Source organism: Flavobacterium aquidurense (assembly GCF_031458035.1).
Classification (GTDB): domain Bacteria; phylum Bacteroidota; class Bacteroidia; order Flavobacteriales; family Flavobacteriaceae; genus Flavobacterium; species Flavobacterium aquidurense_C.
This window is the reverse complement of record NZ_JAVDXR010000015.1, coordinates 1-57671: the sequence shown is the minus strand read 5'-3', so window position 1 is coordinate 57671 and position 57671 is coordinate 1. Positions and strand designations below refer to the sequence as shown.

The window sequence follows — 57671 nt, the reverse complement described above, 5'->3', positions numbered from 1 at the left end:
AATTTTGGTTGGAAATGCGAATCCAAATTACACGCCTTTAGACCAAATTTCGCCTTATTTGAGAAAATGTGTATTGACGACTGAAGATCCGTCTTTCTTTTCGCATCGCGGTTTTATTAATGAGGCTTTCAAACAATCAATTCTTAAAAATATCAGAACCAAAAAATTCTCACGCGGTGCCAGTACCATCAGCATGCAGTTGATCAAAAACGTCTTTTTAACCCGGGAAAAAACACTTTCGCGAAAGCTGGAAGAAATTCTGTTGGTTTATATTTTAGAAAACAATAGAATTGCCAGTAAAGAAAGAATGCTCGAAGTATATTTCAACATCATCGAGTGGGGACCAAATGTGTACGGAATTGGAGAAGCAAGCCATTTCTATTTCCAAAAACCTCCATCAGCCTTAAATGTTGATGAGTGTTTGTATTTGGCTACTATTATTCCAAAGCCTCGAAAATTCATGTATCAATTTAATGAACAAGGAAATTTGAAAGATTACGCTGTAAAAAATCAGAAATTCTTAAAGAACTTGATGTTTAGAAGAGGACTTTTAATGCCGGAAGATACGATTGGCCAATTGCCGGTTTATATTTCTGGAAATGCTCGCTCTTTAATAAAAATTAAAGCTCCGGATTCGACTGCAGTTCCAATTGATTCATTAGCAACAGATGATGAATTTGAGTTGTAAAGATTTGCCACAAAGGCACTAAGACACAAAGATTTTATTCTCGTGTTTGTCATTTAAACATAGGGAAAATCCCTGCAAGTAATTCCGCAATTATACTCCAATCTTTGTCGAGCTTCTTGCGGGGATTTCTCCTTCGTCGAAATGACATACTGTGTCGTTAATCTCAATTTTTAAAACATAAAGAACAATCTAAAAAACGCGCAAAGTCGCAAAGTTTTTCATTTTTAAATAAAAAACTTTGCGACTTCGTGACTTTGTGGTAATAACCCCTTAAGGCGCCGGATCAGGAATAATAGCCTGAACTTTCTCGATCTCATTAAGGATTTCTTTTGAAAGAACGACATCAATTGTATCGATGTTTTCTTTTAATTGTTCCAAAGTGGTAGCGCCAATAATCGCGCTGGTTAGAAAAGGCTGCTGCAATACAAAAGCCATTGCCATTTGCGTTAATGTCAAGCCGTGTTTAAGAGCAATTTCGTGATATAATTTGGTCGCTTCTGTACATTGTGCACTATTGTAACGTGTGTATTGCGGAAAAAGATTGATTCTCGCATTCGGATGCGCTTCTCCAGTTAAAAATTTTCCTGTTAAGGTTCCGAAACCTAATGGAGAATACGCAAGTAACCCCACATTTTCATGTTTTGAAACTTCGGCTGAACCCACTTCAAAAAGGCGGTTCAATAAGTTATACGGATTTTGAATTGTTTTGATTCTTGGTAAATTTTGATATTTACTTTCTTCCAACAAACGCATCATTCCCCAGGCATTTTCATTTGAAACACCAATATGTTTTATTTTTCCTTCTTTGATTAAGCTGTCAAAAGTCTCCAAAACTTCTCTGAAATTATCTTCCCACGCATCCTCATGACCTTTGAAAGCTCTTTGCCCAAAAGTATTGGTTTTACGTTCCGGCCAATGCATTTGATACAAATCGATATAATCCGTTTGAAGGCGTTGTAAGCTATTATCCAACGCAAATTTGATACTTGCCGGTGAGAAATCAAGTTTTTCACGCATATAGCCAAAATTGGCATTTGGACCCGCAATTTTTGAAGCCAAAATTACTTTTTCGCGATTTCCTGATTTTTTAAACCAAGTTCCGATGATTTTCTCCGTGCTTCCGTACGTTGCTTCACTTGCCGGAACAGAATACATTTCGGCAGTATCGAAAAAATTAACGCCTCTTTCAAGCGCATAATCCATTTGGGCGTGTCCTTCTGCTTCACTATTTTGTTGCCCGAAAGTCATGGTTCCGAGACAGATTTTACTAACTTTTATATCGGTGTTGGGTAAAGTTGTGTAGATCATTTTTTTTAAAGGTTCAAAGTTGCAGAGGTTCAAAGGTACAAAGGTAATTTTCAAATGAAAATTTTACAGAAGTTAAAAAAAGAATAAGGTTTCAAACCTTGCAAAAAAAAGGCCCAAAGTTAAAAACTCTGAGCCTTTGCATCTTTGAACCTATGTACCTTAATTTATGCTATTAAGCATCTCAGCAATCTCATCTAATCTTGGAGTTAAGATGATTTCGATTCTTCTGTTTTTAGCTTTTCCTTCAGGCGTTGCGTTACTAGCCAACGGAGAGAATTCACTACGACCTGCAGCCGTTAAATTCTGTTTGTTGATTTTTTTATTTTCGCCTAAAATATTTACAATTGCAGTCGCTCTTTTAGTTGATAAGTCCCAGTTATCTGCGATTGGTCCTGAACCTGCATATGGATCGTCATCTGTATGTCCTTCAATTAACACTGAAAGATCAGGATTATCACCCAATACTTTTCCTAACTCCACAACTGCTTTTCTACCTTCAACACCAACAGCCCAGCTTCCTGAATTGAAAAGCAATTTGTTTTCCATAGAAACATACACTTTCCCGTTTTTTTGTTCTACTGTCAAACCTTTTCCTTCAAAACCGTTTAAAGCTTTAGATAAAGTTTCTTTCAATTTTTTCATTGCCGCTTCTTTCGCAGCGATCATGGCTTCAAGTTCGTTTAAGCGACTTGCGGTTTTGTCTAAACGCGCTTGTTCTTCGGCTAATTTTTTTGATTTTGCCTCTAATTGCGCTAACAATTCACGGTTTTTAGCCATATTGCTTTCTAACGCATCGTTGCTGTTTTTCTCTAATGCATTGTAAGAGTCCTGTAAAACTTTGAACTTTTTTTGTTCAGCAGCTAAATTGGATTTTTGTTTTGCAAGATCGTCTTTTGTATCAGCTAAATCTTTGGTTAATTTATCACGATCTAATTCTAATTGATTTTTTGCCTTTTGCAAATCGGCATTTTCATCAGAAATTGAGCGGTTTTCCTTTTTAAGATCTGAATATTTTGATTCAAGATCGTTGTAAATTTTCTTAGATACACATGAAGTCATAGACATTGCTACAACTAGTAATCCTACTGAGGCCTTTTTAATCATTTTTACTTTTTGGTTTTTGGAGGGTATTAATAATTCTCTTGTAAATTCCAAAATTTAAATTCCAAATTCCAACATGCTTCATTTGAATTAAATTTTAAATCATTCTTCCTTCAACAAGAACAATACCAGTTTTACTCAATTTCGACTAAAACCGGACAATGATCTGAGTGTATGGCATCCGGAAGAATCACGGCGCGTTTTAATCTGTGTTCCATAGAGTCGCTTACCAGATTATAATCGATACGCCAGCCTTTGTTATTTCCTCGGGCTCCGGCACGGTAGCTCCACCATGAATAATGATGCGGATCTTTGTTGAAATGACGGAAACTGTCGATAAACCCGGACTTCATAAAACCGTCAAGCCAGGCACGTTCCTGAGGTAAAAATCCAGAAACCGTTTTATTACGAACCGGATCATGAATATCAATAGCTTCGTGGCAAATGTTGTAATCGCCGCAAATAATCAGGTTTGGAATGGTTACTTTCAATTCGTTGATGTAGTTTTGAAAGTCATCCATAAACATAAATTTATGGTCTAATCTCTCAATATTTGTTCCTGACGGAAGGTATAAACTCATTACGGAACAATCGTCAAAATCGGCACGAAGATTACGACCTTCAAAATCCATGTGATGAATTCCGGTTCCGAAAACGACATTGTTTGGTTTTATTTTAGAAAGGATAGCAACACCGCTATACCCTTTTTTTGTTGCGGGATAATAATATTGATACGGATAACCTGCGGCCGTAATAACGTCGACCGGAATTTGTTCCTGAGTCGCTTTTATTTCCTGAAGGCAAATTACATCTGGATTTGCTTGTTGCAGCCATTCGATAAAACCTTTGGTTATTGCTGCACGAATTCCGTTAACATTATAAGAAATAATTTTCATCAGTGTATTTTTTTTAGGAATCCAAATGTAATAAAAAAGTGGAAAGTTTGCGTTTGAATCAACGAAAAGTAGAGTTTTTTGTTATCTTTGTTCGCTGCTCTAATAAATTAAAAATAGTACATGGGTTTAGTTACCGCGAAAGAAGTTGCAAAGGCAATAAATGTTGATAAGTACGGAGTTTTCGGTACTTTTTCAGGCTGGATTCTTATGAAGGTTCTTAAGATCTCTACCCTTAATAAAATTTACGATCATAATAAACATTTAGAGGATGTTGCGTTTTTAAACGGGATTTTGGATGAGATGGAAATCAAATTTGAAATTCCTGAAGAAGATTTAAAACGTTTACCTAAAGACGGCGCTTATATTACCATATCAAATCATCCGCTTGGAGGAATTGATGGTGTTTTGCTTTTGAAATTGATGTTGGAAAGAGAACCTAATTTCAAAATCATCGCCAACTTTTTATTACACCGAATTGTTCCGCTTAAAAAATACATCATGCCGGTTAATCCTTTTGAAAATCATAAGGATGCCAAATCGAGCGTGGTGGGAATCAAAGAAACTTTACGCCATTTAAGTGATGGAAAACCTTTGGGGATTTTCCCTGCCGGGGAAGTTTCGACATATAAAGATGGGAAATTAGTAGTTGATAAACCTTGGGAAGAAGGTGCTTTGAAGTTAATCCGAAAAGCAAAAGTTCCGGTTGTACCAATCTATTTTCACGCTAAAAACAGTAAATTATTTTATTGGCTTTCTAAAATCGATGATACTTTACGTACTGCAAAATTACCATCGGAGTTATTGACACAAAAAGACCGTGTTATTAAAGTTCGTATTGGTAAACCGATTTCTGTAAACGAGCAAAACGAACTCCAGTCTTTTGAAGAATATTCAGAATTCTTAAGAAAGAAAACGTATATGCTTGCAAATCCTTTTGAAAAGGACAGCAAACTAATTGATACAGCAAGTTTAAAAATACCAAAAGCACCAAAGAAAATTGTAACGCCGGCAAGCGAATCTAAAATGATTGCTGAAGTTGATGCTTTAAGAAACAGTGATTGCCGTTTGTTGCAAAGTAAAAACTACGAAGTATTTTTTGCTACAGCGAAATCCGTTCCGAATATTTTGCATGAAATTGGTCGTCTACGCGAAATTACTTTTCGCGAAGTTGGCGAAGGGACAAATGAATCTATCGACTTAGATAAATTTGACCAATATTATCACCATATGTTTTTGTGGGATGATGAAACCAAGAAAATTGCAGGTGCTTATCGTATGGGATTAGGTTCTGAAATTTATCCAAAATACGGAATTGAAGGCTTTTACCTGAATGATCTTTTTAGATTCGAGCCAGAATTACACGATATGATGCATAAATCGATTGAAATGGGTCGTGCCTTTATCGTAAAAGAGTATCAGCAAAAACCAATGCCTTTGTTCTTGTTATGGAAAGGAATTATTCATACAACATTGCGTTATCCTGAACATAAATATTTATTAGGCGGCGTAAGTATCAGCAATCAATTCTCTGATTTCTCTAAATCATTGATGATTGAGTTCATGAAATCAAATTATTACGATCCATATATTGCACAATATATTCACCCGAAAAAAGCTTATAAAGTAAAACTGAAAGATGCTGACAAGGATTTTATTTTTGATGAAGCTGAATCAGACTTAAATAAATTTGATAAAATCATTGACGAATTAGAACCAGGAAATCTACGTTTGCCTGTATTGATTAAGAAATACATCAAACAAAATGCTCGTGTTGTAGCTTTTAACGTTGATCCTTTGTTTAATAACGCGATTGATGGCTTAATGTACATTAGAATTGCAGATATTCCGGAAAGCACTATGAAACCCGTTATTGAAGAATTTCAAATAGAATTAGAACGCAAATTATCTGAGAAAGAAGATTAATTACGATTGAAATAAAAAACAAAATCCCATCCGCCGAAGCGAATGGGATTTTTTTATGTTTTAGAACCAGCCTTTTTTACCAACCTGATAAGTCTGATAAAATTCTTCGTCTGATTTTAGCAGGTATAGAATACCCTCAACAATACCTATTATAGCGCCTATTCCGCAGAAAAAAGTCAAGATAATTTGAATAACACCTTCTTTGGTATATCCTAAATAAAATTTATGAATTCCCAAGTAGCCTAATAAAATTGCAAAAATTCCGGCAACAATCTTTTTGTTTTCTATTTCAGATTGTGGAGGACGATTCCAATGTTCAGTTTTTGTATTCTCCATTTTTATTTACTTTTAAGTTAATAATAATATTGTACAAATGCAGCTGAAACCTACTCTTCAAAAAAGCCCACACAAGAAGAAAGCCTGAAAACTATTTATCTACAACCATTGTTCTTGCTGCTAAATCATGAAGCGTTCTTTTATCCTGATTCATTAATGAAGTCAAAAATATAAGTGGGAAAAAAGAGCAAATTCCTTTTATAAGATTTCTTAAAATTACATTGTAAGCCAAAATTGATGGTCCTTCTTCAAAGTCAACTGTTTTTATTGATAGTGCCATTTTCCCTATAGACGAACCCTTCAATAAAAAATCACAAGTCATAAAATATGCGAATCCAATTAGAATTAAAAACCCTGTTCCTCCAGGAACTGCATAAATCAACGATAATAATATTGCATAGATAATCGCAAAATCAATGGCATACGCGCCCATTCTTTTTCCGAAATCACAAGGTTCAAGACCTAATCTTGTATTTTCTTCGTGAGAAAGATTTCCTAGTTTATTTCTCGTATCGTATTCGTTTTGTGCCAAAACCGCTCCCGGCAAATAAGAGGTATTACAGAAAAAACAGCTTAATTCATCTCCTAAATCTCTCATTTTAAGCAACGGAATAAAGAATATATGAAAATATTGTTTGTAATTTTTTAGTTTGTAACTTTCCTGCCTTCTACAATTCGGGCAATCAAATTTTCCGGATTTTACTGTACTTCCAACTGTTTTACTTCCAAATATAATCATGCTATTCTTTAATTAATGGGTTAAGTTTTAATTGTTTTTGGGAAATTTTAGTGAAAACGTTTAATAATTTAACTAAAATCTGAAACAATATTATTAAAAATTAACTTTATAAACTAATTAAATTTTAATTGTAAAGAAAACCCTCGTTATAAAGTTCGCTATCTACCGTAAACCGCTTTAATTTTATCTACAATAACCTGAGCTAAACGTTCATGACTTTCAAAAGTCCATCCTGCGATGTGTGGCGTTAGCAGCACATTTTTTGCTTCAAGCAGATATTGAAAAGCCTCGGGCGTATTTTTATCCTGAAAAAGTGTTTCGAAAGATAATTTCTCATACTCTAAAACATCTAAACCAGCCCCTAAAACCTTTTTAGACTTCATTGCTTCAACCAAATCTGCGGTAACAATATTTTTTCCACGTGAAGTGTTTATTACCCAAAATGGCTTCGCAAATGCGTTTATAAAATCAGCATTTACCATTTTATCTGTTTCCGGTGTCCAAGGAAGATGTAAGCTCAGCACATCAGCTCTTTTTTGCAATTCGGCCAAAGAAACTTGTTTTGCATTTTCGTCACCTACATTATCCAGAATATCATAAAACAAAACTTCTACATCAAAACCGCGAAGTTTTTTTGCAAAAGCTTTTCCCATATTTCCATAACCGATAATCCCAACCGTTTTCCCATCGAGTTCGTGGCCGCGATTACTTTCCCTGTTCCATTGTCCTCCTTTTATTTCAGCATCCGACTGATTTAAATTGTTAAAAAGTGACAAAATCATACCCAGAGAGTGTTCTGCAACAGCGTTGCGATTACCTTCCGGAGCAGCAATTAAATGTATTCCTTTAGCCTCGGCATAGTCACAATCAATACTTTCTAAACCCGCGCCAACTCTGGCAATAAACTGTAAATTGGATGATTTATCCAAAAAGGTTTTATCGATTTTAAAACGGCTTCGAATTACGATTCCATTATAATCATGGATTTTAGCTTCTATTTCTTCTTTTGAAGATTTAAAATCGGCGTGATTTTCAAAACCGGCATCTTCTAATTGTTGCCATAAAATTGGATTATTGCTATCGATATGTAGAATTTTTACGCTCATTGTATTAAATTTATAAGACAAAAATACAGCTTATTTCTTTTTTAATCTCGCAAAGTCGCAGAGACGCAAAGAAAAATGACTTAAGAAAAACTTAACTTGGGCGACTTCGCGACTTTGCGAGATTAAAACCAAACGTACAAATCTTAACTTGGGTAGAATTTTTTATTGCCTATATTTTTTTTAACTTTGAAAACAACTCCGCTGAAAATTCTACTCGGTTCACCTTCAAATCAGCACAAATTCTCTCAAATGATCTTAACTAAAACTTTTAATGACTTTTTTGACAACGAAAAATCAGGAGGACTCTTATTACTTTTTGTTACGATTCTTTCTATTTTTCTGGCGAACTCTTCATTTCAGACAAATTATATTGCATTTTGGGAATCAGATTTAGGCGGACATTCGATTACACATTGGATCAATGATGGATTGATGACTATTTTCTTTCTATTAATTGGTTTAGAACTTGAACGCGAAATTTATCATGGAGAATTATCCAATATAAAAAATGCCTCGTTACCCATCTTGGCTGCTTTTGGCGGAATGCTGGTTCCTGCCGGAATATTTTTAGCCTTAAACTTTGGAACTGCCACTCAAAACGGAGCCGGAATACCGATGGCGACAGACATTGCATTTGCAATTGGAATTTTATCCCTTTTAGGAAACAAAGTCCCAACTTCATTAAAAATATTTCTGACTGCACTGGCCGTTATTGACGATTTAGGCGCCATCATAGTTATTGCCGTATTTTATACTGCCTCCATTTCATTTATAAACCTTGGTATCGCGTTAGGAATTTGGTTAATCCTTTTTATCTTGAACCGAATGAAAATCCAAAACCTGATTCCGTATTTAATTGGCGGTGTAATCATGTGGTATTTTATGCTGAATTCCGGTGTTCATGCAACTATTACAGGAGTAATTCTAGCTTTTGTAATTCCGTTTGGAGCTGGCGGAGAAGAATCAACTTCATACAAACTCCAACATTTATTACACAAACCAGTGGCATTCCTGATTTTGCCATTGTTTGCCATTGCAAATACCTGCATAGCCATAGGTTCTGATTGGCATGAAGGCTTGAATCACCCCAATACTTTCGGAATTATTTTGGGATTAGTGATCGGGAAACCTTTAGGAATTTTACTTTTCTCGTTTATTGGTGTAAGTGCAGGTCTTTGTTCTCTGCCAAAAAGTTTAAAATGGCCCCATGTGATGGGCGCCGGAATGTTAGGCGGAATTGGCTTTACAATGTCAATTTTCATTACCATTTTGGCTTTTAAAGATCCTGAAACGATTGTTTTTTCAAAGATTGCCATTTTGATTGCTTCAGTACTTTCCGGAATCTTTGGGTTTGTTTATTTGAAGTATATTTTAAAAAAAACCAAAAAATAATTTGCTTCGCCTGATCGCTAACGCTCGTTTCCAAATTCCATAACAACATCATAACTACCTTTAAAACTTACTTATTATGATTGCACGAATCTGGCACGGAAAAACAAAAATTGAAGATTATGAAACCTACACCGATTTCATTATAAAAACCGCCATTCCTGATTACTCAAAAACAACTGGTTTTATCAAATTATCTTTTTTAAGAAACATCAAAAACAACGAAGGGCATTTTACTCTTATAACTTATTGGGAGAATCTCGAAGTCATTAAAAATTTTGCCGGTGATGATTTTGAGAAAGCCAAATATTATCCTGAAGATGATGACTTCCTTTTAGAATTTGAAGAGAAAGTGGAGCATTTTGAAGTGTTTGCATAAAATAAAATTCCAATCCCAAAGCGTCGGGATAAATTCCAAATTCCAACTTTCTGCAATATTTTCATTACGGAATTTCTAGTGTGATTTCTCTCCCGAAGCCTCGGGATCGAAATGACAAAACCAGATTAAAAACAAAAATTCCAAACCCCAACAAAACTGGAATTTGGATTTTTTATATTACAATTTCTTTTAAAACCTAACCTTTAATCTGTTTCAAAGAAGTTTTTATTCCTTTAATCAAAGAAGAACTGAAGCCATTGTGTTCCATTTCGTTCAAACCAACGATTGTACAACCCTGAGGTGTCGTTACACGGTCGATTAATTGTTCCGGATGTACCTTCTCCTCTAATAACATTTTTGCAGCTCCTTTTACAGTTTGTGCTGCAATTGCTAAAGCTGTCTGTGAATCAAAACCAATTTCGATTCCGGCTTGCATTGAGGCACGTATATATCTTAAGGCATAAGCTGTTCCGCACGCTCCAAGAACTGTTGCTGCATCCATTAATTTTTCATCGATAATCGGAGCCGTTCCCAAATCTTGGAACAAATCTACAATTGGCATCGCTTCTTCACGATCTGTTTCAGGAAAAGAAATACAAGTTGCCGATTCTCCAAACTGCGCTGCAATATTCGGCATAATTCTAACTACCGGAAATTCGTTATATGTTTTTGACTGAAGCATGTCCAAAGACAAACCACTAACTGCCGAAGCTATAGTTTTCCCTTTTATTACCGGTAAGATTTCAGCAAAAACAGTATCTACCTGATATGGTTTTATGGTTAAAATCACCACATCAGCTTCCTGAATATTGTGTTTATTATCGTTAGAAACTGTTATTCCGTATTCAGCTAAATATTGAATACTCGCTGTGTTTCTTCTCGTTACTGTAACCGTATTATTTTTCGAGAACTTGGCAATTCCCAAGGCAATAGAAACCCCAAGATTCCCACCTCCAATTATATGTACTTTCATTGCTTATGTATTGTCTGGTTAATAGCATATTTTCAATCCGCAAATTACATAGATTTTGAGGATCTTAAATCACTGTAATCTATTAATTTGTGGCAAAAATTTAAAATCCTAAAATGATTCTTGCTACTCCAAAATAGAGCATGATTCCAAAAACGTCATTGGTTGTAGTGATAAACGGACCTGTTGCAATCGCGGGATCAATTTTATTTTTATGAAGAAATAGCGGTACTAAAGTTCCAAGAGTTGCAGCAAATAAAATCACTACAATCATAGAAATCGAAATGGCAATTCCCACCAAATATTGCTGATACATAATCGAGTGAAACCCTAACAAAAGCAACGATATAATACTTCCCGAAATCATGGAAACGGTAATTTCTTTTGTGAAATAACCACGACTAAACTCTTTTAAAGTACCGTTTGCCAAACCTTGCACTACAATTGCTGATGCCTGAACCCCAATATTTCCAGCAGTTGCTGATAATAAGGGCACGAAAATAAACAAAGTTGAATATTTTTGAAAAAGACCTTCATTTCCTTTCAAAACAAATGAAGCTACGATTTCAATTACCATCCCGATTAAAAGCCAAGGCAAACGCGCCTTAGTCAATTCGAGAACACTATCATTCGTTTCAACGTCCTGGGTAATACCCGCAGCCATTTGATAATCTTTATCAGCTTCGTCCTTGATTACGTCAACGATATCATCAATGGTAATTCTCCCCACCAGACGACCAAGTTCATCAACCACAGGAATTGCCTCTAAATCATACTTTTGCATGATACGCGCTACCTCAACATCTTCGGTATCGACGTTTACAAAATTTAATTTTCGGATATAAATATCACCTATCTGCGTTTTAGTTGAAGTCGTCAATAAATCTTTCAATGATAATCTTCCTTTCAGTCGGTTTTCATCATCAACTACATAAATTGAATGTACTCTGGACACGTTTTCGGCCTGAATACGCATTTCTTTCACACAAGTCAGTACATTCCAGTTTTCATTGACTTTTACCAACTCTTTTCCCATCAAACCACCGGCAGAGTTTTCATCGTAACGCAACAAATCGACAATGTCTTTGGCGTGTTCAACGTCAAGCATTTCAGAGATTACTTCGGCTTTTATTTCCTGCGAAAGTTCACCGATAATATCTGCCGCGTCATTGGTTTCAAGCTCATCAAGCTCTTCTGCAATTTCTTTAGGCGAAAGTCGGCTTAAGATGTTTTCACGCAAGTCATCTTCTAATTCCAGAAGAATCTCTGCTGTTTTATCACTATCTAAAACCCTGAAAATATAAGTTGCTTCGTCGAAATCCATTTCATCGAGGATTTCCGCAATATCGGCGTGGTGCAGATCGTTTAATAAAACTTCAAGTTCCTTGTCGTTTTTTTGAACAATATGCTCTTCTAATTGTAGTATTAATTCTTTGCTAACTTTGAACTCCATCGGCTTCTATTTTTTGAGTCAGTTCAATAAATTCTTCTACACTAAGTTGCTCAGGACGTTTATCAAAGATAGTGTCTAATCGCAATTCATCAGTTAAATTTAATGTTTTCAAACTGTTACGTAATGTTTTTCGTCTTTGCTGAAAAGCAGTTTTCACTACCGTAAAGAACAACTTTTCTCCGCATGGAAGACTGTAGTCTTCTTTTCGGGTCATTTTCATCACACCCGACTTGACCTTGGGCGGAGGAATAAAAACATTTTCGTCAACAGTAAACAAGTACTCAGTAATATAGAAAGCCTGGGCCAATACAGATAAGATTCCGTAAGCCTTTGAGCCTTTTTTCTCGCAAATACGTTCAGCAACTTCTTTTTGGAACATTCCGGAAAACTCAGGAATCTGGTCTCTGAACTCTAATGTTCTGAAAACGATCTGAGTCGAAATATTATAAGGAAAATTCCCGATTATAGCGAATTGTTTGTCTTTGTAAACCTCATTAATATTGTATTTCAGAAAATCCTGTGAGATAATCTGATCTTTTAATTTCGGATAATTTTCACCCAAATACGTCACAGATTCCGTATCAATCTCGATTACGTGCGTATTAATTGGTTTGTCAAGCAAATATTTAGTCAACACACCCATCCCTGGTCCTATTTCTAAAACCTCATCGTATCCTTTTAAGCTTAAAGTATCTGCAATTGCTTTGGCGATACTTTCGTCTTTTAAGAAGTGTTGTCCTAAATGTTTTTTAGCTTTTACTTTTTCCATTTTCTTTTTTAGATTCTTAGATTTTTAGACTTCTTAGATCGTTAGATTTTCCGAAATATCGAATAATCCAAAAATCGAATAATCAAGCAATCTATTTTTTATTTATTTCACGCAACTGCTGAATATCTAACAAATCTTTGGTTCTATTTGCCTTAATTTTACTTGTAATAAGATCTTCTAAAGACAGGACATTCCATTTTAAAAATGTTTTACCATTAACTGTTGTTTCTTCACTATCCTTATAAGCTTCTTCAAAAGTTTTATTCACAGAAAATTTAGTAATCAATTCCAAATCTAAATCAACCGGAGAAAACTTAATTGATATATTTTGTTTCTGTTGTTTTACATCTTCAGGAAAATCTTCAATTTCATATCCCATTTCGTTAAAAACAAACACTAATTTTTTAAAATTTTCATCTGTTGTTTCAATCCAAAAATCAACATCAGCAGAATGTCTTTGATATCCATGAAAATTAACGGCTCCACCGCCAACCATAAGCATTCTAACTTTATATTTATTTGCTAAAGCTATAAACTGATCAATATTCTGGTCCCACAATTTTGACATGTTATTGTGTTTTGATTACAATTATAAAATTGTCTTTATTTTTATCTACTTTATTCTTTACAGGAAATTTACTTATTCTCTCACTTAAACGCAGAAAACTATAGAACCTTTCAGTTTTAGACAACTTCAAAAAATCTTCTTGTTGTTGTTTATTACTTTCCTCTTTTGTTTGAAATCGAATTTCCATAATATTTTTTTTAGTTGAAACTGGTCCCGATAGCTATCGGGAGAGACTGAAAACTAATTTTTAATGTTCCGAAATAACCTCTAACTCGGTTCTGAAAGAAAGCATTTTGTCTGCGAACAATTCTAAAGCTTCTCTATGAAATTTTGGTTCATCTTCGATGTAATAACGCTCCAAAGTTTCTTTATTATCGGTAATATATTGAACAGAATACGTAATTCCGCCCATTTCTTCTTCAATTAAAACTTTTACAATTCTTGCCGAAGAAAACTTGTTCGTAGCCAAAATTTCCGGTATATGTTTTTCCTGCATCCACTTCAACCATTGGTCGTGAACGCTTTCGTGTATATTTGTGGTAACGTTGTAAATAATCATTTTTTCTTGTTTAATCGTTTATTCGGTTAAACGTTTAACCGATTAAACGGTTCAACCAAACTATAAATTCTTATCTCCTCTCAACTCGCGGTATTTTTTTCTCGCATCAACAAAGTAAATACTGTCCTGATGGTTAAAAATTACCTTCTCATACAAAGGTTTTGCTTTCTCTATATCTTTCAATTCGTCGTTGTAAATTTCCGCAGAAAAAAACAAAGCTTCATCAACATAAATTCCGTCGCTATGATGGTCAATGATCTGTTGATATTGGCTTAAAGCCGAATTGTAATCTTTTTGACTTTCGTAAATCTGACCTAAACGCAACATTGTTACAGCTTCTATTTCCTGTCCTTTAAAGGTTTTCAGTATGTTCTGAAACTGTGCAATCGCCTCTGGTTTTTTATTCTGATAAATTAGAAAATCACCTTTTGCGAATAGCTTTAATGCTGTTTGTGTCGAATCGGCTACGGTATTGTCATTTATCAGTAAAAAATATTCCAGTGCGTCATTGGCAATCAATTGCGTGTTTGCCGATTTCAATTCTTTGAATTGTTTTAAAGCCCATTCAAAATCGGTTTTAAAATAACTTGTTTTTGCCGCCTTCAAACTTGCTTCATGCGCTATGACATCATTCTTTAAATCCAATTGAATCTGTGAATAATAAATCAGCGCCTGATTGAACTTTTCCTGCAAAAGCAGAATATCCGCCAATTCCATTTTAGCATCCGCCTCCTGATAATCGTTCAAATTTAGCTCTAAAGCCTTTTTTACAATTACTATCGCTTCTTCGGGCTTTTTTAAATTAAAAGCCAGGAAATGCGCCTGAATTATTTGCAAAGATAAGGTAAAAGGAGTTATTTCATAGGTTGTAAGCAATTGTTGTAACTCAGTATTGATAATTGGATAATCTTTTTCCTGAGCTTTCGCAATTTTGATTTCCATTAAATTGGCATTTGTCTGCACCAATAAATCTAAATCTTTGGTATTTAGCAGAATAAAATTCAGGATTTCGGCAGCTGTTTCAGTGTCATCCTCATTCAACGCAAACTGACTTAAATTGACAATACTCATTAAAGACTCAGGTTCGCGTTTGTAAATCGCTTTTTCCTGAATAAAAGCCTTCCCGAATTCCTTTTGCTGTACATAAAACCAGCTCAAATAGTGATTCCAAAACACATCCTGATCTTTCTGCGTTTTCAGGATTAAAGCTTTGCGCATTGCATCTTTAAAAGCGGTATTATCCGTTTCGCCATTCATAAAACGGGACAATTGTGTCTGAATTAAATTGGCATTTTGTGGATTTTGATAAGATTCTGTCAATAAAAGATTAATCATTTGATCGGTCTTTCCTAACTGCCCGTACAACATTCCGATTTGGAAATTAAAATTGTAATTCGGCTGTACCTGCATTGCGGTTTGATACGCTTTTAAAGCATATTCCAGCAATACTTTTTTCTCAAATGAATTTCCGATTCCGTAAACATCATTCGGACTTGTTTTGATTTTTTCGATTGCCTGATCGTAATAATTTTTGGCTTTGACATCATTTTTCTGAAGCTGGAAATTATACCCCAATTCCACTAAAAAAACGCCTTGTTTGTATTTGCTGTAACGGTCCTGAATCATTTTTTCAGCCAAAGCATATTGCTGCAATTGCTGATAACAATCGACGGTTCGTAAAAAATATTGGGTATTGGATGGCGAACTGTTTAAAAGCTCTTCATAACTGATTTTCGCTTTCTCAAAATCGCCTTTGTCGTAGTAATATTGGGCAAGCTGCTCATTTTGAGAGAATATAAAAGAAGACCACAACAAAACGATATAGATAAAAAGGTTTTTCATATTCGGATTTTTTAAGTTGTGTTTAGTTTCTTTTAGAAACTGTCTTTATGCATTATCAAATTTTAACGTATTCTTTTTTGGCTTTAGATTTCCAGATTATTAAAGTTAAACCAATTAAAATAAAAGGAATACTTAAAATCTGTCCCATATTAATTGGCATGTTATTTTCGAAAGCTTCCTGATTTTCCTTAAAAAATTCGATTATAAATCGGGCGAGAAACAATAACGTCAGGAAACAGCCAAATATAAGTCCGTTAGTTTGCTTTATTTTTTCTGATTTAAACATGAAAAATAAAATTCCGAAAATCAACAAATAAGAAAATGCTTCGTACAATTGCGTTGGATGCCTCGGAATCAAATCGTCTCTTTGAAAAACAACTCCCCAATTTCCGTTTGTCGGTTTTCCGTAGATTTCAGAATTCATAAAATTCCCAAACCTTATAAAAGCTGCTGTAATCGGAACTCCGATCGCCATTCTGTCCAAAAGCCATAAAAAATTGACTTTGAATTTTTTACAATAGAGAATTATAGCAATTAAAACTCCGATTGTTCCTCCATGACTAGCTAAACCCTGAAAACCAACAAATTTATAAACGCCACCAATCTTCTGAATTGGTAAAAGTATTTCTATGGGATGTTTAAAAAAATAATCCGGTTCATAAAAAAGGCAATGACCTAATCGAGCTCCCAAAATTGTACCTACAATCACGTATACCAGTAAACTATCCAGATTATCTAAGGGCTGCTGCTCTTTTTTATAAATATTTCTGACAATGTAATATCCCAATAAGAGTCCGGAAGCGAAAAGCGCTCCGTAATATTTCAAAGGAAAACTATCTGTTATCATAACAATAACCGGATCCACATTCCAATTTAAAATTCCGTCCATCTCTTGGTTATTTTTTTATTAAAGTTCCGGGTTAAAATCGAGAAAACCTAACAGGTTTTTAAAACCTGTTAGGTTTAGTCTTAAGAACTATAAACTTAATTTATAATATCAAATCCGCAGTATGGGCGTAAAACTTCTGGAATTACGATTCCTTCCGGCGTTTGGTAATTTTCTAAAATTCCAGCCAAAACTCTTGGCAATGCCAATGAACTTCCGTTTAATGTATGTGCCAATTGGTTTTTTCCGTCTTTGTCTTTGAAACGTAATTTCAGACGATTTGCCTGGAAAGTCTCAAAGTTTGAAACTGAACTGATTTCTAACCAACGATCCTGCGCTGTAGAAAACACTTCAAAATCATACGTTAAAGCCGATGTGAAACCCATATCTCCTCCGCATAAGCGTAAAACACGGTAAGGCAATTTCAATTCTTTCAAAATATCTTTAACGTGCTCCACCATTCCGTCAAGCGCCTGATATGAATTATCCGGATGTTCGACACGTACTATCTCCACTTTATCAAATTGGTGCAGACGATTTAACCCACGAACGTGAGCTCCGTAAGAACCTGCTTCACGACGAAAACATGGCGTATATGCGGTATGTAAAACCGGCAATTCGCTTTCGTTTAAAATAACATCACGGAACAAATTCGTAACAGGAACCTCAGCAGTTGGAATCAAATATAAATCATCAATTGTTGAATGATACATTTGCCCTTCTTTGTCCGGCAATTGTCCTGTTCCGTAACCTGAAGCTTCGTTTACCAAATGCGGTACCTGAACTTCGTTGTATCCTGCAGCTGTATTTTTGTCTAAGAAATAATTGATTAAGGCACGTTGCAAACGGGCACCTTTTCCTTTGTAAACCGGAAAACCAGCACCTGTAATTTTAACACCCAATTCGAAATCAATGATGTCGTATTTTTTTACCAATTCCCAGTGAGGCTGTGCATCTGCGTGCAAAACCGGAATATCACCTTCCTGAAAAACATTCAAATTATCATCCGGAGTTTTTCCTTCAGGAACAATATCAGCCGGAAGATTTGGTAATGTATATAATTTATTGGTTAATTCGGCTGCCAAAGCTTCTGCTTTTTCACCTAATTCTTTACTTTTTTCTTTTAAGGAAACTGTTTTTTCTTTTAAGATTGCAGCTTTAGATTTCTCCCCTGCTTTCATCAATTCCCCGATATCTTTGGATAATTTATTAGATTCAGCTAAAGTATTGTCTAATTCTACTTGCGTTGCGCGACGGTTTTCGTCTAATTGCACCACTTCTTCCACAACGCTTTTAGCATCGATATTTCGTTTTGCTAAAGCCTTGATTACTTTCTCCTGATTCTCTCTAATAAATGCGATTTGTAACATAGCTTTGTGTTTATAACTAGTATTTTTATATAAAGGAAGCAAATTTAAGGAAATGTTTGCTAAGATTACGACAAAGTTTAAAAGGAAAAGTTATTTAATAGCTGTTTCACAAAGAATCGCGAAGCATACGCAGAGTTACACAAAGTTTTAAAAAAACCTTTGTGAATCTTTGTGCAGTTTCTTCGTGAATCTCTGTGGTATAAACAAAAAAACGGAAACAGCCCCCCAAAGCCGTTTCCGTTTATATTTTTTCGAAAGTTTAAAACTATCTCGTATACACCGTAATGACACCAGCGGCATCTTTCACTTTTAATTCGTGAAGTGTAAGATTCACAATGTCCTGAGTTTTACTCACACCATTTACAACTGTAGTGATGTTATTATGTGATCTGGAGTAAATTCCAGATTGAACTGTTAGCGCACAAGCACTTACAGCTGAACTATAATCTCCAACGTTTATAGTGTTATCTATTTTTAGTTCAATATAATCTTTGTTACATCCATTTGTATTTTCAACTGGATCGCTCAATTGTTCTGTTCCGTTAACAACAATTCCTGTTTTGCTAAGATCCCATTTTCCTTCCAATGGTATTAATGTTTCCCCTTCGTTATCATCATTGCTGCAAGATGTAGTAAATAAGCCAATGCTTAGGATTAAGGCGAGTAATAAGCTTCTAGTTTTCATAGTTGATTTCTTTAAAATTAATACTGCTAAATTAATTTCAAAGCATCTCCGATATGTTACATAAATTTCCCGATGATTTACATAATTTCTAGAAATAAGTAAGTAATTTCACAGAAATATGCCTATTTACGTTCCACAAGTAGTTCTTTGAGTTCGTTTGTTTTTATAAAAGATGATAAACGTCCGGACAACAATAACATATCTCTTTCTTGTGGAGTAATTTTTAGTTTCGTCTCCACGTGTGATGCAAATTCGTATAAAATCAAAATTTCGGCAGCATTTAAGTCCTTGAATTTATCTTTGGTTAAGGTCGCCAGAATTACTTTTCCATCACTATCTTTTTTAAAGCTATCTTCTCCAAATTTATCTGTTAGTTCTTTTTTAAAATTAGAATAAAAACCTAACCAGTTTGAAGATGTGTCATCTGAACTTTTCAATTCGCTTAATAATTTTTCATAAGCCTCATCTTTTTCCATTTTAAGCAAATAATCTCTTAAAGTTGTAAAACCAATTACCTGATAATTGGAAACTGGTATTTTGTATCGTTCAAGTAAATTTTCAACATCATGGTCAAAAGTTATATATCTGGTTTGAACTGTATATAGCGAAGCCGTTTCGAACAAGGAAATAAGCCGAATTTTTTCATCGCTTACAAAAGGTTCCTTTTTCCCGGGCCCTAAACAATCGATAAATAATGCTCTTTTATTTTTATTATCAACTCTCGAATCGCTATTCAGCAATTCAATTAAAGTTTTGTAACCCATATTATCAGATGCTCCGCCGTCGATAAGGCACAATATCTTGTCCTGATTTTTAATGCCGAATTTTACTTTTGGAAGTATTCCCGGAAAAGCAGAACTCGCCGTAATCGCGTACGTCACCGGAAAATCGAATCCGTCGTTTACCTCGTTTTTATCTAATGAAATGGAAGCTTTATTGGGTGCCAAAGACGAATTTAGATTCAGTCCTCTTATAATATGCGGCATAAACGGAAAACGTTCTCCATTGTTATAAGCTGTTCCATTGGCTACAAGCATTGGCAGGTACGGAGCTTTTTTACTTTCCTTCGGAACAAAAAAATCGGACATTAGCATTTGGGTTCCAAACTTATTGGGATTTTCAGGATTCGAACTGTCATATTGCAGAATCTCCGAATCTAATCGCTGCGTCATCGATATTTTATCGCCTTTTTCGTTTCGGCTGTTATTGAGAAGTGATAAAATACTCGCAGATTTGTCTACATAATCTTTGTAATTATCGGCTTTGGAGAAGTAAAACTCATTAAACGAACAATTATCATGAGTGAGTTTATTTTTCAGAATCGTCAAATAATACGCTGCCGAATAACAGCCTCCGGAAACGGTAGAAAAATAATCGACTTCATTGAGAAAATTATGGTGCGAATTGGCTTCTTCAATTTCCTCCAGACCTAAAAGCACACCCATACTAAAAAACTGCGCTCTTGAGCCTCCGCCCGAAATGGCAATTCCTAAAGCAATATTAGGATTCTGGATCTTCTTGTCGCGCTCCTGAACTGACTTATAATCGGTTAATGAAACCGCGGGAATCGAACTATAATTGATTTCTGAATAGAGACTGATCTTGTTTTGAGAAAATCCGGATTGAAAAAAAAGAAGCACTATTATTGGGCCGTAAACATATCTCATTTTAAATCAATTCAAACGAAGTTATTTCACAAAGTTACGCAAAGTTCACGAGAGTTTTCTACCACAGAGAAGCCAAAGGTTCACAGAGCTGCACAAAGAAAATTAAACTTTGCGACTTCGCGCCTTTGCGAGATTAAATAAAAACTTTGTGGATCTCTGTGCAAAACCTTTGTGCTTCTCTGTGGTAAAACTTTATAAAGTTAAAAAACTAAGCACGCTTAATCTCATGCCCCACATATTCCTCCAAAGTCGTAAACATATCATCTACAGAAAGCACTTCGAAATCAGGATGGCTTTTCAGGAAATTAGCATTCAGTGTAACTAAATTTTCTTCGAGTTCAAAGAAAGTATCATTATTTAGAGCATCGCGAATTGGGTTAACACCTTCAAATTTTCCGCTCACAAACTTATTCAGTTTAACACTACTCATCAATTTGACTTTTTTGCTTTGCTGCTGGAATAATTCCAAATGTTTTTCGGCACCAATCAAAGCCAGACCTTCTTCGATAAGTTCGTTCAGTTCTTTATTCCAGGCCGATTTATAAACAAACTGCGAAAAATTTCCTTCGACATATTGCGAGTAATAATAATCCAGATAGTAACTCATCAAAGCATCGGCATGAATAAATTCGTCATCGACCCCTTCCTCACGCATTAAATTGATTACCGAAATATTAGAATGAATCACATCATGAAGATTTTCACTATTCATTGCTGTTTCCGAAACTATTATTTTACCGAATTCCTCCATTTTGTTTGATTTAGGGATTGATTTGCAAATTTCAGCTAAATTAAGACAGAAAAAAAGTACAATCTGATTTATATATCATCAAATTTCGTCGCTATTCTTTTTTTCATTCATTTTCGCCACCAAAGCTTTCAAACGCAAGGCGCGTTCTTTTTTCTCTTCCTGAAGTTTAGCTTTCTTCCGGTTGAGCAATTTGGTATGCAAAGCCTTGTTTTTGGTATTTTTTTCGGGTCCTTTTGCCATGATTTCTACTCTTTAAGTGCGTTTACAAAATTCTTTAAAGATTGACCTTGCAAATTTCGGAGAAATAATGATACCAACGAGAATAATTTTTTGGGCGTTACCCTCCGGGTCGGGCTATTCGCTGCAAGTCCTCGCACTTCCTTCGTCAGGCTGTGGGCTTTCCGCTGCTATCCCTAACGCTCACGTATTCATAAGGAGATTTAGTTTTGTGAGATCCTTTTGAAAGAAAAAAGATTATCTTAGGCTTAAAAACTTAATGTAAATTAGTTAAGAAATAATGTGAAATAAATATCAAACTCTTTATGAACAAAATCCTTTCTTTCTCCCTTTTAGTTCTAATCAGTTTTTATTCCTATTCCCAGAAAAACAAAACGATTGAAAAAGTAGACATAGAACTTCAAAAATGTCTCGATGACACTCAAAATAACATGCTGAATTGTACACAAGTATATTACACTAAAATGGACGAACAGCTTAATGTCACTTACAAAAAAATAAAAAACAAACTAAGTAAACCCGAACAGGACAAATTAAAAAATCAGCAACTCGCTTGGCTTAAAAAAAGAGATCAATATTTTATAAAAGTCAAAACCGATACAGCAAAACAACTCGATGGAGAAAACTCATCACAAGATTACAAAATGATTTGTGCTCATGAAAATGCCTTATTTGTGAGAGATAGAATTATTGAATTGGAAAAAGTGTATTTAAAAAACTAGAAAACTTTATCAAAACAAAAACTTAATATTAGATCACGCAACCATTTAAAAAAACTACATCTGTTTAATAAATAGGATTTTACAAAAAAACCTAACTAAACTAAAACCTAAAAACATGAAACAGATTATTTTTATTTTCAGTATTTTATTTGCGTTTGCAAGCTGTGACAATGATGATTCGAATACAACAACTGTAGAGTCTTCCTTAATTATACAGGGAGATTTTTATAATTCAATGCATACCACTAAAAAAGAAAATCTAGTTATCAAAGATCAGAAAGCATGGAACGCTTTATTGGCCAGCATGAGACTTACCGCTTACACCAATTATTATTTTCCTGAAGAGATTATAGATTTTACAAAATATCAGGTAATTGCTGTTTTTGATGAAGTCCGAAATTATGGTGGTTATTCTATAGACATTACTAAAATCACACAAACCAAAGATCATATTGTCGTTAAGGTTGAACAATTAAAAACCGGAGGTTTAAATGCCGTAGTAACCCAGCCTTATCATATTGTTAAAATAGCAAAATCCGACAAAGAGGTTGTTTTTCAATAAAAATTAACGTTCAATTCTATTTTCAGGATTTATTATACTTTTATAGATTATAAGAGCGATTGCGGATTTGTAATCCCTCATATAATTAAAAACGAAAAGAATTTACAAACCACATGACTCCAGCCTTCTTCTCCACTCCCGAAAAATTCAGAGCATGGTTAGAAAAGCATCACCAAACTGAAACCGAATTATTAGTTGGTTTCTATAAAGTGAAGAGCAAAAAACCATCTATGTCGTGGTCAGAATCAGTAGATCAGGCGCTTTGTTTTGGCTGGATTGACGGCGTTCGGAAATCGATTGACGAAGAAAGTTATACCATTCGGTTTACACCACGAAAGAAAACCAGTATTTGGAGCGCCATCAACATCAAAAAAATCGAAGTACTCACCAAAGCCGGCCTTATGAAAGAAGCCGGACAAAAAGCCTTCGATTTAAGATCTGAAGACCGTTCCGGAATATATTCGCACGAAAAAGAACCTTCTTTTTTAAATCCTGAATTTGAGAAACAATTCAAAGCCAATAAAATCGCATGGGATTATTTTAATCAGCAGTCACCATCGTACAAAAAAGTCATGATTCATTGGATTATGACTGCCAAACAAGAAAAAACCCGAATTTCGAGATTGGAAAAAGCAATAAATGTCAGTGCTGAACAGAAACGAATGTTGTGAAAAAATAACAAATCTTTATCATTTTTTTTGAAAGGCAAGTACTAACTTTATCCCACTTATCTTAAACCTCATCAAAAAGATACCAATGGAGAACAGAACTACCTTACAATACTACGTTTTAGATGTATTCTCGAATAAAAGTTATAAAGGAAACCCATTGTCGGTTGTTTTTACAGATGGTGATTTAGCATTAGAAACCTATCAGAATATCTCGAAAGAATTTGGGTATTCTGAAACTTCATTTGTGTATTATTCCACAAAACTAAAAGCTCTGACTGTTCGCTCTTTTACTCCAACCGGAATCGAAATCGACGGCGCAGGACATAATTTATTGGGTGCAGTTTGTGGTGCTTTGCTAAAAAAAATGCCCATTTTTGAAGAGCAAAATGAAAGCGAACCTTTTGTAATCATGAAAAATTCGCCAATACCTTTGACAGTAAGTTTTGATCCCGTTACGCAATATCCGGTGGTGCAAATGCATCAAAAATCGGCGGTGATTAAGCAGGAAATTCCAACGTACAGAATTGCGGTAGCATTGGGTTTAAAAATTGAAGATTTAGATCTGAATGCTTTTGTTCCGACAATCGTTAAAACGGAGGTGGCACACACAATGGTTCCCATAAAAAACAGTCAGATACTCAATAATTGTATTCCTGATAATCAGCTTTTGATTGAAATTTCTAAAGAATATCAATTTGAGGGATTCTATTGTTTCGCGCTTTCTGATGAAAATCAGGAACATATTGTCGAAACGAGATTCTTTAATCCGATAATTGGTATTTATGAAGATCCTGCGACAGGAACGGCTGCGGGTCCTTTAATTGGTTTTTTAACGCAAAAGAAATTCACAAAATCAGATACCGAATATAAAATTCTGCAGGGTGTAAAATTAAATCAGCCTTCGGTAATTGAAGTGATGAATCGTGAAGAAGATATTTTGGTTGGCGGTTCTTCAATTATCACAATGAAAGGGGAACTTTATTTATAAAAAAATCCTTGTATAAAAATTAGCCACGAATTCAGAATGATTATTAAATGATTAAAATAATTCGTGAATTCGTGGCGAAAAGATTTTTATAAATAAACTAGAAAATAGAATTTCTTAATTTGTTTTCATTGGTGGCAAATCAAACGCAACTGAATCGTGTTCGAAGTTATTTCTATGTCCGCCATCGCAAAAAGGTTTGTTGTTTGATAATCCGCAACGGCAAAGTCCTAGTGCCGCTCTTCCTTGTAATCCGTAAAGTGCTCCTTCCGGATCCATGATTTCAAAATCACCTTCAATTTTAATTGATCCGTTTTTATTGATGATAAGTTTTGTCTTGCTCATAATAGTGTTTGTTTTTTTCAGGGCAAAGGTTGCAAAATATATTTCGAAGATTTTAATTGACGGGCTAGTTTAAATTGGTTCTATTTAGTTTTACCACAGAGATGCACAGAGGTTTTCGCAGAGATACGCTAAGTTTTTTAAAGCAAAGCGAATTAATCTCGCAAAGGCGCGAAGGCGCAAAGTTTTTAAATTAATGCCACAGATTAAAGGATTAAAGGGATTTTTCTAATTAAATCTGCTCAATCTGCGGAATCTCCGTGAAACAAAACTTTGCGCCTTCGCGCCTTTGCGAGATTCTTTTACGAGAAACAAATAAAAAAACTTAGCGAATCTCTGTGTTATTCTTCGTGCAACTCTGTGAAATTGCTTGCGAATCTCCGTGAAATAACAAATTCTCAATTCTATTGCTTATTTTTGCACTCAATAAAATTGAGTTATGATACAAAATCCAAAGAGATATACTATTACGGCAGCCCTACCTTACACCAACGGACCTATACATATTGGGCATTTGGCGGGGGTTTACGTGCCTGCAGATATTTATTCGAGATATTTACGTTTGCAAGGAAAAGACGTTGCGTTTATTTGCGGAAGCGATGAACATGGCGTTGCAATTTCGATGAAAGCCAAAAAAGAAGGAATTACACCACAAGAAGTTATTGATAAATATGACGGAATTATCAGAAAATCATTTGCTGATTTCGGAATTTCGTTTGATAATTATTCTCGTACTTCGGCTAAAATTCATCACGATACGGCACAGGAATTTTTCAGGACTTTGTATGACAACGGCGATTTTATTGAAGAAACAACAGAGCAATTGTACGATGCAAAAGCAGATCAGTTTCTAGCAGATCGTTTTGTGGTTGGAACATGCCCAAAATGTGGCAATGACGGAGCTTACGGAGATCAGTGCGAAAATTGCGGATCGACTTTGAACGCTACCGATTTGATTAATCCGAAATCGACGATTACGGGAGAAACTCCTATTTTAAAAGAAACAAAACACTGGTTTTTACCTTTGGACAGATATACTGATTTCCTAACAGAATGGATTTTGGTTGGACATAAAAGCGACTGGAAACCGAATGTTTACGGTCAGGTTAAATCGTGGGTTGACGGTGGATTAGAACCTCGCGCGGTAACACGTGACCTTGACTGGGGAATTGATGTGCCGGTAGAAGGTGCAGAAGGAAAAAAGTTATACGTTTGGTTTGATGCACCTATCGGATATATTTCGTCTACAAAAGAATGGGCTGCGCGCGAAGGAAAAGACTGGGAACCATATTGGAAAGATCAAGACACCAAACTGGTTCACTTTATTGGGAAAGACAATATTGTTTTTCACTGTATCATTTTCCCGGCAATGCTGAAAGCTGAAGGAAGCTATATTTTACCAGACAATGTTCCGGCAAATGAGTTTTTGAATTTGGAAGGAAACAAACTTTCGACTTCTAAAAACTGGGCGGTTTGGTTACATGAATATTTAGAAGAATTTCCGGAGAAACAAGATGTTTTGCGTTATGCATTGACTTCAAATGCTCCAGAAACTAAGGATAATGATTTTACATGGAAAGATTTCCAGGCGAGAAACAACAACGAATTGGTTGCGATTTTTGGAAATTTCATTAATCGTGTGGTGGTTTTAACCAACAAATATTACGAAGGAGTTATTCCGACACCAAACGAATTCTCAGAAGTTGATGAACAAACTTTAGCCGAATTAAAAGCATATCCAGCTGTGATTTCGAGTTCAGTGGAGCGTTACAGATTCCGTGAAGCTTTGGGTGAATTGATGAATGTGGCTCGTTTAGGAAATAAATATTTGGCCGATGAAGAGCCTTGGAAAGTGATGAAAGACAATCCCGAGCGTGTAAAAACGCAAATGTATGTAGCCTTGCAAATTGCTGCTGCATTAAGCGTTTTGGCTGAGCCTTTCTTGCCTTTTACATCTAAAAAACTTTCTAAAATCCTGAATTTAAGTGATCTTAAAGAACATTTTGAAGGATTTAGCAAGTTTCTTAAAGAGAAAAATCGTGATGCAAAAGACATCATTATTGATAAAACGCTGGATTGGAATGATATTGCTGAAAATTCAGATTTGATTCCGGCAGGACATAAAATTGGCGAAGCAGAATTGCTTTTCGCAAAAATTGAAGACGAAGAAATACAAAAACAAATAGATAAATTGGAAGCTACAAAAACAGCCAATCTTGCTGAAAGCAAACAACCGGAACCACAAAAAGATTTAATTCAGTTTGAGGATTTCGCTAAAATGGATATTCGCGTTGGAACTATCCTTGAAGCAGAAAAAATGCCAAAAGCGAATAAACTTTTAGTTCTTAAAGTGGATACCGGAATTGACGTTCGTACGATCGTTTCTGGAATTGCAGAAAGCTTTTCTCCGGAAGAAATTATCGGAAAACGCGTTTCTGTATTAGCAAACTTAGCTCCAAGAGCTTTGCGTGGCGTAGAAAGTCAGGGAATGATTTTGATGACTACAAATGCTGAAGGAAAATTGGTTTTTATCAATCCGGATGCTGACGCTCCTAATGGTGAAACGGTAAATTAATTTTTTTCTGTGAAAAGTTAGATATAAAAAGTTAGATGTTAAAACATGGGATTTTTCTCATGTTTTTTCTTTTTGCTTGAATTATAGTTGTAAGTTTGTTCTGCAAAAATACTTATAAGGAGCAATCCTGAAACTTATCGTTATAATTATAAAAAAGCGATTCCCTCGCCATGATGTTCCTGCGGAAACAACGGAAATTCTATCCTTTCGGGTATTTTTGCACATCTAAAGCGAGGGTTTCGTGCGTTTAATATTTTCGAATATGCAAAAAGAAAATGAAAAAACATCAGAAACTGATGTAATGCGAAGTATGGCAAAATTTCTTTCAGACCTTTGGTTTGAAGATTTTAGAGATCAACCGGAACATTTGTCCGAAATTTTTGAGACAATTCTGTTAACCGAAATGGGCGATTATCAAGATCTTCGGGTCAAAATGATAAGCTGTATCAGAACCAGTAAAATGCTGGCGGAAACAATCGGTTCTTTTTCTGATTTAGAAATTAGGAATGCCTGCACGAGAATTATGAATATTTAGTACTTAACTAACGAGAATCAGAAAATTTAATTGATTCTCGTTTGTTATTTAAAAAACTCTGGAACGAAAGTTAAATATTTCGAAAAAATCGTAACAAATAGAAATTTAAATAAAAATAATTTCGTTCATTTGATATAATATTCTAATTCTAACGAAAAAATCGTAAAATCATGTTGATCCGTTTTGTTGTCAGTAACTTTATGTCTTTTAAAGATGAGACAGAATTTAATATGCTTCCTGCAAAAGGAAATGGCTCACGCCAACTTACTAATCATATAAAAAAAACTAAATCAGGAGTTGAAGTACTAAAAACTGCGGCGATTTATGGTGCAAACGCAGCTGGAAAGAGTAACTTAGTAAGAGCAATTGCATTCTTAAAATCTATTATTATAAATGATGTTGAATTATTAGTGCCTCAAAGTAAAAGATTCAGGCTTGACGAAAACTATCTGGAAAAGCCTTCAACTTTTCGAATTGAATATGAGTACCAAGGAATTCATTTCGATTATGCTATTGAGATTTTCAAAGGAAAAATAAAAGAAGAATGGCTTTATCTGATAAATTCAGTTAAAAAAAACAATGAAGAACTTTTATTTAAAAGAACCAACAAAGATGTTGAATTCGGAGAATACTTTAAAGATAAAAATGATATCCAATTCGCAAAAAAATTTTTAAAAAAGGAACTAAAAGAAAATGAAACTGTTCTAAATAATTGTTATTTGCTATTTGAAAGTAACAATATTTTAGATAAAATCTGTGAAGCTTTTTCAAAACTTCATCTAGTTTTTCCAAACTCTATAAATATTGAATTTACGAAATCTGTTTTATTAGGGACTAAAAAATTAGATTTTGCAAGAAAGATTCTTTTAAATAGCAAAACAGGAATTGAAAAAATTGTCTTAAGAAAAATAGAATCTAATTTATTCTTTGGTTTAGACGATATAAATATTAAAAATAATCTTGTTGATCAACTAGAATCAAGCATTCAAAACAGTACAGATAGTACAAAGGAAAAAACAATTGTTTTTACCTATAGAAATAAGCATTATAGCTTTATCAAGGAGAATAACGAATATTTTGTTCTTGTACTATGTACGAAACATGAAAATTCAGATTTTTCATTTGATTTCAGTGAAGAATCAGATGGTACAAATCGTCTTTTTGATCTTTCACCAGCTTTCGAAGAATTATTATACGAAGATGATTTTGTATATATTATTGATGAATTAGAAAGAAGTATGCATCCTTTATTAGCGAAAGAACTCTTAAAAACATATTCATTAAATTCAAAAACTAATAGTCAATTAATTTTTACAACTCATGAAAGTCAATTACTAGATGATGAGTTACTAAGACGAGATGAAATATGGTTTACAGAAAAAAAATCTGATGGAAGTACTGAATTTTATCCGTTAAGTAATTTTAACCCGAGAGGTGATAAAGTATTAGAAAGAGGCTATTTAGAAGGAAGATATGGCGGAATTCCATTTTTGGGAGATTTTTCTAAATTAATTGTTGAAGAAAATCTATTATAAATGGATCGTAAGAGATATACATTGGATGATTACAACAAGAAAGAATCATTTAAGGATGCAACTAAATTCTTTATTGTTTATGAAGGAGAAGACAAGGAACCTAAATATTTTGGAACCTTTAATAATTTATTTTTCGAACCTAAAAAAGCAAGTATTTTACATGTTTTTGAAAAAGATACTAATGTCATAGGTTCTCAACCAAAAAAATTAATAGAGAGGGCAAAGTCTTTCATCGAAAATCCTCCTAAAGATTTACCTGTAACTCCATCGGCAGATGACAAGTTTAGATTTGTACTTGATGTAGACCAACACCCAAAAGAAGAATATCCTGAATTAAAAGAATATTGTAAAAGTTTAGTTGATGCAGAATTATTTATAAGCAATTATTGTTTCGAGGTGTGGCTATTATTTCATTTGGATGAACCAGAAAATATTTTATGTAAAACAAGTAAAGAGTCAAAAACAGAACTTGGAACAAAACATACCAATTCAAAAATTAAAAACTATCCTAAAGGATATTTAACTCCTGAATATATCTTAAAAGCTATCGAAAGAGCAGAAAAAGCAGATTTAAACAAAGATGATTATTTTCCTGAAGAAAGATCAACGAAAGTTTATTTATTAATGAAGGAGCTTCTTAAATACTCAACAATTAACATTGAAGTTATTGATCCTAAAATAATATAAAATCTTTAGCTCTTTTTATAGTAAACAATGAAACTCACCAAACCAAGATTAGCCTTAATCTGCGGGATACTTTGTATTTCGATTTTTCCAATATTGGTAAAACTTAAATTAGCTCCGGGGTTGATTTCGGCTTTTTACCGAATGTTTTTTGCTGTGCTTTTACTTTTGCCTTATGTACTTTTGACAAAAAATTTCAAACTTCCGAAACCAAAATTTATTGCTTTGGCAGCACTTTGCGGTATTTTATTTTCTTCGGATGTTGCGGTTTGGAATATTGCCATTCAGGATTCAAGTGCGACTCAGGCTTCATTGCTGACAAATTTATCGCCACTTTGGGTCGGGATTGGATCTTTTTTCTTTTTAAAAGTAAGACCTGCAACTAATTTCTGGATTGGAACTATCGTTTCTTTATTCGGAATGGTGACTTTAGTTGGCTTTGGCTTTTTTATGGAATTAAATTTTAATCAGGCTTTTTTGTTCGCCGTTTTATCCGGAATTCTATATTCGATTTATCTTTTAATCAGCAAAAATGTGCTTTCAGAAGTCGATGTCTTATCGTTTATGACAATCAGTTTATTTACTTCGAGCATTTATTTGGGAATATTATGCTATTCTTTAAATCAATCTTTTTCAGGATTCTCCAATACAGGCTGGTTTGTATTAATCCTTCAGGCCGTGATTTGTCAATTGTGTGCCTGGCTTTCTGTAAGTTATGCGACACAACACATGCGTGCGACAAGAGTTTCGCTAAGTTTACTGAGTCAAGCTGTAATAACTTCGATATTAGCTTGGCTGTTTTTAGAAGAACAAATAACTTTACAGATGATTTTCGGCGGCATCATTTTGCTTTTCGGAATTAGAATTACTTTTTACGACAAGACTATTTCGCTAAAAAGACTATTTTCTAAGAATTGAGAATGGCACGCAGATTGTACGGATTTACGCAGATTTACGCAGATTGATCTTTTATTAGCTTTGAAAATGTTTCTCGCAGATCAGGCAGATCAGGCAGATTTCATTAATAATTTATCGCGATAGCTATGAGGAGTAGTGGTAAAAAAATTAGCGGAAATTTGTGTAATTTGTGGTTAAAAAAACTTCAGTCACTGATGCGACCAGGAGTGGCAAAAAAATTAGCGAAAATTTGTGCAATTTGTGGCAAAAAAAAAATTTCACGCAGATTTTACAGATTTAAGCAGATCAGTGCAGATATTTTTTTAAATCTTTTTAATCTTTTAATCTGTGGCAAAAAAAATTAAAGAAAATTCGTGAATTCGTGGCGGAGAAACCTGAAACTTGAAACAAAAAAACTATGTTACATAAAAGCAAAATACCAAATTTAAAAGTAATCGCATTTGATGCCGATGATACTTTATTTGTAAACGAACCCTACTTTCAGGAAACCGAACATAAATTTTGTGCTTTGATGGAAGATTATCTTTCGCATCAGGGTATTTCGCAGGAATTATTCAAGATTGAAATTGCGAATTTGCCTTTGTACGGATACGGAATTAAAGGTTATATCCTGTCAATGATTGAAGCCGCGATGAACATTTCGAACAATACAATTCCGATGGAAGTTATTGAGAAAATCATTCAATACGGAAAAGAATTACTCCAAAAACCAATCGAACTTCTTGATGGAATCGAAGAAACTTTGCAGGCTTTACACGGAAAATACAAACTGGTTGTAGCCACAAAAGGCGACTTAAAAGATCAGCACAGCAAATTACACCGCTCGGGTTTAGGACATTATTTTCACCATATTGAAGTAATGTCAGACAAACAGGAAATCGATTATGAAAAATTATTGGGCCGTTTGGATATTCAGGCACACGAATTTCTGATGATCGGAAACTCTTTAAAATCAGATGTTTTACCAGTTTTAGGAATTGGAGGCTATGCTGTTCATATCCCGTTTCATACCACTTGGGAACACGAAAAAATCAATCATAAAGTAGAACATGAGCATTTTAGCTCCTTTGAAAAAATTACCGAAGTCGTTCACAACTTACTATAATGAAAACACTTTTAGATTTAGAAAACTGGAATAGAAAGGAGCATTTTGAGCATTTCAGCCGAATGGAGGAACCTTTCTTTGGTGCGACCGTTGAAATTGATTGTTCCATAGCCTATCAAACAGCAAAAAGTCTGAACAGTTCATTTTTCATTTATTATTTGCATAAAACTTTAGTTGCAGTCAACGCAATTGAGAATTTTAGATATCGAATTTCAGGAGGCAAAATCTACATAAACGATCGTATTGATGTTTCGGCAACAATTGGTCGTGAAGATGGTACGTTCGGATTCTCATTAATCGAGTATAACCCTGATTTTAGAATTTTCGAAAAAGACGCTTTAGCTGAAATTGAACGAATTCAGAATACAACCGGCCTTTTTACAAGATCTTTTGACGATGATAATGTGATTCACTTTTCGGCAATTCCGTGGTTAAATTTCACTTCGCTTTCTCACGCAAGAAGTTATACATTTCCAGACAGTTGTCCTAAAATTTCCTTTGGAAAAATGATGGTTTCCGAATCTGGAAAAAGAACAATTGCAATGTCTGTACACGTTCATCATGGCTTAATTGATGGTTGGCATGTTGGGCAATTTGTAGATTATTTTCAGGAAATACTCAATGTGTAATTGAGATTTATCTTACGCAGTAAATCTTATTCTGGCATTTTTTAGGCTTTTAATAGCTAATTTTCTTACGTTTATTTCGTTGGTTTGCAGAAAATTTAAAATCTCAAATAAAATGAAAAAAATCGTAATTACCCTGGCGTTAGCACTAGGTTTAATGAACGTAAATGCACAAACTAAAGCAGAAAATACTTCAAACAATTTTAATAAGTGGTCTATCGAATTATCAGGTGGAGTAACAAAACCTCAACGACCATTTTCTACAAGTTACATGACCAGTACACCAAGCCCTTGGGTTGGCGATTTAGGAGTACGTTATATGTTCAATAATAAGTTTGGATTAAAAGCTGATTTTGGATACAACAGTTTTACAGCAAAAAACAATTCTCTTGATTTTGATTCAAAGTATTACAGACTGGATTTACAAGCTGTTGCAAACATTGGACGTATCATGAATTTTGAAACCTGGACCAACACTATTGGACTATTAGGACATGCAGGTTTTGGGATTGCTCAATTAGAAAGTGATAATTTTTCGGGTAGAGACAGAGTAGGTAATTTTATTGCCGGAGTAACGGGACAAGTAAGATTATCAAACAGAATTGCTTTGACAGGAGATTTTTCTACAATTTTAAACGCTTCTCAAGATCACACTTTTGATGGTGTGTATGTTGCAGAGAACAGAGGTTTTTCAGGATTGATTTTTAACGGTACAATTGGATTGAATGTTTATTTAGGTAAAAACGAAAAACATGCGGACTGGACTGTAATTTCACAAAATGCGGATCTTTCAGCATTTGAAAACAAAATCGCAGATCTTGAAAATCAGATTAAAAACATGCCTCAAAAACAAGTTATTGTCGAAAAACCAGTAACCAATACAGTAGTAAATGATAAAGACGTCATCAAAGAGATGATCAACGATAAATACTACAGTGTTTATTTTGATTTCAATAAGTCGACTCCAATCGAAAATTCAACTGCTGCTATTGATGTTGTTTTAACTTATTTAAGAAAAAACCCTTCAGCATCTCTTGATATTTTAGGCTATGCTGACCAGGTTGGAAGTACACAATACAACGAAAAATTATCAAATTTACGAGCAAATAATGTTAAAACTATTTTTGAAAAGGCAGGTGTTGCCTCTTCAAGATTAAATGTAGTTGCACAAGGTGCTGATACTTCAATTCAAAAAGATTCAGAAGAAGCAAGAAGGTTAGCAAGAAGAGTTACTTTCAAAGTAAAATAAATTTTTTCAAAATAAATTTAAGCCCTGAAGGAAATTCTTTCAGGGCTTTTTTGATTGTCCTATAAACACATCTATCCAAAATAATTTGTACTTTTCATTATTCAAAATTTAGCACTATTAAGTCGGAATAATTCTTGTGGATAAAAACTCATGAAAAAAATAGTAATTTTATTTCTACTGCTGTATAAATCAACATTGTTCAGTCAGACAATATTGGATTCCTATCCTTTAGATTCAAAACAATCTAATGGGCTCAATACAATTTTAACCGTTGAGAATGAACTGACACATGATGTTTTTGTTTTTATTGCCGATAAGGATAACGTTACAATTTTAAAGTATAATAGCTTTTTGTTTCTAACGGATCAATATACCGCTCCATTAAAAAATGCAAGTTACAGATCATTGGCAGGTTATAGTCTTAGTGACGACGGAAATCCAACTCTTTACTGGGCAGCAATTGATTACAGTACCATTTTAGCGGTAAAATATTATTTTGAAGACAAAACAAATCGAACTTTAAATTTTAAATTCCCTTCCTCAAATCAGCATATTGCTACAGAATTTCAGCAGAACAACTCCTACAATATACTTGCACAAGACCAATCAGAGCAAATTTTAATGCTTTATACATTTAAAAACGGAACTGTTGAAGAAAGAATGTTTGACTTTTCTACTTTTCGCTTTCAGGACAAAAACACAAGACCCCAGACCTTTAACAGGATTATTAGTGAAAACCCTATTGAAAAAATGGAGCAATCCGATTATAACCCTTTATACAAAGGGACAGTAAAAAGCAAATTGTATGTATTTCCCGATCACATGATTCTCACTTTAGATCATAATCCAAAAAAGACACAATTGTTTGATATGAATCTGGAAAGTCAGGAAATAAAAGAAACAAATTTTATCCAACCGGTTTCTGCAAAACCAATAAAATCAGGAAATTCCTTTTTTCAGGACAATAAACTATATCAAATTAATGGTAATGAAGAGGAATTGTTGTTAGATATAAAAGATTATAAGTCCGGCCAAAGCGTAAAAAGTATTAAAGTTTCAAAAAATGATACCATCCGTTTCAAGATATCTCCACTTGTTATTCAGAGAGAAGGACAAAGACAAGGTGAATTAAAAACTACAAAGAAATTTTTAAAACATCTCTTGTACTTAGATATTGGTTTATCTGTATTCAAAAACAAGCAAGATACTTACATAACTGTTGGTGGAACCCCAAAAATAATAAACGAAAACAGCATTCTTAATTACAGTTTTTTCGATGACGAAATACAGCAAATGTTTCCACAATCAAATTCTTACGAAATTAATACGCATTCGGAAAGCGTTTATTTTGAGAGCGTCTTTGATCCTGCTTATACTGCAGTAAATCAAGAAAAGCTTGAACCTTTGGCACTTGATAATATCTACTATTTTTTAAATACTAATAAAAATGCCACATTAAACAGCATATTAAAATTTAAAGATTTTTATATTTTAGGATATTATGATCGTGCTTTGAAGCAATATATTATGCGCAAGTTTAAAGATGGCTTTAATCTGGATGATCCCCTTTTGGATCCGCATAATTATCCATCATCTTTCAAAAAGCGGATTCCGCCAAAAAGGCCTTAAATTTATTGAGAATTATTCCAAATGTCTTAGGTTTCAGGGTTTTGAAAAAATCGATGGATTATTTTTTTTAACTTTACAAAAAAGACACAGTTATGCTATTAAAAAATATTGAATCAGCTTTGAACAAGCAAATTCGCATAGAGGCAGAATCTTCGCAAACCTACCTTTCTATGGCTTGTTGGGCTGAAGTACACGGATTAGAGGGAATTGCTCAATTTATGTACACACAGTCAGACGAAGAACGCGCGCACATGTTAAAACTGATTAAGTACGTTAACGAACGTGGCGGACATGCAACAATTACAGATCTAAAAGCACCAAAAACATCTTATACAACATTTAAAGAAATGTTTGAAGCGCTTTATAAACACGAAATTTTCGTTTCAGAATCTATTAACGAATTGGTTCACATTACCTTTGAAGAAAAAGATTATGCAACTCATAATTTCTTACAATGGTACGTATCAGAGCAAATCGAAGAAGAAGCGACGGCTAAATCCATCTTAGATAAAATCAACTTGATTGGAGATGACAAGGGCGGACTTTACTTGTTTGATCGTGATATTCAGCAATTAACGGTTACAAGTTCAATAGCTATCAATCCAAAATAAAAAAAGTTAAAGTTTATTTAGAATACTTAAAAATAACAAATTTCTTTTATATTTGTCTCTGTTTTTATAATACAGAGGAAAATTGGGCAAGAAAGAAAAAGACAAGGACAAGAAAAAGGATAAAAAGAAAAAGAAGAATAAAGCTATCCTTGAGAACATTAAGAAGTTAGAAAATTGTAAATCTTCTTGTTGTGAAAAATTCAAAAAGAGCGAAAAGAAACGCTGCTCGCGTTGTCCTATGTTTGATTTATTCAAAAAAACTGCTTAAACAATATATTCATAACCCACCAATGATTTGGTGGGTTTTTTGTTTAAATTGCAGTCACTTTCTTATTTTTAAAGTCTCAAAATTAATTTATGCCAAACCCTATTACTATACCTAAATCCAGTCTTGACTTTTTGGTTCAGCTTAAAACCAACAATAACAAGCCTTGGTTCGAAGCAAATAAATCCCAATATTTAACCGAATTAAATCATATCGAAACTTTTGCTGGCGCATTGCTTCATGAACTTTCAAAAACCGATGTTTTAGAAACAGCTTCAGGGAAAAAAAGCGTTTATCGAATTTATCGAGACATTCGTTTTGCTAAAGACAAAACTCCTTTCAAAACTTTTTGGGGAGGTAGTTATACGCGAGCTACTGCAGCAAGACGAGGCGGTTATTATTTTCATTTGGAAAAAGGAAACAGTTTTTTCGCTGGTGGATTTTGGGGACCCAATGCTGCCGATTTAAAACGTATTAGAAACGAATTTGCGCACGATTCTGAACCATTCCGAAAAATATTGCAGTCTAAATCTTTTATTTCAAATTTCGGAACTTTGCAAGGCGAACAGCTTAAAACAGCACCAAAAGGTTTTGACACAAACCATGAAGCCATCGATTTACTTCGCTACAAACAGTTTTTGGTGATCAAACGCTTTACCGATGAAGAGGTTTTAAGTCCGTTATTTTTAGAAAAGGCATTGGATGCATTCCAAAACATGAGACCGTTTTTTGATTATATGAGCGAAGTTCTCACAACCGATATAAATGGAGCTTCTATTTTATAAATAACAAAACCCTACAGTTCCGAGGCTTCGGTACTGTAGGGTTTACTTCACAGACAAGTATTACTTGCTTAACAACAAAATTTCGTTCACAATAACTTCGGTTATATACTTCTTCTCACCATTTTTGTCGTCGTAACTTCTGTGGGTTAGTTTTCCATCGATGGCAACTTCTTTGCCTTTTACCACATATTTTTCAATAATTTCAGCCGTTTTTCCCCAGGCAGTAACACGATGCCATTCTGTTTGTTCTACTTTTTCGCCCTTATCATTCGTATACCTGTCGTTTGTGGCAATCGTTAAGTGCGCTAATTTTTTTCCATTTTCTAATGTTTTAATTTCAGGGTCGTTCCCTACGTTCCCAATTAATTGTACTCTGTTTTTCATTGCGTTCATGGCGTATATTTTTTAAATGTTCGTATAAAATCGAATTCGTTCATCAAATTCAACACTGCAAAGATGTGACGGCCAGCAAAAATTAGTCGGTAGCAAACTGTTTACTTTCGGTTGTAACTATTTGTAAACGTTTGTAAATGGAAATCTTTTCGTATATTTGAGAGAAATCTTACGATATGCAGGCACAAATCAATAAAGTTGAGTTACGAAATTTAGAAATTGAAGACTACAAACAGTTAAAAAATTCCATGATAGAGTCTTATCCTGAAATGGCAAATTCCTATTGGGAAGAAAGTGATATCGAAAAATTACTTGCCATATTTCCGGAGGGTCAATTGGTGATTTTAGTAGATGGAATAGTAGTAGGGTCTGCATTATCGATTATTGTTGATGAAAAACTGGTGGACAAAAGACATAATTACAAACAAATTATTGGCGATTATACTTTTTCGACGCATAATAAAGATGCAGAAATTCTATACGGAATTGATGTTTTTATTCATCCCCATTATCGCGGACTACGTTTAGGACGTCGTTTATACGATGCGCGTAAAGAACTTTGCGAGCAACTCAACCTGAAAGCGATTGTTTTTGCTGGCCGAATTCCGAATTACGCCCAGCATTCAAAAAAAATGACTCCAAAAAATTACATCGATAAAGTCAAACATAAAGAACTGCACGATCCTGTACTTTCTTTTCAGTTAAGCAATGATTTCCACGTTTTGCGAATCATCAAAAACTATCTGGAAGGTGACGAAGAATCTAAGGAATTCGCCGTTTTACTAGAATGGAACAATGTTTATTATGATGAAAGTCCGAAACTTATCAATCTGGAAAAAAGCGTTATTAGATTAGGTTTAATCCAATGGCAAATGCGTCAGCTGAATAATATCGAAGAGTTTTTTGAACAGGCAGAATTTTTCATCGATGTTGTATCTGGTTATGGTGCTGATTTTGCCTTATTCCCGGAACTTTTCATTGCTCCTTTGATGGCCGATTACAATCATTTATCTGAGGCGGAAGCGATTCGGGAACTTGCTCGCTACTCTGACCCGATCAGAAAGCGTTTTCAGGAATTTGCCATTTCATACAATATCAATATTATTACCGGGAGTATGCCTTTTTTAGACAACAACAATCTCTATAATGTTGGTTTTTTATGTAAAAGAGACGGAACTTCAGAGATGTACACCAAAATTCACGTGACTCCAAACGAAGTACAGCATTGGGGAATGAAGGGCGGATCGCAATTTCAAACTTTTGATACCGATTGCGGCAAAATTGGAATCCTGATTTGTTATGATGTTGAATTCCCTGAACTTTCGAGAATTATGGCCAATGAAGGTATGAATATACTTTTTGTTCCTTTTTTAACCGATACTCAAAATGCCTATACACGCGTAAAACACTGCTCGCAGGCCCGTGCGATCGAAAACGAATGTTACGTTGCTATTGCGGGTTGTGTCGGAAACTTACCAAAAGTTAATAATATGGATATTCAGTATGCGCAGGCTTCTGTTTTTACGCCATCTGATTTTGCTTTTCCGAGCAACGGTATCAAAGCAGAAGCGACTCCAAATACTGAAATGACACTAATTGTTGATGTTGATTTAAACCTGCTAAAACAACTGCATGAACATGGAAGTGTAAGAATCTTAAAAGACCGACGACACGATTTATATGAAATTAAAAAGCTAGAATAATGAAAACCTGCCTCGAATGCTCCGAAAAAATTGTAGGCCGTGAAGACAAAAAATTTTGTTCAGACAGTTGCCGTAATGCTTACAACAACAAAATAAACAAGGACAGTACAAATTTCATGCGGAATGTAAACAATAAATTACGAAAAAATTACCGTATTTTGGCCGAGCTAAACTCGGAAGGAAAATCAAAAGCAACAAGGGATAAAATGATTAATAAAGGTTTTGATTTTGATTTCTTTACCAATATCTTGCAGACCAAAACAGGGAATACCTACTATTTCCTGTACGACCAGGGATATCGATCTTTGGACAATGATTATTTTATGCTTGTTAAAAAAGAAATTTAGTACGTATTCATCATGAAAAAAAACCCCACTTCAATTCTTGCCTTAGTCTGCATTTTAGCAATTCTTGGTATTATATATGCTACCATGATGCCGCAGTGGACTTCGAAAGAAGAAGAAGCTCTTGCTGAATTTTCAACAGAGAGAGCACTACACCAGGTAGAAATTATTGCTCAAAAGCCCCATTATGTCGGATCAACTAATCACGAATTAGTAGCAAACTACCTTAAACTTGAATTGAACCGAATTGGTCTGGAGACTTCTGTTCAGGAAGGGTTTACATTAAATGATAAAGGACTTTTAGTAAAATCTAAAAATATTCTTGCCCGTATAAAAGGAACAAACAACTCTAAAGCACTATTATTGCTTTCACATTATGACAGCGCGCCACATTCATTTTCTAAAGGAGCAAGTGATGATGCTTCAGGGGTCGCTACTATTTTAGAAGGAATTCGTGCCTTTTTATATTCTAAACAACCACAAAAAAACGATATTATAATTCTTTTCTCAGATGCTGAAGAACTTGGGTTAAATGGTGCTGCACTATTTGTAAACAAACATCCGTGGGCTAAAGATGTGGGCTTGGTTATTAATTTTGAAGCCAGAGGATCTTCAGGACCAAGTTATATGTTAATGGAAACCAACAAAGGAAACGAAGCGCTTGTAAAAGCATTTTCGAACGCAAAAGCAAAGTATCCGGTTTCAAATTCATTGATGTACAGTATTTACAAAATGCTCCCAAACGACACCGATTTAACTGTTTTTAGAGAGCAGGGGAAAATTCAGGGATTTAATTTTGCATTTATAGATGGACACTACAATTATCATACACAACAAGATGATATTCAGCATTTAAACAAAATGACGTTAGCACATCAGGGAACGTATTTAATGCCATTATTGAAATATTTCTCTAACGCCGACCTAAATGCTACAAACTCGACATCCGACGATGTATATTTTAGCGGTCCGTTTTCGTTTATCAGCTATCCTTTTACGTGGGTTTTTCCAATGACTCTTATTGCTTTGGGATTATTAATTCTTTTTATTTTTATTGGAAAAGTAAAAAGGTTAATCACCTTTAGAGAGATTTTCAAAGGCTTTATTCCACTCTTAGGATCGATCACAATTGCTGGTTTGGTTACTTTTTTAGGATGGAAAATCGTTTTACAGGCATATCCACAATATTCTGATTTACTTAACGGATTTACTTATAACGGGCATGCCTACATTGGCGCTTTCGTAACACTGAGTATCGCTATTTGCTTTGCTTTTTATCACCATTTTTCCGAAACAAAAATCACGATGAATCATTTTGTAGCACCATTGCTGCTTTGGATTATCATCAATATATTTTTAGCCAATAGCTTGACTGGCGCTGGTTTTCTGATTATTCCGGTTTATTTTGGAATCTTCTTATTTGGAATTTTTGTCATTACACAACATTATAGTTTAGGTCTAAACTTGTTATTTAGTATACCGGCCTTAGTAATTGTAGCGCCATTTATCGTAATGTTCCCAATTGGTCTTGGATTAAAAATTCTTTTTGGAAGTGCCATCCTGACTGTTTTACTTTTTGGATTATTGCTTCCGATTTTTGGGGATTTTATTCGAAAAGGTGCCTGGACATTGTTCTTCTTTGTCATATCCATTGGTTTTTTCATTTACGCAGGTTATAATTCCGGATACGAACACGGAAAAGCTAAATCCAACAGTTTGCTTTACGTTTACAATGCTAACACCAATTCTGCCGTTTGGACAACCTATGACACAAACCTTGATGATTGGACTAAAAGTTATTTGGGCGAGAAAAATCAGAGTGCCGTTGGATTAAACGCGTTGCCGATAGCCAGCAAATACAATTCTGGCTTTACATATAGTACGATTGCTCCGGTTGTTGATGTTCCTAAACCAACAATATCATTCTTAAAAGATAGCGTAATAGGTAATAATAGATATTTAAAAATTCAAATTACGCCAAACCGAAAAGTGAATCGTTACGATATTTATGCACATCCAAAAATGATGCTTTATAATTTTAAAGCCAATGGAGTTTCGACTTCAGGACAAAAAATGAACCGTTTAGAAAGAGATGGCTCAAAAATTTTATGTTATTATGTAGTAGGAAATGAACCGCTTGTAATGGAATTCTACATCAACAAATCATCACTTTTTGATATGGATTTAATTGAAAGTTCATTCGATTTATTGACCAATCCTTTATTCAAAGTGAAACCAAGAGCCGACTGGATGATGCCAACGCCTTTTGTTTTGAACGATGCTGTTTTAATTCAGCAAAAAATAAAAAGATATACAGCACCAGTACCTCAAATTGCTCCCGCAACGACAGTGCAAGACAGTACGGTTATTGTAAAAGACAGTTTAAAACCAATTATCAAACCGCAATAAACAAGAAAATCAAAAGATAAAAAGGACAAACTTTACTGTAAAGTTTGCCCTTTTTCTTTAACAGGCACATTCAATTTTCAATCCTGCCTGAATCCCATTTGTGCCTTCGGTGGCATAGCCGTCAAACTTCCACCACTCGATTCCGCCCAATAATTCCTTTACTTTAAAACCCAATTTTGCCATTTTCAACGCACCTCTTGTTGAGGCATTACAGCCAATTCCGTCACAATAAGTTACATACAAAACCTCTTTATCCAGATGCTGGGTGTTTTCAGCAGTCATTTCGCGGTGCGGAATATTAATTGCTGTCGGAATATGTTCTGCTTCAAATCCAAATGCTTTTCGGGCATCTATAACAACAATTTTTTCTCCGTTATTCAAGGCATCGAACAAATCAGAAGGATCCATTTCGAACGCCAGTTTGTTTTCATAATGTTTAATTTGCGCTTCCATTTTTTAGTTTTTATGATTTTGTTTTTTCAAAAGTAGCCGAACATTATATACCATAAAAACGAAAAGAATTCATCAAGTTGATTACTTTTTTTCATGAAAAAGCCGTTCGAAAATTTTGTTTCTTTGTATAAATTCTCAAAAAAATGGAAATACGTCACTTAAGATTGATAAAAGCAATTGTGGAAGAAGGAAGCATCACGAAAGCTATCGACAAACTTCATTTGACACAATCGGCTTTGAGCCATCAACTTAAAGAAGCTGAATATCAATTGGGGACCGCTATTTTCCTGAGAATGAATAAAAAATTGGTTCTGACGAAAGCTGGCGAGAAAATCTACGAACTTGCCAATGAAATTCTGGACAAACTCTCGCAAACCCAAACACAAATCAAACAAATGGTTTTTGGAGAATATGGCGAAATCCGAATTAGCACAGAGTGTTTCTCAAGTTATCACTGGCTGCCATCAGTAATGAAACAGTTTCATCTGCTTTATCCAAATGTTGATTTGAAAATTGTAACCGAAGCGACGCATATTCCACTACAAAAATTATTAGAAAACGTAATTGACATCGCCATTATCAGCGATCAGATCGATGACAATAACATCAAATATCTGGAACTTTTTCAGGATGAAGTCGTTATGGCTGTATCTGAAAATCATGCCTGGGCGAATAAAAAATACGTTGTTGCCGAAGATTTTGTTAATGAACATTTGCTGATTCACTCCCTTCCGATGGAAACCGTTACGATTCATCAGTTTATTTTGGCTCCAGCCAAAGTAACTCCCAAAAAAATCACCGCGCTTCCACTTACCGAAGCATCTCTGGAAATGGTTAAAGCCGATATGGGCGTCATGTCGATGGCAAAATGGGCATTGTTACCGCATTTAAAAAACAATCCAATAAAAGCCATCAAAATTGGAAAAAACGGCTTAAAAAGAAAGCATTTTATTGCGATTAGGGACAATCAGGAATATCCAGCTTATTTTCATCATTTTATAACCTTTTTACAAACCGAAATCAACCTGCAATGGAATATACAATAAGAAACTGCGAAGTCACCGATTTGCCTAAACTGGTTATTTTATGCGAAAAACACGCCGAATTTGAAAAAGCCGATTATTCTCCTGAAGGAAAAGAAGAAGGCCTAAAAGTCGCGCTATTTAGTAAAGAGCCAAAATTATTTTGCTTAGTTGTTGCCGTAGAAAATGACATTGTAGGTTATGTTTCGTATAATTTCACCTATTCTACCTGGAGCGCTGGCGATTTTCTTTATATGGATTGTCTCTATTTAGAAGAAGAATCCAGAAGTCATGGCATCGGAGAAGTTCTAATTAATAAACTAAGAGAGATAGGTAAAACTAAAAATTGCGTCAACATGCAATGGCGAACACCCCAATTTAATGAAAGGGCTATAAAATTCTACCATAGGATGGGCGCAAAAGGAAAAGACAAAATTTGCTTTTTTCTGGATTTGTAATGCTCCACGCTTAATTTAGTCTCGCAAAGTCGCAGAGTCGCAAAGAAAAAGGCTTTATTAAGTTTTTTAAGATTTTGGCATCGACAAACCTTTGTACCTTTGCCTCTCTGAACCTTTGAACCTTCAAAAAAAATGAATCAACTAAGTATTTTAGGCTGTGGCTGGCTGGGTTTGCCTTTGGCAAAAAAATTAATCGAGAAAGGAAATTCGGTCAACGGCTCTACAACTTCTGAAAGCAAACTTTCAATTCTGAAAGATACCGGAATAAACCCATTTTTAGTGGTGCTTGAAAGCGAAAGTGTTTCTCAAACTATAACGGATTTTTTAGCTGACAGCGAAATTCTAATAATTGATATTCCTCCCAAATTAAGAGGAAATAATGCCGAAACTTCACATTCTACAAGAAAAGTCTTCGTGGAGAAAATCGAAAATCTGATTCCGTTTATAGCGAAATCAACCATCAAAAAAGTACTTTTTGTGACTTCAACGTCTGTTTACGGAGATCAAAATGATTTAATTACAGAAGAAACGAATCCAAATCCGGAAACGGAAAGCGGCAAACAATTGCTTTTAGCTGAAGCAATACTGCAGGAAAATCAAAACTTCGAAACTACCATTCTGCGTTTTGGCGGATTAATTGGTGAAGACCGTCATCCGGTAAAATTTCTTGCCGGAAAAGAAAACCTCGAAAATCCAGATGCACCAATCAATTTAATTCATCAAAAAGACTGCATTAATATTATCGAAGAAATAATAAACCAATCAAAATGGAATGAAGTTTTCAATGCGGTTGCACCTTTTCATCCATCGCGTTCAGCTTATTACACTCAAAAAGCAAAAGAGCAAAACCTTATTTTACCAAAATTCAGCACTGAAAAATCGAATATTAAAAAGATTATTTCAAGCGAAAAAATTGAAAATGTTTTAAAATACCAATTCACATTGGGCGAATATTAAACCATATATGTTCATATAAATAAAGCTTAGAGATTTTACGTAAAGCTTTTATGATCTTCCAATACCAGAGAAGCTTAAATTTACTTACATAACTTATATGGTGAAACAAAAAAACTTTGCGAACTTTGCATAAAACCTTAGCGCCTTTGCGATAAAAAACCATGGAAACAGCTTATATCAACTCGCCTTTAGGAATCACCAAAATCATTGGAGATGAAAATGGTATTACTGTAATCTCCGTTTCTGATGTTGGTTCAAATGAAGTTTCTTCAGAAATTCCGGAGGTTTTAAAAGAGGCCGTTTCACAACTTGATGAATATTTCGAAGGAAAAAGAACTGACTTTGATTTGAAATTAAATCCGCAGGGTACAGAATTTCAACAAAAAGTGTGGAAAGCTTTATTAGAAATTCCATACGGAAAAACCATAAGTTACATGGATCAAACCAAAAAATTGGGCGATATAAAAGCGATTCGCGCAGTTGCATCAGCCAATGGCAAAAACCCGCTTTGGATTGTTGTTCCCTGTCATCGTGTTATTGGAACAAACGGATCTTTAACCGGTTACGCTGGCGGTTTGTCCCGCAAGAAATGGTTATTGGAACACGAAAATCCTTCCACTCAACAAAGTTTGTTTTAAAACACAAATTTCACAGATTTACACAAATTAATTTTATAGCTTTATCTTTACAAATATTAAAGTTTGTGCAGTTCTTTAAAACCAATTCTTTTCGTGATAATACGTGAAATTCGTGTTTAAATTATAATTATGATTGAAAAAATAAATCTTAATAATATCCTTTTCTTAGATATAGAAACCGTTCCGGAAGAAGAGAATTTCAATTCGCTTGACGCGGAAATGCAAGCACTTTGGGATCATAAAACGCAATATCAGCGCAAAGACGATTTCACTGCGGAAAAATTTTACGATCGTGCCGGAATTTGGGCGGAGTTCGGAAAAATTGTTTGTATTTCGGTTGGGTATTTTACAATCAAAGGCGATATTCGGAATTTTAGAGTGACTTCGTTTTTTGGAGATGAAAAAAAGATTTTAAAAGACTTTAATAATCTGTTGAACAATCATTTTAATCAGCCATATCATCTTTTATGCGGACATAATGCGAAGGAATTCGACATCCCGTTTATTGCGAGAAGAATGATTATCAACCAAATTGCCATTCCGGACAAACTGAATTTATTCGGAAAAAAGCCTTGGGAAATTCCGCATTTAGATACTTTAGAACTATGGAAATTTGGCGATTACAAACATTTTACGTCGCTAAAACTGTTGACTAAAATTCTCGGAGTTCCATCTCCAAAAGGCGATATCGACGGCAGTCAGGTGGCGCATGTTTTTTATGTTGAGAAAGACATTGACCGAATTGTAACGTATTGCGAAAAGGATACGATAGCCGTAGCACAGATTTTCCTTCGTTTGAGACGTGAAGATTTGTTAATTGATGAGGAAATTATTCATGTTTGATTCTTTAGGTACAAAGGTTCAAAGGCGCATAGGTACAAAGGTTGAGCAGTTTTGAGAATATATTTAAAAAGGTTTAGAAAATGACGTATCAGGAAATCTCATATCACAGACTTATTTCTCAGAAGCTTTTAGAGACAAATTCAAATTCTCCTCAGGAAATTGTAAAGCATTTAGGCGCGATGCAGGCTCAGGACTATTCGATGGCCAAATGGGCAATCGGTTCTAGATGTGATGCTACTGAGGCATCCATTGAAGAAGCCATTAATTCCGCAGAAATCATCAGAACTCACATTCTTCGACCAACCTGGCATTTTGTTTCTGCTGATGATATTTATTGGATGTTGGATGTTTCGTCTCCGCAAGTAAAAAGATTTACCGCTTCGGCTGGTAAAAAATACGGTTATGATGCTAAGAAATTCGATCAAACCAATTCTAAAATCGAAAAACTGCTTTCCGGAAATAATCATTTGACTCGTGATGAAATCATGCAGGAACTCGGCGTTAAAAAAACTTCTTCTGCCGATTTTTTAAGTGCTGCCATTATGATGAATGCTGAATTGGATGGTTTGGTTTGTAATGGAAGAATGAAAGGAAAACAAATTACTTATGCTTTACTTGAAGAGCGGGTTTCAAAATCAAAATCTAAATTAACGAAAGAAGAAGGTCTTGCAAAATTAGCCCTAAAATATCTAGAAAGCCATGGGCCTGCAACGCTTCTTGACTTTTCGTGGTGGTCTGGTTTCCCTCCTACAATTTGTCAAAACATTTTTAATGCAATTAAGTTGCAATTGAATTCTCTTCAAATTAATGATCAAATTTATTGGTTTAAAATTGATATTTATGGTGAAAATAGCTTCCGCGAAAGCGTACATTTTCTCCCGGCATTTGATGAAATTCTGATTTCATATAAAACCAGAGAAGCTTCCATTTTAGTCGAACATCAATCAAAAGCATTTACCAACAACGGCATCTTCAAGCCGATTATTCTCGAAAACAGTAAAGTCATTGGGACCTGGAAAAGAACTATGGCAAAAGATCACGCCAAAATAGAAACACAATTTTTTAATGAAACCGAAAATCACAAAAAAGCAGTTCTGTTTGAAGGCATCAAGGCTTTTGAAAACTATTTGGAAACCAAAATTGTTATTGAATAGAATACTTGAGTAACTATAGAGGAACTATTTCAAATTAAAACAATATTTACCATAAATTTTTCACCATGTGAGGGCGAGAATAACCCATAAAAAGAAGATCCGCATTTATAAAAGCCCAATATTATCAATACCTTAGATTCTTAGAAGAAATAGCTTTTTTGATCAAATCACACATCAAAAATCAGACTAACATATTGGAAAATTACAATTCCCCTTAAATTCTTCCCTTTTCAACATTAAAATCTTTATGCATTTTATTGCTAAATAATTACATTTACAAAAAAAACAGTGCTATGGTATTAAGTAGATTTTGGTTAACTATTTTTATTTCGTCGATTATCTTTGTGATATTCAGTTTGTTTACTGCCAACACTTATACCATTGATTATGTTCTGAATGGCAAAAAAGACGATCCTATTCTTATTTCCGAAAAATACGCTGAACAGCTTCCTGCTTTCATCAAAGACAGTATCAAAAAAGCGCCGGATCAAACCATGATTATCAATCGTGATACGCTTAATGCTGATACAACTTATGTTTATAAAAACAAAACCGTAAAAATTTTCAGCGGTGTTCAAAAATCTGACGGTTTATTACCAACCTGCAAAACTACTTTACTCGATTTAATTTTACCATTAATGGCCTATTTGGCTTTTTTCTGTGGATTGATGGAACTTTTAATCATTTCAGGAGTATCTGGAAAATTAGCCAAAGTATTAAGCCCCGTTTTTGTAAAAGTCTTTCCAACTATTCCAAAAAACCACCCTTCTATCTCGTATATGACGTTAAACTTTGCCGCCAATTTCCTGGGATTAGATTCGGCTGCAACTCCGTTTGGTCTTAAAGCAATGGAAAGTTTACAAGAAATAAACCCAGACAAAGACAAGGCCAGTGACGCGCAGATTATGTTTATGTGTTTACATGCTTCAGGTTTAACCTTAATCGCAACTTCCATTATCGGTTATCGTGCTGCGGCTGGTGCTAGCAATCCCGCAGATGTTATGCTTCCTTGTATTATTACTTCGTTCATTGGTACTATTGCGGCTTTTCTAATTGTTGGAATCAAACAAAAAATCAATTTCAAAAGTGCTTCTCTGGTTATTGGTTTGATGCTACTAATTGCCGCTATCATTGGTTTATTAATGTATGTAAACCATTTAGATTTAATTGGTAAAAACTATTTTACCACTAATCTTTCCGCATTGATACTAATGGTGATCGTTCTTGCTACTTTGATTTTCTCCTTCATACATGAAAAGAAATTCACTGATGCCAATACAACTGTATTTGAATCCTTTGTAGTAGGAGCAAATAACGGGGTTAAAACCGGGGTCACTATTTTTCCTTATGTTTTAGGAATGTTAGTAGCTATTTCATTATTTAGAAACAGCGGTTTATTTGAAATTATCAGTGACGGTATTGCCTTTGTTTTCTCGAATATGGGTGTCAACAAACAAATCACGGATGCCTTGCCGGTTGCTATGCTTAGACCGTTTAGCTCTGCAGGATCAAGAGGATTTTTGATTGACTCAATGAATACTTTTGGTGCTGATTCCTTAACCGGGCGATTGAGCAGTATTTTCCAATGCAGTGCTGAAAGTACTTTTTATGTGATTGCAGTTTACTTTGGCTCAGTAAATATCAAAAATACCCGCTATGCTTTAGGTACAATGCTTTTGGTTGATGTAATTTGCGTAATTACAGCAATTTTTGTGGCCAGCTGGTTTTTTTAAATGTCAAAAATCTTCTCGTATTATTAACTGGACTGAAGTCCAGCTCTACAATATGAAATCGTTCCTCCGGAACTTTGAAAAAAGAGCCGTTAGCTCGACATATATTGTAGAGCTGGACTTCAGTCCTGTTTATATAAAATCATCTATTTTATTTGTAAGATAATTTGTATGTTTGTTCGGTTTTAATAGTTAGATAGTACAAAATGGCAAACACATATCATCAAATTTACATATAGGTAGTTTTTGCCGTTAAGTATCGGGAAGCGCTAATTACGAATGAATGCAAATCTAAAATTTTTGGTGTTATTGGGAATTTAATTAATGAAACGGGCTGTAAAACTATAGTAATAAACGGGGTCGAAGATCATGTTCATTGTCTTTTAGCTCTTAAACCGACAATTTCTATTTCGGAATTAATGAGAATCGTAAAAGGAAAATCCTCAAGATTTATTAATGAACATCAACTGACAAAGCATAAATTTGAATGGCAGGAAGGCTACGGCGTTTTTTCATATAGTAAATCACATATTGATGCTGTTTATAAATATATTGCCCATCAAGAAGAACATCACAAAAAGCAAAATTTCAAAGATGAATATTTATCTTTTTTAGACAAATACAATGTAAAATATGACAAAAGATACGTCTTTGAAAATTTAATTTAATGATTAAAAAAAACTGGACTGAAGTCCAGCCCTACAACATATTTTAGAGCCGATGGCTCTTTTTAGAAGTTCCGGAGGAACTATCTATTTTGTAGAGCTGGACTTCAGTCCAGTTTAAAAAAAAATTGGTGGTTTATAATATCTCTAAAAAATTAAAATAATATGTTCAAAAGATTTTTCACCAAAAAAAAGGAAACTGAAACTATTGCGGAAATCGTTCATGAAGATAAAATTCAATCGGAAGAAGAAATAAAACCAGTTGAAAATGAGCCAATAGAAGAACCTGAAACAAACGAATTCGATTCAAATAAAATCGATTGGCTTATCAACGATTCAATCCTGACTTTCTTGCCGCGCGATTTATACATGCATTACTCAGACATTAATACCAAAAAAGATCAATATGATCCTTCGTGGCAAAATCAAGGTGTGTTTTTCTGGATGGATGATGAGCCTTTTGAGAGGAAATCTTTACCTGAATTTTTTGAAAGTTATGAAAGGAAGCCTTTTATTTTTGATCAATTTCCTGATTACATTGAATTAGTGTCTGCAAAAGCAATTCCGTGGTTTGGAATGCCGGGCGAAGGAGACAAATACTGTTTAAGATATGAGGAAAATCCAATAAATATTGAAGAAGCCTTAAAACTCAATATTATAAAATATGTTGAAATTATTGAGCTTAATTTTGAAAACCTTAGCGTTTTAAATGATCGTGACAATTACTTCTTTCTAATTGACCCTGAAATTAAATTTGAAAATGGGCTTTTTTATCTACATGAAGAAAAAATCTCGTTAGCAGAATTATATCAAAAAATGAAACTAAAGGTCATTACATTCAAATAAAAACAACAAACACATCTAATTCAAATTCTTTCTTCGATAAATAATTTTTAACTTTGCCAAAAACAAAGAAATGATTGATTTTATATACCAAGATCCCTATCCTATCTTAAAGGATGATACCCAATATCGCAAAATTACTTCTGATTTTGTAAAAGTTGAAAAATTTGGAGAACGTGAAGTTCTTACTGTTGATCCGAAAGGATTAGAATTATTAGCTGAAGAAGCTTTAACAGATGTTTCGTTCATGTTGAGAACGAGTCATTTACAAAAATTAAGAAACATTCTTGATGATCCTGAAGCTACAGATAATGATCGTTTTGTGGCTTACAATTTACTTCAAAATGCGTCAGTTGCTGCTGAAGGTCAGTTGCCAAGCTGCCAGGATACCGGAACAGCAATCGTAATGGCCAAAAAAGGCGAAAGCATTTTTACCGGTGTTGATGATGCAGAATGGTTGAGTAAAGGAATCTTCAATACGTACCAAAAACGTAATTTACGTTATTCTCAAATTGTTCCGATTTCGATGTTTGAGGAGAAAAATTCAGGTTCGAATCTTCCGGCACAGATTGATATTTATGCTAAAAAAGGAAATTCGTATGAATTTTTATTCATGGCAAAAGGTGGCGGATCTGCTAATAAAACGTATTTATATCAGCAGACTAAATCTTTATTGAATGAAAAGTCTATGGATGCTTTTGTACGTGCAAAAATTAAAGATTTAGGAACTTCGGCTTGTCCTCCGTACCATTTAGCTTTGGTAATTGGTGGAACTTCTGCGGAAGCGAACTTAAGCGCCGTTAAAAAAGCATCTGCCGGATATTACGACAATTTACCAACTACCGGAAACATGGCTGGTCAGGCTTTTCGTGACCATGAATGGGAACAAAAAGTGCAGCAAATTTGCCAGGAAAGTGCCATTGGAGCTCAATTTGGAGGAAAATATTTCACGCATGATGTTCGTGTAATTCGTTTACCGCGTCACGCTGCTTCTTGTCCGGTTGGATTAGGAGTTTCTTGTTCTGCAGATAGAAATATCAAGGGGAAAATCACTAAAGATGGAATCTTCGTTGAACAATTAGAAGTAAATCCAAAACAATTTTTACCGGAAAAGGCTCCACATTTAGAGGCTCCGGTTGAAATTGATTTAAATATGCCAATGAAAGATATGTTGTCAAAACTATCTCAATACCCAATAAAAACACGTTTAAAGCTAAACGGAACTGTTATTGTTGCCCGCGATATCGCTCACGCAAAAATTATGGAAATGTTGGAAGCTGGTCAACCAATGCCGGAATATTTTAAAAATCACCCTGTGTATTATGCTGGTCCGGCAAAAACTCCGGAAGGAATGCCTTCAGGAAGTTTTGGACCAACAACCGCAGGACGTATGGACGTTTATGTAGATGAATTCCAAAAACATGGCGGAAGTATGATTATGCTGGCAAAAGGAAATCGTACCAAACAAGTTACCGATGCTTGTAACAAATACGGAGGATTTTATTTGGGTTCTATTGGAGGTCCGGCAGCGATTTTAGCGCAAGATAACATTCTAAAAGTTGAAGTTGTTGACTTTGAAGAATTAGGTATGGAAGCTGTTCGTAAAATTACCGTTAAAGATTTTCCTGCGTTTATCATTACAGATGATAAAGGAAATGATTTCTTTGAGAATCTATAATCTAAGATACTGAGGCGCTAAGATGCTAAGGTTCTGAGTTTTTAAAAAACCGCCTGATGGCGGTTTTTATTTTTATATTTCTTTATTCTTTTCGCCTTTAAAAAAAACCTTGCGAATCTTGCGTACACGTTAGCGATATTTGCGGTTAAGTCTCACGCGCTTTTATCTTCGCTTTCAAACGCTATAAAATGCGACAGCTCTCCTTTTAGATTGAAAATAGGTACGCTATTAATTTTGCATTTATAGGTTTTACCATCTTTTTTATAGTTCTCCAATGTTTTTTCAAAGGGAACTTGTGATTCAATTGCCGCTCTGATCTCTTTTAAGGCAATTTTAGACGTTTTTGGCCCCTGAAACATCTTTGGGGTTTTCCCGATAATTTCGCTTTCTGTATACCCGGTCATTTTTTTTATTCCATTTGAAGCAAACACGATTTTCAAATCTACATCGGTCACTAAAATAACTTCATTTAAAATCCGGTCTTTAATGTCCAGATTCTTATCATTCCATGAAAATTGATTCGAAATTCGCTTTACCTTTTTCAAATCTGCAAAAGCGGCTTTTAATTCGTTCATATATTCATAGTGAAAATCCCAGGCTAAAATGGGAACAGAATTGCGATATGGAATTTCATCTTTAATTTTCATTTCACTGGGGTATTGAAACAATTCGCTCAGGTAAAGATAGAAAGAATATTCATCATAAATAATAAATCCCTAAGCTTTTAATAATTTTTGAAATCATTAAAAAGAAAATTTTAGCTGTACTACTACCGCTTTTTTTTCTTCTGTATTCAGGTTATTTAAGGAAATTCCGAGTAATCTCACAGAATCTTTCATTCGTTCCTGATACAATAATTCTTCTACTGTTTCGAGAATCAAACTTTTATCCGAAATAAAATAAGGAAGGGTTTTGCTTCGGGTTTGCTGTGTAAAATCGCTGTATTTAATTTTTAGCGTTACCGTCTTGCCTGAAATATTATGTTTTTTTAACCTTTTCTCTAAAGAAGTGGCAATTCGGTCCAACTGTTCTAACATGAATATTTCCGAAGATAAATTCACATCAAAAGTATGTTCTGCCGCCACAGATTTTGTTACGCGAAATGGTTTTACTTCGCTATTGTGGATTCCGCGGACAACTCTGTAATAAAAAGCGCCGGATTTTCCGAAGTGCTTTTCCAGGAATTCCTCCGATTTTGTCTTTAAATCGGCACCGGTAAAAATTCCCAATTGATACATTTTTTCAGTAGTCACTTTTCCAACACCATAAAACTTTCGGATTGGCAACTCTTCCAAAAAAGACTCAATTTCATCTGGATTTACCGTTTTCTGTCCATTTGGTTTATTGATATCACTGGCGATTTTTGCCACGAATTTATTCACCGAAATTCCTGCTGACGCTGTAAGTCCGACCTCATTCAGAATTCGCAATCTTATTTCCTGAGCTAATAAACTGGCACTTGGATTTCCTTTTTTATTTTGGGTTACGTCAAGATATGCTTCGTCAAGCGAAAGCGGCTCAACGAGATCTGTATATTCATAAAAGATTTTATGAATTTTGGTTGAGATCTCCTTGTAACGATCAAAACGAGGCCTTACAAAGATAATTTCAGGGCAATATTTTTTAGCCAAAACACCACTGATAGCACTACGAACACCAAACTTCCTTGCTTCATAACTCGCTGCCGAAACCACTCCTCTATTTTCTGATCCGCCAACTGCAACAGGTTTTCCTCGTAAAGCCGGATTGTCCATTTGCTCTACCGAAGCATAAAAAGCATCCATATCAATATGGATAATTTTACGATATGTAGGCGTTTCAGACATACTACAAATTTAAACAGGAAAGCTTGAAAATGAGATGAAAAAAATCATAAAAAAAGCTGCAATTAAAAAATTACAGCTTCTAAACTTATCGTATGATGTCAACTATTTAAAGTCTACACGAATTGCTATCGGTTCGCTTAAATATGCACCTGTTCTGACTTGAACCGTACCTTCAAAATAGGTACGGGGATAATCATTGCCATAGTAGAAATCATCTGCGCTGGTCTTTCCCTGAAACGGGAAATTAATTTCTGTGCCTTCAGCATTCATATATTTAAAACTAGGATCCTGATCGTAAGTACTTAATTCTATTTCTCCTGTTCCGGTATTATTGGTAAAAACCAAATAAGAACTTACTTTATACGTACTAAATTGTGAACCTGGAAACAAATCTAAATCCGCTTTATATCTAAAATCACTTCCTTTCAGCGTCATTATTTCTTTTCCTTTAAAAGTATTTTTATTAATAGAAGTAACTTTTGGTAGTTTTTCCTCTTGCACTAATATATCCTTTTCGAAATAAGCACTAGTGAAGTTACTATATCTAACCGACAGATAATAGTTTCCTTCAGGAACTCCGACAGGAACTGTAAACTCAATTTTTTTTGTTTGAGTGTTTACAGAATAGTCTATATTATACTCTTTTAAAGTGGTTACATTTTCTAATTTAATTCCTGAAATACCAGTTGTAACAAGCTCACTTTGAATAGTATTTTTTATATTCTGATAATAAATATAATCCCATATTGGTTCTGGTTCATTTGCTGTCCATACACCTATTATGTTATAAGGTTCAGCAGCTGGATATTGGATTTTATTAAAAGTTTTACTTCTCACTATAAAATGATCCGTATAAAGTTGATCCGTAGTCTTATTTTTAATCACTAAAGTATAAACACCTTCATTTTTAGGAGCAGCTTTAAATGCAATTCTTTGTATTTCATGATTTTCGTAACCAGTACCCGTCTTTTTTACACTACTAAGTACTACAGGCAAAACATTTCCGGCATCATCGGTAAGTTTAAGATCCCAGTTACTCAGGTTCTCATCAAAATGTATCGCTAAGAAAGTAATATCACCGCTATTAACGGACGGCAACACCACATCTTTCTCAAACTCAAGAAATTCAAATTGTTCAGATTTAGCATCTTCACTTGAACAAGATGCCATAATAATACTCAAAATAAATAAAAAAATAATTTTCAATTTCATATTAGTTAGATTTTAGGGCTAATTTCCCGCAAATATAATTTTTTAAAAATAAAAATTAATTTTTTTTTAACTTAAAAATTCTCATTAAATACCAATAAAACTGAGACTAATAAAGATTATCAACTTAATGATTGCAAACAAATGATTTTCTTTATTTTTGTATACTATTCGAAATAAATTAAAATGCGAACATTTGTTATAGGCGATATACACGGAGGATTACTCGCACTTGAACAAGTGTTGAAAAAAGCCGAAGTTACCACAGAAGATACTCTGATATTTTTAGGAGATTATGTTGATGGCTGGAGCCAATCTGCAGAAGTAATCGAATATTTGATTGATCTTAAAAGCAAACAAAATTGTATTTGCATTAGAGGAAATCATGATCAGCTGGCATTGGACTGGCTGGAAAACAGAAATGAAGAATTTGATGAAGAAATGTGGTACAAACATGGCGGAAAAGCTACTGTGGACGGATACGCCAAACTTTCGGAAGAACGAAAAAAAGCACATATTGTTTTTCTAGAATCTTTACAGGATTATTATCATGATGATCAAAACCGATTATTTGTTCATGCTGGTTTTACCAATTTGAATGGGGTTGTATGGGAATATTTCCCTAAACTATTCTATTGGGACAGAACGCTTTGGGAAACAGCACTTTCGTTAGACCCGAACCTAAAACCAGATGATCCCTATTACCCAAAACGTTTTACTCTCTACAAAGAGGTTTTTATTGGCCATACACCCGTAACAAGAATTGGTCAGACAGTTCCGGTGCAAAAGGCCTGTGTGTGGAATGTTGATACTGGCGCCGCTTTCAAAGGCCCCCTGACCATTATGGACATTGAGACCAAAGAATTCTGGCAAAGTGATCCGTTAAATGAATTGTATTCTGATGAAAAAGGCAGGAATTAAGAATCTCGAAGACACAAAATAAAAGCTTTGTCAAAGTTTAAAACTTTGACAAAGCTTAGAAATAAAGCAAAAAAGAAGTCGTCCAAATTGGTCGGCTTCTTTTTTATAAAACTTTGCGACTTCGCGACTTTGCGAGAGATTCATTTAGAAGTAGGCGTTAAATCGTAGGGAATATTGGGGTTAAAATCTAAATTGCCATCTCAGGAATTTCACCTTCAATAATCAAATCGGCTTCCGTTGAAGCGATGATATGCTCCACAGAAACTCCTGGCGCACGTTCTAAGAGCTTAAAACCCTTGTCAGTCACTTCAAGAACCGCGAGCTCAGTTACAACTTTTTTAACGCATCCTACGCCCGTTAATGGCAAAGTACATTTTTTAAGAATTTTCGATTCTCCTGCTTTGTTCACGTGCATCATGGCAACGATAATGTTTTCGGCGGAAGCCACTAAATCCATTGCACCTCCCATTCCTTTTACCATTTTCCCTGGAATTTTCCAGTTGGCAATATCTCCGTTTTCAGAAACTTCCATCGCTCCTAAAATCGTTAAATCTACTTTTTGACTGCGAATCATTCCAAAACTAAACGCCGAATCAAAGAAACTTGCTCCCGGCAGTGTCGTAATAGTTTGTTTTCCTGCGTTAATTATATCCGCATCTTCTTCTCCCGCAAAAGGAAAAGGTCCCATACCGAGAACACCATTTTCGCTTTGAAATTCAACAGCAATATCTTCCCGAACATAATTCGCTACCAAAGTCGGAATCCCGATCCCAAGATTAACGAAATAACGGTCTTTTACTTCTTTTGCAATTCGCTTTGCTATATCTTCTTTTGTTAACATAAATTCAATGTGTCAATTTGTTAATGTGCCAATTAGTCAATTTGATAATTAGATAATGTCTGCCTTTACGCAATCTACTTCATTATCTAATTGACAAATTATCTCATTATCTAATTCTTTTAATGTGCCAATTAGAAAATTTGATAATTAGATAATGTTTGCC

Annotated in this window: 58 protein-coding genes and 1 pseudogene (1 of these 59 running past the window's edge); 34 read left to right on the top strand and 25 right to left on the bottom strand. The window is 34.5% G+C overall.

Annotation, left to right across the window (positions count from 1 at the left end; genetic code table 11):
• Positions 1–688, top strand: the 3' portion of a protein-coding gene (locus J2X17_RS18545; RefSeq protein ID WP_310301493.1) for a biosynthetic peptidoglycan transglycosylase. It extends 1277 nt beyond the left edge of the window; the window shows 688 of its 1965 coding nt (coding positions 1278–1965); its start codon lies off the left edge, out of view; the stop codon is at positions 686–688.
• Between the two features lie 270 nt (positions 689–958).
• On the opposite strand, the gene J2X17_RS18540 is transcribed toward J2X17_RS18545, so the two are convergent.
• The 3 genes from J2X17_RS18540 to J2X17_RS18530 form a co-directional block, all read right to left on the bottom strand.
• Positions 959–1996 carry an NADP(H)-dependent aldo-keto reductase gene (locus J2X17_RS18540; protein ID WP_310301489.1) on the bottom strand — a complete coding sequence of 346 codons (1038 nt, stop codon included), beginning with the start codon at positions 1994–1996 and terminating at the stop codon, positions 959–961.
• A gap of 159 nt (positions 1997–2155) precedes the next feature.
• Positions 2156–3100 carry an OmpA family protein gene (locus J2X17_RS18535; RefSeq protein ID WP_310301486.1) on the bottom strand — a complete coding sequence of 315 codons (945 nt, stop codon included), beginning with the start codon at positions 3098–3100 and terminating at the stop codon, positions 2156–2158.
• A gap of 131 nt (positions 3101–3231) precedes the next feature.
• Positions 3232–3993, bottom strand: coding sequence for an exodeoxyribonuclease III (locus tag J2X17_RS18530; RefSeq protein ID WP_310301483.1), 762 nt, complete (start codon positions 3991–3993; stop codon positions 3232–3234).
• A gap of 120 nt (positions 3994–4113) precedes the next feature.
• On the opposite strand from J2X17_RS18530, the gene J2X17_RS18525 reads away from it, so the two are divergent.
• Positions 4114–5916, top strand: coding sequence for a GNAT family N-acyltransferase (locus tag J2X17_RS18525; protein WP_310301480.1), 1803 nt, complete (start codon positions 4114–4116; stop codon positions 5914–5916).
• Positions 5917–5976: 60 nt separating this feature from the next.
• Here J2X17_RS18525 and J2X17_RS18520 read toward each other — a convergent pair whose 3' ends face one another.
• From J2X17_RS18520 to J2X17_RS18510, 3 genes are all read right to left on the bottom strand, one after another.
• Positions 5977–6252 carry a TM2 domain-containing protein gene (locus J2X17_RS18520; protein ID WP_310301477.1) on the bottom strand — a complete coding sequence of 92 codons (276 nt, stop codon included), beginning with the start codon at positions 6250–6252 and terminating at the stop codon, positions 5977–5979.
• Positions 6253–6343: 91 nt separating this feature from the next.
• Entirely contained in the window at positions 6344–6991 is a 648-nt protein-coding gene (locus J2X17_RS18515) for an RDD family protein (protein ID WP_310301474.1), read from the bottom strand.
• 158 nt (positions 6992–7149) lie between these two features.
• Entirely contained in the window at positions 7150–8097 is a 948-nt protein-coding gene (locus J2X17_RS18510; RefSeq protein WP_310301471.1) for a 2-hydroxyacid dehydrogenase, read from the bottom strand.
• Positions 8098–8346: 249 nt separating this feature from the next.
• Here J2X17_RS18510 and nhaA point away from each other — a divergent pair, with 249 nt between their 5' ends.
• The gene (nhaA, locus tag J2X17_RS18505) at positions 8347–9489 is read left to right on the top strand and encodes a Na+/H+ antiporter NhaA (RefSeq protein ID WP_310301469.1); all 1143 of its coding nucleotides are present in this window, start codon (positions 8347–8349) and stop codon (positions 9487–9489) included.
• Positions 9490–9565: 76 nt separating this feature from the next.
• Positions 9566–9865, top strand: coding sequence for an antibiotic biosynthesis monooxygenase family protein (locus tag J2X17_RS18500; protein WP_310301466.1), 300 nt, complete (start codon positions 9566–9568; stop codon positions 9863–9865).
• A gap of 196 nt (positions 9866–10061) precedes the next feature.
• On the opposite strand, the gene proC is transcribed toward J2X17_RS18500, so the two are convergent.
• The 12 genes from proC to J2X17_RS18440 form a co-directional block, all read right to left on the bottom strand.
• On the bottom strand, positions 10062–10838 hold the full coding sequence (proC, locus tag J2X17_RS18495) for a pyrroline-5-carboxylate reductase (RefSeq protein WP_310301463.1): 777 nt from the start codon (positions 10836–10838) through the stop codon (positions 10062–10064).
• 100 nt (positions 10839–10938) lie between these two features.
• The gene (gene mgtE, locus J2X17_RS18490) at positions 10939–12288 is read right to left on the bottom strand and encodes a magnesium transporter (RefSeq protein ID WP_310301460.1); all 1350 of its coding nucleotides are present in this window, start codon (positions 12286–12288) and stop codon (positions 10939–10941) included.
• The gene (gene rsmA / locus J2X17_RS18485) at positions 12272–13057 is read right to left on the bottom strand and encodes a 16S rRNA (adenine(1518)-N(6)/adenine(1519)-N(6))-dimethyltransferase RsmA (RefSeq protein WP_310301457.1); all 786 of its coding nucleotides are present in this window, start codon (positions 13055–13057) and stop codon (positions 12272–12274) included. The genes mgtE and rsmA overlap by 17 nt, the downstream gene beginning before the upstream one ends.
• Before the next feature lie 91 nt (positions 13058–13148).
• Positions 13149–13625, bottom strand: coding sequence for a nucleotidyl transferase AbiEii/AbiGii toxin family protein (locus J2X17_RS18480; protein ID WP_310301453.1), 477 nt, complete (start codon positions 13623–13625; stop codon positions 13149–13151).
• A gap of 247 nt (positions 13626–13872) precedes the next feature.
• Positions 13873–14184, bottom strand: coding sequence for a DUF4286 family protein (locus tag J2X17_RS18475; protein ID WP_310301450.1), 312 nt, complete (start codon positions 14182–14184; stop codon positions 13873–13875).
• A gap of 60 nt (positions 14185–14244) precedes the next feature.
• Positions 14245–16026, bottom strand: coding sequence for a tetratricopeptide repeat protein (locus J2X17_RS18470; protein ID WP_310301447.1), 1782 nt, complete (start codon positions 16024–16026; stop codon positions 14245–14247).
• A 55-nt stretch (positions 16027–16081) separates the two neighbouring features.
• Positions 16082–16915: a prolipoprotein diacylglyceryl transferase gene (gene lgt / locus J2X17_RS18465; RefSeq protein ID WP_310301444.1), complete on the bottom strand. Its 834-nt coding sequence runs from the start codon at positions 16913–16915 to the stop codon at positions 16082–16084.
• Between the two features lie 95 nt (positions 16916–17010).
• On the bottom strand, positions 17011–18282 hold the full coding sequence (gene serS, locus J2X17_RS18460; protein WP_310301441.1) for a serine--tRNA ligase: 1272 nt from the start codon (positions 18280–18282) through the stop codon (positions 17011–17013).
• 265 nt (positions 18283–18547) lie between these two features.
• Complete coding sequence (locus tag J2X17_RS18455; protein ID WP_310301438.1) at positions 18548–18967, bottom strand: lipocalin family protein; 420 nt, start codon at positions 18965–18967, stop codon at positions 18548–18550.
• Positions 18968–19089: 122 nt separating this feature from the next.
• Positions 19090–20634 carry a patatin-like phospholipase family protein gene (locus J2X17_RS18450; protein WP_310301435.1) on the bottom strand — a complete coding sequence of 515 codons (1545 nt, stop codon included), beginning with the start codon at positions 20632–20634 and terminating at the stop codon, positions 19090–19092.
• 208 nt (positions 20635–20842) lie between these two features.
• Positions 20843–21385, bottom strand: coding sequence for a DMP19 family protein (locus tag J2X17_RS18445; protein WP_310301432.1), 543 nt, complete (start codon positions 21383–21385; stop codon positions 20843–20845).
• Positions 21386–21463: 78 nt separating this feature from the next.
• Positions 21464–21625, bottom strand: coding sequence for a hypothetical protein (locus tag J2X17_RS18440; protein WP_310301429.1), 162 nt, complete (start codon positions 21623–21625; stop codon positions 21464–21466).
• A 302-nt stretch (positions 21626–21927) separates the two neighbouring features.
• On the opposite strand from J2X17_RS18440, the gene J2X17_RS18435 reads away from it, so the two are divergent.
• From J2X17_RS18435 to J2X17_RS18420, 4 genes are all read left to right on the top strand, one after another.
• On the top strand, positions 21928–22344 hold the full coding sequence (locus J2X17_RS18435; RefSeq protein ID WP_310301426.1) for a lysozyme inhibitor LprI family protein: 417 nt from the start codon (positions 21928–21930) through the stop codon (positions 22342–22344).
• A gap of 115 nt (positions 22345–22459) precedes the next feature.
• Positions 22460–22906: a protease complex subunit PrcB family protein gene (locus J2X17_RS18430; protein ID WP_310301423.1), complete on the top strand. Its 447-nt coding sequence runs from the start codon at positions 22460–22462 to the stop codon at positions 22904–22906.
• 113 nt (positions 22907–23019) lie between these two features.
• Positions 23020–23577 (top strand): YdeI/OmpD-associated family protein, encoded by a 558-nt coding sequence (locus J2X17_RS18425; RefSeq protein WP_310301420.1) that lies wholly within the window; start codon positions 23020–23022, stop codon positions 23575–23577.
• 85 nt (positions 23578–23662) lie between these two features.
• On the top strand, positions 23663–24565 hold the full coding sequence (locus J2X17_RS18420) for a PhzF family phenazine biosynthesis protein (RefSeq protein WP_310301417.1): 903 nt from the start codon (positions 23663–23665) through the stop codon (positions 24563–24565).
• A gap of 114 nt (positions 24566–24679) precedes the next feature.
• On the opposite strand, the gene J2X17_RS18415 is transcribed toward J2X17_RS18420, so the two are convergent.
• The gene (locus J2X17_RS18415) at positions 24680–24907 is read right to left on the bottom strand and encodes a CDGSH iron-sulfur domain-containing protein (protein ID WP_310301414.1); all 228 of its coding nucleotides are present in this window, start codon (positions 24905–24907) and stop codon (positions 24680–24682) included.
• A gap of 436 nt (positions 24908–25343) precedes the next feature.
• Between J2X17_RS18415 and metG the strand changes: the two genes are divergently transcribed.
• From metG to J2X17_RS18355, 12 genes are all read left to right on the top strand, one after another.
• Positions 25344–27479 carry a methionine--tRNA ligase gene (metG, locus tag J2X17_RS18410; RefSeq protein ID WP_310301411.1) on the top strand — a complete coding sequence of 712 codons (2136 nt, stop codon included), beginning with the start codon at positions 25344–25346 and terminating at the stop codon, positions 27477–27479.
• Positions 27480–27741: 262 nt separating this feature from the next.
• Positions 27742–28014 carry a hypothetical protein gene (locus tag J2X17_RS18405; RefSeq protein WP_310301408.1) on the top strand — a complete coding sequence of 91 codons (273 nt, stop codon included), beginning with the start codon at positions 27742–27744 and terminating at the stop codon, positions 28012–28014.
• Positions 28015–28184: 170 nt separating this feature from the next.
• On the top strand, positions 28185–29549 hold the full coding sequence (locus J2X17_RS18400) for an AAA family ATPase (protein WP_310301406.1): 1365 nt from the start codon (positions 28185–28187) through the stop codon (positions 29547–29549).
• Positions 29550–30236 carry an RloB family protein gene (locus J2X17_RS18395; protein WP_310301403.1) on the top strand — a complete coding sequence of 229 codons (687 nt, stop codon included), beginning with the start codon at positions 29550–29552 and terminating at the stop codon, positions 30234–30236. It begins immediately after the preceding gene.
• A 27-nt stretch (positions 30237–30263) separates the two neighbouring features.
• Entirely contained in the window at positions 30264–31151 is an 888-nt protein-coding gene (locus tag J2X17_RS18390; protein WP_310301400.1) for a DMT family transporter, read from the top strand.
• A 397-nt stretch (positions 31152–31548) separates the two neighbouring features.
• Complete coding sequence (locus J2X17_RS18385; protein WP_310301399.1) at positions 31549–32256, top strand: HAD family hydrolase; 708 nt, start codon at positions 31549–31551, stop codon at positions 32254–32256.
• Positions 32256–32885, top strand: a complete 630-nt coding sequence (locus J2X17_RS18380; protein ID WP_310301396.1) for a CatA-like O-acetyltransferase — start codon at positions 32256–32258, stop codon at positions 32883–32885. The genes J2X17_RS18385 and J2X17_RS18380 overlap by 1 nt, the downstream gene beginning before the upstream one ends.
• A gap of 112 nt (positions 32886–32997) precedes the next feature.
• Entirely contained in the window at positions 32998–34131 is a 1134-nt protein-coding gene (locus J2X17_RS18375; RefSeq protein WP_310301393.1) for an OmpA family protein, read from the top strand.
• A 150-nt stretch (positions 34132–34281) separates the two neighbouring features.
• A complete protein-coding gene (locus J2X17_RS18370; protein WP_310301391.1) occupies positions 34282–35760 on the top strand; it encodes a hypothetical protein in 1479 nt (492 codons plus the stop codon).
• Between the two features lie 92 nt (positions 35761–35852).
• A complete protein-coding gene (locus J2X17_RS18365; protein ID WP_310301388.1) occupies positions 35853–36371 on the top strand; it encodes a ferritin in 519 nt (172 codons plus the stop codon).
• A gap of 82 nt (positions 36372–36453) precedes the next feature.
• Positions 36454–36639 carry a hypothetical protein gene (locus J2X17_RS18360; protein ID WP_310301385.1) on the top strand — a complete coding sequence of 62 codons (186 nt, stop codon included), beginning with the start codon at positions 36454–36456 and terminating at the stop codon, positions 36637–36639.
• An 89-nt stretch (positions 36640–36728) separates the two neighbouring features.
• Entirely contained in the window at positions 36729–37421 is a 693-nt protein-coding gene (locus J2X17_RS18355) for a DUF2461 domain-containing protein (RefSeq protein ID WP_310301383.1), read from the top strand.
• Between the two features lie 60 nt (positions 37422–37481).
• Here J2X17_RS18355 and J2X17_RS18350 read toward each other — a convergent pair whose 3' ends face one another.
• Positions 37482–37814, bottom strand: a complete 333-nt coding sequence (locus J2X17_RS18350) for a single-stranded DNA-binding protein (RefSeq protein WP_310301381.1) — start codon at positions 37812–37814, stop codon at positions 37482–37484.
• Positions 37815–37990: 176 nt separating this feature from the next.
• Between J2X17_RS18350 and J2X17_RS18345 the strand changes: the two genes are divergently transcribed.
• Genes J2X17_RS18345 through J2X17_RS18335 form a run of 3 tightly spaced genes read left to right on the top strand, consistent with a single transcriptional unit; the run spans position 37991 to position 42270 of the window.
• The gene (locus J2X17_RS18345; protein WP_310301378.1) at positions 37991–39517 is read left to right on the top strand and encodes a bifunctional GNAT family N-acetyltransferase/carbon-nitrogen hydrolase family protein; all 1527 of its coding nucleotides are present in this window, start codon (positions 37991–37993) and stop codon (positions 39515–39517) included.
• A complete protein-coding gene (locus J2X17_RS18340) occupies positions 39517–39864 on the top strand; it encodes a hypothetical protein (protein ID WP_310301376.1) in 348 nt (115 codons plus the stop codon). Before J2X17_RS18345 ends, J2X17_RS18340 begins: the two co-directional genes overlap by 1 nt.
• A gap of 12 nt (positions 39865–39876) precedes the next feature.
• Entirely contained in the window at positions 39877–42270 is a 2394-nt protein-coding gene (locus tag J2X17_RS18335) for a M28 family peptidase (RefSeq protein WP_310301374.1), read from the top strand.
• Positions 42271–42327: 57 nt separating this feature from the next.
• On the opposite strand, the gene J2X17_RS18330 is transcribed toward J2X17_RS18335, so the two are convergent.
• Positions 42328–42723 carry a rhodanese-like domain-containing protein gene (locus J2X17_RS18330; protein WP_310301372.1) on the bottom strand — a complete coding sequence of 132 codons (396 nt, stop codon included), beginning with the start codon at positions 42721–42723 and terminating at the stop codon, positions 42328–42330.
• 143 nt (positions 42724–42866) lie between these two features.
• On the opposite strand from J2X17_RS18330, the gene J2X17_RS18325 reads away from it, so the two are divergent.
• The 10 genes and pseudogenes from J2X17_RS18325 to J2X17_RS18280 all read left to right on the top strand — a co-directional run bounded on the left by J2X17_RS18325 (position 42867) and on the right by J2X17_RS18280 (position 52711).
• Complete coding sequence (locus tag J2X17_RS18325) at positions 42867–43769, top strand: LysR family transcriptional regulator (RefSeq protein WP_310301369.1); 903 nt, start codon at positions 42867–42869, stop codon at positions 43767–43769.
• Positions 43754–44203 (top strand): GNAT family N-acetyltransferase, encoded by a 450-nt coding sequence (locus tag J2X17_RS18320; RefSeq protein WP_310301367.1) that lies wholly within the window; start codon positions 43754–43756, stop codon positions 44201–44203. The genes J2X17_RS18325 and J2X17_RS18320 overlap by 16 nt, the downstream gene beginning before the upstream one ends.
• Positions 44204–44335: 132 nt before the next feature.
• Positions 44336–45160 (top strand): NAD-dependent epimerase/dehydratase family protein, encoded by an 825-nt coding sequence (locus J2X17_RS18315; RefSeq protein ID WP_310301365.1) that lies wholly within the window; start codon positions 44336–44338, stop codon positions 45158–45160.
• Between the two features lie 161 nt (positions 45161–45321).
• On the top strand, positions 45322–45798 hold the full coding sequence (locus J2X17_RS18310; RefSeq protein WP_310301363.1) for a methylated-DNA--[protein]-cysteine S-methyltransferase: 477 nt from the start codon (positions 45322–45324) through the stop codon (positions 45796–45798).
• Between the two features lie 129 nt (positions 45799–45927).
• The gene (locus tag J2X17_RS18305; protein ID WP_310301361.1) at positions 45928–46641 is read left to right on the top strand and encodes a 3'-5' exonuclease; all 714 of its coding nucleotides are present in this window, start codon (positions 45928–45930) and stop codon (positions 46639–46641) included.
• Positions 46642–46721: 80 nt separating this feature from the next.
• On the top strand, positions 46722–47795 hold the full coding sequence (locus tag J2X17_RS18300; protein ID WP_310301359.1) for a winged helix DNA-binding domain-containing protein: 1074 nt from the start codon (positions 46722–46724) through the stop codon (positions 47793–47795).
• Positions 47796–48088: 293 nt separating this feature from the next.
• A complete protein-coding gene (locus J2X17_RS18295) occupies positions 48089–49528 on the top strand; it encodes a nucleoside recognition domain-containing protein (protein WP_310301357.1) in 1440 nt (479 codons plus the stop codon).
• Positions 49529–49731: 203 nt separating this feature from the next.
• Positions 49732–50193: pseudogene (tnpA, locus tag J2X17_RS18290) on the top strand (IS200/IS605 family transposase).
• A gap of 162 nt (positions 50194–50355) precedes the next feature.
• Positions 50356–51036: a hypothetical protein gene (locus tag J2X17_RS18285; protein ID WP_310301355.1), complete on the top strand. Its 681-nt coding sequence runs from the start codon at positions 50356–50358 to the stop codon at positions 51034–51036.
• Between the two features lie 70 nt (positions 51037–51106).
• Positions 51107–52711 (top strand): fumarate hydratase, encoded by a 1605-nt coding sequence (locus J2X17_RS18280; protein WP_310301353.1) that lies wholly within the window; start codon positions 51107–51109, stop codon positions 52709–52711.
• Positions 52712–52863: 152 nt separating this feature from the next.
• Here J2X17_RS18280 and J2X17_RS18275 read toward each other — a convergent pair whose 3' ends face one another.
• From J2X17_RS18275 to J2X17_RS18265, 3 genes are all read right to left on the bottom strand, one after another.
• Positions 52864–53358 (bottom strand): PAS domain-containing protein, encoded by a 495-nt coding sequence (locus J2X17_RS18275; protein WP_310301350.1) that lies wholly within the window; start codon positions 53356–53358, stop codon positions 52864–52866.
• 96 nt (positions 53359–53454) lie between these two features.
• Entirely contained in the window at positions 53455–54537 is a 1083-nt protein-coding gene (dinB, locus tag J2X17_RS18270) for a DNA polymerase IV (RefSeq protein ID WP_310301348.1), read from the bottom strand.
• A gap of 102 nt (positions 54538–54639) precedes the next feature.
• The gene (locus J2X17_RS18265) at positions 54640–55707 is read right to left on the bottom strand and encodes a hypothetical protein (protein WP_310301345.1); all 1068 of its coding nucleotides are present in this window, start codon (positions 55705–55707) and stop codon (positions 54640–54642) included.
• Positions 55708–55932: 225 nt separating this feature from the next.
• On the opposite strand from J2X17_RS18265, the gene J2X17_RS18260 reads away from it, so the two are divergent.
• Positions 55933–56667 carry a metallophosphoesterase family protein gene (locus tag J2X17_RS18260; RefSeq protein ID WP_310301343.1) on the top strand — a complete coding sequence of 245 codons (735 nt, stop codon included), beginning with the start codon at positions 55933–55935 and terminating at the stop codon, positions 56665–56667.
• Between the two features lie 187 nt (positions 56668–56854).
• On the opposite strand, the gene J2X17_RS18255 is transcribed toward J2X17_RS18260, so the two are convergent.
• A complete protein-coding gene (locus J2X17_RS18255) occupies positions 56855–57508 on the bottom strand; it encodes a CoA transferase subunit B (protein WP_310301341.1) in 654 nt (217 codons plus the stop codon).
• Between the last annotated feature and the right edge of the window lie 163 nt (positions 57509–57671).

Excerpts from the sequence above, each read along its gene's own strand:
- J2X17_RS18320 (WP_310301367.1), top strand. The coding sequence starts at position 43,754 with ATGGAATATACAATAAGAAACTGCGAAGTCACCGATTTGCCTAAACTG.
- J2X17_RS18480 (WP_310301453.1), bottom strand. The coding sequence starts at position 13,625 with ATGTCAAAATTGTGGGACCAGAATATTGATCAGTTTATAGCTTTAGCA.
- J2X17_RS18375 (WP_310301393.1), top strand. The coding sequence starts at position 32,998 with ATGAAAAAAATCGTAATTACCCTGGCGTTAGCACTAGGTTTAATGAAC.
- J2X17_RS18310 (WP_310301363.1), top strand. The coding sequence starts at position 45,322 with ATGGAAACAGCTTATATCAACTCGCCTTTAGGAATCACCAAAATCATT.
- J2X17_RS18535 (WP_310301486.1), bottom strand. The coding sequence starts at position 3,100 with ATGATTAAAAAGGCCTCAGTAGGATTACTAGTTGTAGCAATGTCTATG.
- J2X17_RS18540 (WP_310301489.1), bottom strand. The coding sequence starts at position 1,996 with ATGATCTACACAACTTTACCCAACACCGATATAAAAGTTAGTAAAATC.
- dinB (WP_310301348.1), bottom strand. The coding sequence starts at position 54,537 with ATGTCTGAAACGCCTACATATCGTAAAATTATCCATATTGATATGGAT.
- mgtE (WP_310301460.1), bottom strand. The coding sequence starts at position 12,288 with ATGGAGTTCAAAGTTAGCAAAGAATTAATACTACAATTAGAAGAGCAT.
- J2X17_RS18405 (WP_310301408.1), top strand. The coding sequence starts at position 27,742 with ATGCAAAAAGAAAATGAAAAAACATCAGAAACTGATGTAATGCGAAGT.
- J2X17_RS18400 (WP_310301406.1), top strand. The coding sequence starts at position 28,185 with ATGTTGATCCGTTTTGTTGTCAGTAACTTTATGTCTTTTAAAGATGAG.
- J2X17_RS18415 (WP_310301414.1), bottom strand. The coding sequence starts at position 24,907 with ATGAGCAAGACAAAACTTATCATCAATAAAAACGGATCAATTAAAATT.
- J2X17_RS18325 (WP_310301369.1), top strand. The coding sequence starts at position 42,867 with ATGGAAATACGTCACTTAAGATTGATAAAAGCAATTGTGGAAGAAGGA.
- J2X17_RS18520 (WP_310301477.1), bottom strand. The coding sequence starts at position 6,252 with ATGGAGAATACAAAAACTGAACATTGGAATCGTCCTCCACAATCTGAA.
- J2X17_RS18510 (WP_310301471.1), bottom strand. The coding sequence starts at position 8,097 with ATGAGCGTAAAAATTCTACATATCGATAGCAATAATCCAATTTTATGG.
- J2X17_RS18280 (WP_310301353.1), top strand. The coding sequence starts at position 51,107 with ATGATTGATTTTATATACCAAGATCCCTATCCTATCTTAAAGGATGAT.
- nhaA (WP_310301469.1), top strand. The coding sequence starts at position 8,347 with ATGATCTTAACTAAAACTTTTAATGACTTTTTTGACAACGAAAAATCA.
- J2X17_RS18330 (WP_310301372.1), bottom strand. The coding sequence starts at position 42,723 with ATGGAAGCGCAAATTAAACATTATGAAAACAAACTGGCGTTCGAAATG.
- J2X17_RS18260 (WP_310301343.1), top strand. The coding sequence starts at position 55,933 with ATGCGAACATTTGTTATAGGCGATATACACGGAGGATTACTCGCACTT.
- J2X17_RS18295 (WP_310301357.1), top strand. The coding sequence starts at position 48,089 with ATGGTATTAAGTAGATTTTGGTTAACTATTTTTATTTCGTCGATTATC.
- J2X17_RS18395 (WP_310301403.1), top strand. The coding sequence starts at position 29,550 with ATGGATCGTAAGAGATATACATTGGATGATTACAACAAGAAAGAATCA.
- J2X17_RS18390 (WP_310301400.1), top strand. The coding sequence starts at position 30,264 with ATGAAACTCACCAAACCAAGATTAGCCTTAATCTGCGGGATACTTTGT.
- J2X17_RS18470 (WP_310301447.1), bottom strand. The coding sequence starts at position 16,026 with ATGAAAAACCTTTTTATCTATATCGTTTTGTTGTGGTCTTCTTTTATA.
- J2X17_RS18430 (WP_310301423.1), top strand. The coding sequence starts at position 22,460 with ATGAAACAGATTATTTTTATTTTCAGTATTTTATTTGCGTTTGCAAGC.
- lgt (WP_310301444.1), bottom strand. The coding sequence starts at position 16,915 with ATGGACGGAATTTTAAATTGGAATGTGGATCCGGTTATTGTTATGATA.
- J2X17_RS18500 (WP_310301466.1), top strand. The coding sequence starts at position 9,566 with ATGATTGCACGAATCTGGCACGGAAAAACAAAAATTGAAGATTATGAA.
- J2X17_RS18425 (WP_310301420.1), top strand. The coding sequence starts at position 23,020 with ATGACTCCAGCCTTCTTCTCCACTCCCGAAAAATTCAGAGCATGGTTA.
- J2X17_RS18350 (WP_310301381.1), bottom strand. The coding sequence starts at position 37,814 with ATGAACGCAATGAAAAACAGAGTACAATTAATTGGGAACGTAGGGAAC.
- J2X17_RS18435 (WP_310301426.1), top strand. The coding sequence starts at position 21,928 with ATGAACAAAATCCTTTCTTTCTCCCTTTTAGTTCTAATCAGTTTTTAT.
- J2X17_RS18355 (WP_310301383.1), top strand. The coding sequence starts at position 36,729 with ATGCCAAACCCTATTACTATACCTAAATCCAGTCTTGACTTTTTGGTT.
- J2X17_RS18335 (WP_310301374.1), top strand. The coding sequence starts at position 39,877 with ATGAAAAAAAACCCCACTTCAATTCTTGCCTTAGTCTGCATTTTAGCA.
- metG (WP_310301411.1), top strand. The coding sequence starts at position 25,344 with ATGATACAAAATCCAAAGAGATATACTATTACGGCAGCCCTACCTTAC.
- J2X17_RS18455 (WP_310301438.1), bottom strand. The coding sequence starts at position 18,967 with ATGAAAACTAGAAGCTTATTACTCGCCTTAATCCTAAGCATTGGCTTA.
- serS (WP_310301441.1), bottom strand. The coding sequence starts at position 18,282 with ATGTTACAAATCGCATTTATTAGAGAGAATCAGGAGAAAGTAATCAAG.
- proC (WP_310301463.1), bottom strand. The coding sequence starts at position 10,838 with ATGAAAGTACATATAATTGGAGGTGGGAATCTTGGGGTTTCTATTGCC.
- J2X17_RS18275 (WP_310301350.1), bottom strand. The coding sequence starts at position 53,358 with ATGAAAATTAAAGATGAAATTCCATATCGCAATTCTGTTCCCATTTTA.
- J2X17_RS18305 (WP_310301361.1), top strand. The coding sequence starts at position 45,928 with ATGATTGAAAAAATAAATCTTAATAATATCCTTTTCTTAGATATAGAA.
- J2X17_RS18530 (WP_310301483.1), bottom strand. The coding sequence starts at position 3,993 with ATGAAAATTATTTCTTATAATGTTAACGGAATTCGTGCAGCAATAACC.
- J2X17_RS18315 (WP_310301365.1), top strand. The coding sequence starts at position 44,336 with ATGAATCAACTAAGTATTTTAGGCTGTGGCTGGCTGGGTTTGCCTTTG.
- J2X17_RS18370 (WP_310301391.1), top strand. The coding sequence starts at position 34,282 with ATGAAAAAAATAGTAATTTTATTTCTACTGCTGTATAAATCAACATTG.
- J2X17_RS18385 (WP_310301399.1), top strand. The coding sequence starts at position 31,549 with ATGTTACATAAAAGCAAAATACCAAATTTAAAAGTAATCGCATTTGAT.
- J2X17_RS18285 (WP_310301355.1), top strand. The coding sequence starts at position 50,356 with ATGTTCAAAAGATTTTTCACCAAAAAAAAGGAAACTGAAACTATTGCG.
- J2X17_RS18420 (WP_310301417.1), top strand. The coding sequence starts at position 23,663 with ATGGAGAACAGAACTACCTTACAATACTACGTTTTAGATGTATTCTCG.
- J2X17_RS18255 (WP_310301341.1), bottom strand. The coding sequence starts at position 57,508 with ATGTTAACAAAAGAAGATATAGCAAAGCGAATTGCAAAAGAAGTAAAA.
- J2X17_RS18345 (WP_310301378.1), top strand. The coding sequence starts at position 37,991 with ATGCAGGCACAAATCAATAAAGTTGAGTTACGAAATTTAGAAATTGAA.
- J2X17_RS18525 (WP_310301480.1), top strand. The coding sequence starts at position 4,114 with ATGGGTTTAGTTACCGCGAAAGAAGTTGCAAAGGCAATAAATGTTGAT.
- J2X17_RS18445 (WP_310301432.1), bottom strand. The coding sequence starts at position 21,385 with ATGGAGGAATTCGGTAAAATAATAGTTTCGGAAACAGCAATGAATAGT.
- J2X17_RS18365 (WP_310301388.1), top strand. The coding sequence starts at position 35,853 with ATGCTATTAAAAAATATTGAATCAGCTTTGAACAAGCAAATTCGCATA.
- J2X17_RS18265 (WP_310301345.1), bottom strand. The coding sequence starts at position 55,707 with ATGGCATCTTGTTCAAGTGAAGATGCTAAATCTGAACAATTTGAATTT.
- J2X17_RS18380 (WP_310301396.1), top strand. The coding sequence starts at position 32,256 with ATGAAAACACTTTTAGATTTAGAAAACTGGAATAGAAAGGAGCATTTT.
- J2X17_RS18450 (WP_310301435.1), bottom strand. The coding sequence starts at position 20,634 with ATGAGATATGTTTACGGCCCAATAATAGTGCTTCTTTTTTTTCAATCC.
- J2X17_RS18475 (WP_310301450.1), bottom strand. The coding sequence starts at position 14,184 with ATGATTATTTACAACGTTACCACAAATATACACGAAAGCGTTCACGAC.
- rsmA (WP_310301457.1), bottom strand. The coding sequence starts at position 13,057 with ATGGAAAAAGTAAAAGCTAAAAAACATTTAGGACAACACTTCTTAAAA.
- J2X17_RS18300 (WP_310301359.1), top strand. The coding sequence starts at position 46,722 with ATGACGTATCAGGAAATCTCATATCACAGACTTATTTCTCAGAAGCTT.
- J2X17_RS18340 (WP_310301376.1), top strand. The coding sequence starts at position 39,517 with ATGAAAACCTGCCTCGAATGCTCCGAAAAAATTGTAGGCCGTGAAGAC.
- J2X17_RS18515 (WP_310301474.1), bottom strand. The coding sequence starts at position 6,991 with ATGATTATATTTGGAAGTAAAACAGTTGGAAGTACAGTAAAATCCGGA.
- J2X17_RS18440 (WP_310301429.1), bottom strand. The coding sequence starts at position 21,625 with ATGGCAAAAGGACCCGAAAAAAATACCAAAAACAAGGCTTTGCATACC.